This window comes from Simiduia sp., assembly GCF_058345725.1.
Window position 1 is genome coordinate 1 of record NZ_JBTUOC010000036.1, and the last position, 57671, is coordinate 57671.

General features: G+C 55.6%; 52 protein-coding genes (1 of these 52 running past the window's edge). 23 read left to right on the forward strand and 29 right to left on the reverse strand.

Features of this window, described 5'->3' with window-relative positions; genetic code table 11:
- From ACW8F6_RS09005 to ACW8F6_RS09050, 10 genes are all read left to right on the forward strand, one after another.
- Positions 1-780 (forward strand): sodium-dependent transporter (locus ACW8F6_RS09005; protein WP_491575528.1); only part of this gene is annotated, 780 nt, incomplete at its 5' end.
- Positions 781-858: 78 nt separating this feature from the next.
- Positions 859-1338 carry an SsrA-binding protein SmpB gene (smpB, locus tag ACW8F6_RS09010; RefSeq protein ID WP_491575529.1) on the forward strand — a complete coding sequence of 160 codons (480 nt, stop codon included), beginning with the start codon at positions 859-861 and terminating at the stop codon, positions 1336-1338.
- A 155-nt stretch (positions 1339-1493) separates the two neighbouring features.
- Entirely contained in the window at positions 1494-2843 is a 1350-nt protein-coding gene (locus ACW8F6_RS09015; RefSeq protein WP_491575530.1) for a sodium-dependent transporter, read from the forward strand.
- A 208-nt stretch (positions 2844-3051) separates the two neighbouring features.
- Entirely contained in the window at positions 3052-4446 is a 1395-nt protein-coding gene (locus tag ACW8F6_RS09020; protein WP_491575531.1) for a sensor domain-containing diguanylate cyclase, read from the forward strand.
- Between the two features lie 270 nt (positions 4447-4716).
- Positions 4717-5688: an ABC transporter ATP-binding protein gene (locus tag ACW8F6_RS09025; protein WP_491575532.1), complete on the forward strand. Its 972-nt coding sequence runs from the start codon at positions 4717-4719 to the stop codon at positions 5686-5688.
- Entirely contained in the window at positions 5678-8563 is a 2886-nt protein-coding gene (locus tag ACW8F6_RS09030; RefSeq protein ID WP_491575533.1) for a Gldg family protein, read from the forward strand. Before ACW8F6_RS09025 ends, ACW8F6_RS09030 begins: the two co-directional genes overlap by 11 nt.
- A 12-nt stretch (positions 8564-8575) precedes the next feature.
- On the forward strand, positions 8576-9550 hold the full coding sequence (locus tag ACW8F6_RS09035) for a DUF4340 domain-containing protein (protein ID WP_491575534.1): 975 nt from the start codon (positions 8576-8578) through the stop codon (positions 9548-9550).
- Between the two features lie 220 nt (positions 9551-9770).
- On the forward strand, positions 9771-10241 hold the full coding sequence (locus tag ACW8F6_RS09040; RefSeq protein WP_491575535.1) for an Hsp20 family protein: 471 nt from the start codon (positions 9771-9773) through the stop codon (positions 10239-10241).
- Positions 10242-10332: 91 nt separating this feature from the next.
- Positions 10333-10896 (forward strand): Hsp20/alpha crystallin family protein, encoded by a 564-nt coding sequence (locus tag ACW8F6_RS09045; RefSeq protein ID WP_491575536.1) that lies wholly within the window; start codon positions 10333-10335, stop codon positions 10894-10896.
- 61 nt (positions 10897-10957) lie between these two features.
- Complete coding sequence (locus tag ACW8F6_RS09050; RefSeq protein WP_491575537.1) at positions 10958-12313, forward strand: Do family serine endopeptidase; 1356 nt, start codon at positions 10958-10960, stop codon at positions 12311-12313.
- Positions 12314-12348: 35 nt separating this feature from the next.
- Here ACW8F6_RS09050 and ACW8F6_RS09055 read toward each other — a convergent pair whose 3' ends face one another.
- From ACW8F6_RS09055 to ACW8F6_RS09065, 3 genes are all read right to left on the reverse strand, one after another.
- Positions 12349-12756 carry an ExbD/TolR family protein gene (locus ACW8F6_RS09055; RefSeq protein WP_491575538.1) on the reverse strand — a complete coding sequence of 136 codons (408 nt, stop codon included), beginning with the start codon at positions 12754-12756 and terminating at the stop codon, positions 12349-12351.
- Between the two features lie 188 nt (positions 12757-12944).
- Complete coding sequence (locus ACW8F6_RS09060) at positions 12945-13640, reverse strand: alpha/beta fold hydrolase (RefSeq protein ID WP_491575539.1); 696 nt, start codon at positions 13638-13640, stop codon at positions 12945-12947.
- 69 nt (positions 13641-13709) lie between these two features.
- Entirely contained in the window at positions 13710-14207 is a 498-nt protein-coding gene (locus ACW8F6_RS09065; RefSeq protein WP_491575540.1) for a hypothetical protein, read from the reverse strand.
- A gap of 215 nt (positions 14208-14422) precedes the next feature.
- Here ACW8F6_RS09065 and ACW8F6_RS09070 point away from each other — a divergent pair, with 215 nt between their 5' ends.
- Positions 14423-14977: a DUF1993 family protein gene (locus ACW8F6_RS09070; RefSeq protein ID WP_491575541.1), complete on the forward strand. Its 555-nt coding sequence runs from the start codon at positions 14423-14425 to the stop codon at positions 14975-14977.
- Here the strand turns inward: ACW8F6_RS09070 and ACW8F6_RS09075 are convergent.
- Positions 14974-15225, reverse strand: coding sequence for a TIGR02647 family protein (locus ACW8F6_RS09075; RefSeq protein WP_491575542.1), 252 nt, complete (start codon positions 15223-15225; stop codon positions 14974-14976). The two genes, ACW8F6_RS09070 and ACW8F6_RS09075, sit on opposite strands and share 4 nt — an antisense overlap.
- Before the next feature lie 180 nt (positions 15226-15405).
- Between ACW8F6_RS09075 and ACW8F6_RS09080 the strand changes: the two genes are divergently transcribed.
- Positions 15406-15888, forward strand: coding sequence for a nuclear transport factor 2 family protein (locus ACW8F6_RS09080; RefSeq protein ID WP_491575543.1), 483 nt, complete (start codon positions 15406-15408; stop codon positions 15886-15888).
- 42 nt (positions 15889-15930) lie between these two features.
- On the opposite strand, the gene yfbR is transcribed toward ACW8F6_RS09080, so the two are convergent.
- Complete coding sequence (gene yfbR / locus ACW8F6_RS09085; RefSeq protein WP_491575544.1) at positions 15931-16608, reverse strand: 5'-deoxynucleotidase; 678 nt, start codon at positions 16606-16608, stop codon at positions 15931-15933.
- A 240-nt stretch (positions 16609-16848) separates the two neighbouring features.
- Between yfbR and ACW8F6_RS09090 the strand changes: the two genes are divergently transcribed.
- Positions 16849-17457: a hypothetical protein gene (locus ACW8F6_RS09090; RefSeq protein WP_491575545.1), complete on the forward strand. Its 609-nt coding sequence runs from the start codon at positions 16849-16851 to the stop codon at positions 17455-17457.
- A 75-nt stretch (positions 17458-17532) separates the two neighbouring features.
- On the opposite strand, the gene ACW8F6_RS09095 is transcribed toward ACW8F6_RS09090, so the two are convergent.
- The 12 genes from ACW8F6_RS09095 to ACW8F6_RS09150 form a co-directional block, all read right to left on the reverse strand.
- On the reverse strand, positions 17533-18606 hold the full coding sequence (locus ACW8F6_RS09095) for a lipase secretion chaperone (RefSeq protein WP_491575546.1): 1074 nt from the start codon (positions 18604-18606) through the stop codon (positions 17533-17535).
- 29 nt (positions 18607-18635) lie between these two features.
- Complete coding sequence (locus tag ACW8F6_RS09100) at positions 18636-19640, reverse strand: esterase/lipase family protein (RefSeq protein WP_491575547.1); 1005 nt, start codon at positions 19638-19640, stop codon at positions 18636-18638.
- 418 nt (positions 19641-20058) lie between these two features.
- Positions 20059-22338 (reverse strand): NADP-dependent malic enzyme, encoded by a 2280-nt coding sequence (locus ACW8F6_RS09105; RefSeq protein ID WP_491575548.1) that lies wholly within the window; start codon positions 22336-22338, stop codon positions 20059-20061.
- Positions 22339-22545: 207 nt separating this feature from the next.
- The gene (locus ACW8F6_RS09110; protein ID WP_491575549.1) at positions 22546-23190 is read right to left on the reverse strand and encodes a glutathione S-transferase; all 645 of its coding nucleotides are present in this window, start codon (positions 23188-23190) and stop codon (positions 22546-22548) included.
- Positions 23191-23258: 68 nt separating this feature from the next.
- A complete protein-coding gene (locus ACW8F6_RS09115; protein ID WP_491575550.1) occupies positions 23259-24518 on the reverse strand; it encodes a glycosyltransferase in 1260 nt (419 codons plus the stop codon).
- Positions 24519-24535: 17 nt separating this feature from the next.
- On the reverse strand, positions 24536-25114 hold the full coding sequence (locus ACW8F6_RS09120; protein WP_491575551.1) for a hypothetical protein: 579 nt from the start codon (positions 25112-25114) through the stop codon (positions 24536-24538).
- A gap of 49 nt (positions 25115-25163) precedes the next feature.
- Complete coding sequence (locus ACW8F6_RS09125) at positions 25164-26306, reverse strand: glycosyltransferase (protein ID WP_491575552.1); 1143 nt, start codon at positions 26304-26306, stop codon at positions 25164-25166.
- A complete protein-coding gene (locus ACW8F6_RS09130) occupies positions 26299-27273 on the reverse strand; it encodes an NAD-dependent epimerase/dehydratase family protein (RefSeq protein WP_491575553.1) in 975 nt (324 codons plus the stop codon). The genes ACW8F6_RS09125 and ACW8F6_RS09130 overlap by 8 nt, the downstream gene beginning before the upstream one ends.
- Positions 27270-28658: a F390 synthetase-related protein gene (locus tag ACW8F6_RS09135; RefSeq protein WP_491575554.1), complete on the reverse strand. Its 1389-nt coding sequence runs from the start codon at positions 28656-28658 to the stop codon at positions 27270-27272. Before ACW8F6_RS09135 ends, ACW8F6_RS09130 begins: the two co-directional genes overlap by 4 nt.
- Positions 28633-29466 (reverse strand): MBL fold metallo-hydrolase, encoded by an 834-nt coding sequence (locus ACW8F6_RS09140; RefSeq protein ID WP_491575555.1) that lies wholly within the window; start codon positions 29464-29466, stop codon positions 28633-28635. The genes ACW8F6_RS09135 and ACW8F6_RS09140 overlap by 26 nt, the downstream gene beginning before the upstream one ends.
- Positions 29463-30461, reverse strand: a complete 999-nt coding sequence (locus ACW8F6_RS09145; RefSeq protein WP_491575556.1) for a 3-oxoacyl-[acyl-carrier-protein] synthase III C-terminal domain-containing protein — start codon at positions 30459-30461, stop codon at positions 29463-29465. The genes ACW8F6_RS09140 and ACW8F6_RS09145 overlap by 4 nt, the downstream gene beginning before the upstream one ends.
- 101 nt (positions 30462-30562) lie before the next feature.
- Entirely contained in the window at positions 30563-31471 is a 909-nt protein-coding gene (locus tag ACW8F6_RS09150) for a hydrogen peroxide-inducible genes activator (RefSeq protein WP_491575557.1), read from the reverse strand.
- Between the two features lie 211 nt (positions 31472-31682).
- Between ACW8F6_RS09150 and ahpC the strand changes: the two genes are divergently transcribed.
- The 5 genes from ahpC to ACW8F6_RS09175 all read left to right on the forward strand — a co-directional run bounded on the left by ahpC (position 31683) and on the right by ACW8F6_RS09175 (position 37177).
- The gene (gene ahpC / locus ACW8F6_RS09155) at positions 31683-32246 is read left to right on the forward strand and encodes an alkyl hydroperoxide reductase subunit C (RefSeq protein WP_491575558.1); all 564 of its coding nucleotides are present in this window, start codon (positions 31683-31685) and stop codon (positions 32244-32246) included.
- A 65-nt stretch (positions 32247-32311) separates the two neighbouring features.
- Positions 32312-33919, forward strand: coding sequence for an alkyl hydroperoxide reductase subunit F (ahpF, locus tag ACW8F6_RS09160; protein ID WP_491575559.1), 1608 nt, complete (start codon positions 32312-32314; stop codon positions 33917-33919).
- A 248-nt stretch (positions 33920-34167) separates the two neighbouring features.
- On the forward strand, positions 34168-34941 hold the full coding sequence (locus ACW8F6_RS09165; protein ID WP_491575560.1) for a substrate-binding periplasmic protein: 774 nt from the start codon (positions 34168-34170) through the stop codon (positions 34939-34941).
- Positions 34942-35242: 301 nt separating this feature from the next.
- A complete protein-coding gene (locus ACW8F6_RS09170) occupies positions 35243-36463 on the forward strand; it encodes an alpha/beta hydrolase-fold protein (RefSeq protein ID WP_491575561.1) in 1221 nt (406 codons plus the stop codon).
- Between the two features lie 39 nt (positions 36464-36502).
- Positions 36503-37177: a UPF0149 family protein gene (locus tag ACW8F6_RS09175; protein WP_491575562.1), complete on the forward strand. Its 675-nt coding sequence runs from the start codon at positions 36503-36505 to the stop codon at positions 37175-37177.
- Positions 37178-37307: 130 nt separating this feature from the next.
- On the opposite strand, the gene ACW8F6_RS09180 is transcribed toward ACW8F6_RS09175, so the two are convergent.
- From ACW8F6_RS09180 to ACW8F6_RS09200, 5 genes are all read right to left on the reverse strand, one after another.
- Entirely contained in the window at positions 37308-37925 is a 618-nt protein-coding gene (locus ACW8F6_RS09180; RefSeq protein ID WP_491575563.1) for a glutathione S-transferase family protein, read from the reverse strand.
- A gap of 42 nt (positions 37926-37967) precedes the next feature.
- A complete protein-coding gene (locus ACW8F6_RS09185; RefSeq protein WP_491575564.1) occupies positions 37968-39281 on the reverse strand; it encodes an aminotransferase class V-fold PLP-dependent enzyme in 1314 nt (437 codons plus the stop codon).
- Positions 39282-39672: 391 nt separating this feature from the next.
- Positions 39673-42729, reverse strand: coding sequence for a TonB-dependent receptor (locus ACW8F6_RS09190; protein WP_491575565.1), 3057 nt, complete (start codon positions 42727-42729; stop codon positions 39673-39675).
- A 542-nt stretch (positions 42730-43271) separates the two neighbouring features.
- The gene (gene yghU, locus ACW8F6_RS09195) at positions 43272-44132 is read right to left on the reverse strand and encodes a glutathione-dependent disulfide-bond oxidoreductase (protein WP_491575566.1); all 861 of its coding nucleotides are present in this window, start codon (positions 44130-44132) and stop codon (positions 43272-43274) included.
- A gap of 317 nt (positions 44133-44449) precedes the next feature.
- Complete coding sequence (locus ACW8F6_RS09200; RefSeq protein ID WP_491575567.1) at positions 44450-44794, reverse strand: hypothetical protein; 345 nt, start codon at positions 44792-44794, stop codon at positions 44450-44452.
- A 30-nt stretch (positions 44795-44824) separates the two neighbouring features.
- On the opposite strand from ACW8F6_RS09200, the gene ACW8F6_RS09205 reads away from it, so the two are divergent.
- Entirely contained in the window at positions 44825-46183 is a 1359-nt protein-coding gene (locus tag ACW8F6_RS09205) for a hypothetical protein (RefSeq protein ID WP_491575568.1), read from the forward strand.
- Positions 46183-46767, forward strand: a complete 585-nt coding sequence (locus tag ACW8F6_RS09210) for a hypothetical protein (protein ID WP_491575569.1) — start codon at positions 46183-46185, stop codon at positions 46765-46767. Before ACW8F6_RS09205 ends, ACW8F6_RS09210 begins: the two co-directional genes overlap by 1 nt.
- Before the next feature lie 403 nt (positions 46768-47170).
- Here ACW8F6_RS09210 and ACW8F6_RS09215 read toward each other — a convergent pair whose 3' ends face one another.
- Positions 47171-48070, reverse strand: coding sequence for a LysR family transcriptional regulator (locus ACW8F6_RS09215; protein WP_491575570.1), 900 nt, complete (start codon positions 48068-48070; stop codon positions 47171-47173).
- Between the two features lie 137 nt (positions 48071-48207).
- Here ACW8F6_RS09215 and ACW8F6_RS09220 point away from each other — a divergent pair, with 137 nt between their 5' ends.
- The 3 genes from ACW8F6_RS09220 (at position 48208) to ACW8F6_RS09230 (ending at position 51958) form a co-directional block, all read left to right on the forward strand.
- Complete coding sequence (locus tag ACW8F6_RS09220; RefSeq protein ID WP_491575571.1) at positions 48208-49194, forward strand: zinc-dependent alcohol dehydrogenase family protein; 987 nt, start codon at positions 48208-48210, stop codon at positions 49192-49194.
- Positions 49195-49246: 52 nt separating this feature from the next.
- On the forward strand, positions 49247-50074 hold the full coding sequence (locus ACW8F6_RS09225) for an SDR family NAD(P)-dependent oxidoreductase (RefSeq protein ID WP_491575572.1): 828 nt from the start codon (positions 49247-49249) through the stop codon (positions 50072-50074).
- Between the two features lie 282 nt (positions 50075-50356).
- Complete coding sequence (locus ACW8F6_RS09230; protein ID WP_491575573.1) at positions 50357-51958, forward strand: ABC-F family ATPase; 1602 nt, start codon at positions 50357-50359, stop codon at positions 51956-51958.
- A gap of 14 nt (positions 51959-51972) precedes the next feature.
- Here the strand turns inward: ACW8F6_RS09230 and ACW8F6_RS09235 are convergent, their stop codons facing one another.
- The 6 genes from ACW8F6_RS09235 to ACW8F6_RS09260 form a co-directional block, all read right to left on the reverse strand.
- A complete protein-coding gene (locus ACW8F6_RS09235; protein WP_491575574.1) occupies positions 51973-53037 on the reverse strand; it encodes an AAA family ATPase in 1065 nt (354 codons plus the stop codon).
- Entirely contained in the window at positions 53027-53662 is a 636-nt protein-coding gene (gene pnuC, locus ACW8F6_RS09240; RefSeq protein WP_491575575.1) for a nicotinamide riboside transporter PnuC, read from the reverse strand. Before pnuC ends, ACW8F6_RS09235 begins: the two co-directional genes overlap by 11 nt.
- Positions 53662-55017 (reverse strand): AMP-binding protein, encoded by a 1356-nt coding sequence (locus ACW8F6_RS09245; RefSeq protein ID WP_491575576.1) that lies wholly within the window; start codon positions 55015-55017, stop codon positions 53662-53664. Before ACW8F6_RS09245 ends, pnuC begins: the two co-directional genes overlap by 1 nt.
- Positions 55002-55586, reverse strand: a complete 585-nt coding sequence (locus ACW8F6_RS09250; protein WP_491575577.1) for a hypothetical protein — start codon at positions 55584-55586, stop codon at positions 55002-55004. The genes ACW8F6_RS09245 and ACW8F6_RS09250 overlap by 16 nt, the downstream gene beginning before the upstream one ends.
- 139 nt (positions 55587-55725) lie before the next feature.
- Positions 55726-57513 (reverse strand): hypothetical protein, encoded by a 1788-nt coding sequence (locus tag ACW8F6_RS09255; RefSeq protein WP_491575578.1) that lies wholly within the window; start codon positions 57511-57513, stop codon positions 55726-55728.
- Positions 57510-57671: the 3' portion of a hypothetical protein gene (locus ACW8F6_RS09260; protein WP_491575579.1), read on the reverse strand. The gene runs 822 nt beyond the window's last position; the window shows 162 of its 984 coding nt (coding positions 823-984); its start codon lies beyond the right edge, outside the window; the stop codon is at positions 57510-57512. Before ACW8F6_RS09260 ends, ACW8F6_RS09255 begins: the two co-directional genes overlap by 4 nt.

Consider the following 57671-nt stretch of genomic DNA (forward strand, 5'->3'; position numbering starts at 1 on the left):
CAGGCATTTTTCTCGTTGAGCCTGGGCATGGGTATCTTGATTACCTACGGCTCTTATATGAATAAGGCCAGTTCAATCACCAGCTCGGCTAAAATGGTGGCCCTAGCTGATACCGGCGTTGCCTTTTGCGCGGGTTTAATGATTCTTCCCGCCATTTTCAGCTTTAACCCTCAAACAGACCCCAGCCAGCTGTCCGACTCCTCCGTCAGCCTCATTTTCACCTTCTTGCCCAAGATATTTTTAGCCCTGCAGGCCAGCATCGGTTACTTGGGGGCGAGCGTCGTTGCCAGCGTATTCTTTTTACTGGTCTTTTTTGCCGCACTGACTTCTCTGGTTTCGATTATCGAAGTACCCGCAGCCAGCCTGGTCGATCAGAAAGGCTACAGCCGTAAAAAGGCTTTGTTGATACTGAATATCGGCATGATTCTATTCACGGTCGCCTGTACCGCCTCCTTCGGCATGGTGGGCTGGCTCACGGAGTTCGTCACCTACGCCAACGGACCCAAATCGCTGTTTGATGTGGTTTACGATATTTTCTACGACACCATTCTGCCCCTCAATGGTCTGCTGATTTGCCTGTTTGTGATCTATCGCTGGAAGAAGTCAAACCTCAATGAGGAGCTCGAAATGGGCGACGACGGCTTTAAGGGCTCAATGCTCGAGCGCTATATGAATTTTTCGCTGGGCACCTTTATCCCTCTATTGCTGGCACTGATTTTTATCAACACCGTGGCCATCAAATTTTTTGGCCAGTCACTGTTGGCAAGCATCGGTTTTTAAGCAGCGTGCAGCGCCCGGTCAAACCACCGGGTGCCGCCTGTAGCACTCCAGCACCGTCCTCTATATAATCGCCGCCCTATGGCTAAAGCAAAGAAAAAACCCGCAGACAACACCATCGCGCAGAACAAAAAAGCGCGCTTCGACTATGCCCTGGGCGAAAAGTTTGAGGCCGGCTTAGAGCTGCAAGGCTGGGAAGTTAAAAGCCTGCGCGCGGGTAAAGTGCAGTTGGTGGATAGCTTTGTGCAATTTCACCGCGGCGAAGCCTGGCTGATGGGCGCGCTCATCTCGCCCATTCAATCGGTTTCCACCCACTATGTGGCCGAGCCGAATCGCAAGCGCAAATTGCTACTGCACCGCAAAGAGCTAGCACGTTTACAGCAAGGGGTTGAACAAAAGGGTTATACCGTGGTGTGCACGGCACTCTATTGGAAAAATCACCTGGTGAAAGCTGCCGTGGCGCTGGCGAAAGGTAAGGCTGAGCACGACAAGCGCAATGTGGAAAAAGAGCGGGACTGGAACCGGGAAAAACAACGGCTGGTACGCGACCACAACCGCTAATTGGGTCTGCATTCGAGCCCCCCTCACTTGCGGAAATGCCCCGCTCAGACGTTTTACTTAGCAGCGCCCTTCGCTCAGCAGGGGCAATCGCCTGATATGGCCGGCTCTGTATGCCGCCGGTCTTTGACAATAATAATCGATAGTTGGACGCGTTCATGAGTGCACCCAGAGGTCAATTTACCAGTCGTTTTGGATTTATCATGGCCGCCGCAGGCTCCGCCGTGGGTTTGGGCAATATTTGGGGCTTCCCCACCCAAACGGCCAGTAATGGCGGTGCCGCCTTTGTATTGGTATACCTGATACTGGCTTTTGTGCTGGCGTACCCTGCACTGATGGCAGAACTGGTGATTGGTCGCCACGCCCGCGCTAACATTGTTACTGCCCTTGGCGGGCTGAGCGGCAATCCAACACTGCGGCGCCTGGGTCACTTGACCGGCTTTTACGGCGTCTTGACCGCCAGCTTAATCTTGAGCTTTTACACCATCGTCGCCGGTTGGATGATCTGTTATCTGGCCGCCTCTGTCACCGACTTGGCCGGCCACGATGTCAGCACCCAGTGGCTGACCACCATGTCGGTGGAGCGCAATCTACTTGCCAGTTTGCTCTTTGCAGGGCTAACTCTGTTTATTATTTCCAGCGGCGTGCAAAACGGCATCGAAAAGTGGTCCAGCCGCTTAATGCCCATGCTGGTGGGTCTACTGGTGCTGCTAATCATCTACGTATTAACCCAGCCAGGTGCCATGGCGGGCCTGAAAGTCTACCTAATGCCCGATATGAGCCGCGTGCTGGAGCCATCGCTAATTATCAGCGCCATGGGCCAGGCGTTTTTCTCGCTATCGCTGGGCGTGGGCACCATGCTGGTGTACGGCTCCTACCTGTCTAAAGAGGACAGCCTACCCCGCTTGGGCGCCATTGTGACGGTGGTGGATGTGGGCATTGCATTTATTGCGGGCCTGCTCATTCTGCCCGCCATGTTTGTCGCCAAAGAGGCCGGCATAACCATCACCAATGCCGACGGCAGCCTGATTGGCGACTCGGACATTATCTTCCAGGTTCTGCCGCCCTTGTTCGAATCCATGGGCGGTGCGGGCGATTTCGTGGCCCTGGCATTTTTCGCTCTGATGACCATTGCGGCACTGACCTCCTCCATCAGCATGCTCGAAGTACCAGTATCCCTGGCCGTCGAACGCTTTAACCTCCGCCGCCCGGTGGCTGCACTTTGCATAGGCGGCGCCATTTTTAGCGTCAGTGCGCTGGTTATCTTCAACTTCGACACCCTGTTTGTGTTTGTAATCGACCTGACCACCAAATACTCACAACCGCTGCTGGGCGTGGTTATTTGCCTCTACTGTGGCTGGGTATTCAAGCGCCACGCACTGTTGGAGGAGTTAAAGCAAGGGCAACCGGAGATTGAGCACGGCCTGTTTTGGAAAATATGGCCGCTGTACGTCAAGGTGGTCTGCCCACTGCTGATCCTGTTTACCTTTTGGCAGTCCATCCGATAAGCGCGCTGTTTAGTCCTTCCTTTATAGGTAAGCAACCTAAGCTGCCGCGCTGATAGAACGGCGCGGCACTTAAGTAACAAAATACCTAAAAATAGCCATACCTTCCCACTAATTTAACGCGCTGGCTCACTACTTTTGACTACACTGAAGCCCTGGGGTGCAGAGTAATTTTCCGTGCCAAACACCGGTTTTAGCGACACGTCTACCTATGATTCAGCCCTTAACCGGCATAACGCTCGCGACCTTGCTGGAGCATGCCGACATTGGTGTGGTTATCCATCACCTGGATACCACCGTCGCCTACGCCAATCCCACGGCGCTCAGGTTACTGCGCCTCAGCTATAAGCAACTGATCGGTTCAGATGCCTACGACCCGCGCTGGCAATTTCTGGACGAAAACAGCCACCCGTTGGCGCTCGAAGATTACCCGGTCAATCGGGTGCATTTGCAGGGCAAACCACTCAAAAACCAAATGTTGGGACTGGTTGATGGCAGCGATCAAGTCACCTGGTTTAATGTTAATGGCTACCTGGAAAAGTGTGCGCAAGGCGACGGGTTTATCGTCATCACCTTTACCGATGTCACCGACGCGCACAACCTCTTTTCCTTTGAAGATATTCTGCACAACACCCAAGACGTCGTTATCGTGACGGAGGCGGAAAACATTAACGCGCCCTTTGGGCCCAAGATTGTCTACGTCAACAAAGCCGCGGAAAGACTCACCGGGTATTCCCGAGCAGAGTTAATTGGGGAAACCCCGCGCCTGCTGCAGGGTAAGGACACCAGCGCAGAAAGCCGGGCCGCGATTCGAAGCGCACTGGAAGCGCACCTTCCCTGCACCGAAAAAATACTCAACTACAGTAAAAGCGGTCGCCCCTATTGGCTGGAGCTCAATATTATTCCCCTACGCAATCGCTTTGGCAAAATCACTCATTTTGCGGCCATAGAGCGGGATGTAACCGAGGCAACCTATTACCAAGACACGCTAGAAGCGCGCAATCGAGACCTCAAAAAACTCAAACAGGACCTGGAAACACTGGTGCAAAAACGCACCCAAGAACTTCAGGCCAGCAACCACAAACTCCAGCAGCAGGCGTTTTACGATAGCCTCACCAACCTGCCTAACCGACGCTGCTTTCTCAAACTCGCCCGCCAGCAAGTGGCCCGCATGGAGCGCACCGAATCGCTGCTACTGATTGGCATCGTAGATCTGGATGCCTTCAAAGCCATCAATGATACCCTGGGACACGATGCCGGCGACCGCGTACTGGTGCGCGTGGCCGAGTTACTCAACCAGCATTTCCGCGCTGAAGACGCCTTCGGGCGCTACGGCGGCGAGGAATTTGCCTTTGCCATACTGGTACACTCAACCGATGCCGCCACCGATCTATGTGAGCGGTTGCGCGAATTCCTGGCCAGTCACAGCGAAGATGCCGCCAGCAACACACCGGGGGTTACCGCCAGTATCGGCTACGCACTCTATCAGCGTGCCAACTTCAGCAATTTAACGCAGGCCTTTAAAGAGGCCGACCTGGCCCTGTACGAGGCCAAACAAAAGGGCCGCAATCGGGCCATTTGCTATCAGCTCGTGGAATCCCACTGACACGCCTTTCGAACCGCCTACAATGGCTGAAAAACTCCGTGCGCAATTTTGCTTGCCCCCCCTTGAAAAGCCCCTAGCCGCCCATAAATTTTCCAACATCTTTCGCGAAACACCTTGTTCCGGCACTGTCGCCTGCAACCCTGGAGCAACTAGCAATGGCTTTTTCGATGGATATGCCGTCCTGTCTCCCGATACCCCGGCGTGGGTGCCTTCGCGCTGTCAATCCCTTTTCATCCCCCCACTGTTTTTCCCACAATAACGGAGGACGCTATGCTGGAAGTCAGCCAGTTAAGCCGATGCTATGGCGCTTACCGCGCCGTAGACTCGGTGAGTTTTTCAATAACAAAGGGTGAAATTGTTGGTCTGCTGGGCCATAACGGCGCTGGTAAAACCACCATCATGAAAATGCTCAGCGGTTACCTTGAGCCAGATACCGGCACGATTAAGGTGGACGGTCGCTGCCTCGCCCAACACACCAAAAAGATTCAGAAGCAACTCGGCTACCTGCCGGAGAGCCTGCCGGTTTACCCGGAAATGCTGGTGGCAGACTACCTGGATTATGCCGCCGATTTGAAAGGGCTGACCGGCAGTGCCAAGCGCGAGGAAATTAAACGCGCCATTGCAGCGACCGATGTTGGCGCCAAACTCACGGCGCCCATCGCCACCCTGTCGCGCGGCTTCAAACAGCGAGTGGGCGTTGCCCAAGCGATCCTCGGGCGCCCCAAATTGCTGATTCTGGACGAGCCCAGCAACGGCCTGGACCCTGAGCAAACCCAGCAGATGCGCGCGCTGATTCGCGATATCGCCCAAGAGGCGACGGTCATACTATCGACCCACATCATGCAGGAAGTCGAGGCGCTCTGCTCGCGCGTGCTCATGGTGCGGGCCGGCAAGCTGGCGGTTGATGCGCAACTGTCGGATTTACAGCACAGCCACCGCATTCTGGTCGAAACCAGCTTGCCCCACGACCAGCGCGAGCTGCTGCAACAGGTTCCAGAGGTCAACCAGGTCGAAGCTCTGGCCGCCACGGGTACTGAGCAAAGCGACCCCAGCCCCACCTTTCGCTATGCGATCAGCCTGCAGCACAACGCTAACCAGCGTGCACTGTGTGGCCGAATTGCAGAAAAACTGGTGCAGTCGGGTCACCAGATATGGTGCTTAAAACCTGAGCAGCGCGACTTGGAGAGCCTGTTCAGAGACGTCAATGCCAACCACGTAGAGGAGGTGAACCGTGCAGCCTAAAGCGTCCTGTCAACCGCTGCTACGCATTGCCCGCAAAGAAATTACGCTCTTTTTTGCGTCGCCAGTGGCCTACTTATTTTTAGGCAGTTTTGCCGCCATTACGCTGTTTGTATTTTTCTGGGGCGAGGCCTTTTTCGCCCGCAATATCGCCGACGTTCGGCCGCTGTTTGAGTGGCTGCCACTGCTGCTGATATTTTTATGCGCAACGCTCACCATGCGCTTGTGGAGTGAGGAGCGACGCTCGGGCACGCTCGAACACGTACTCACCCAGGCCGTGCCCCTGTGGCATTTTGTTATCGGTAAGTTTCTGGGCTGCCTGTTCCTACTGGGGCTTGCCCTACTGATTACCCTGCTGCTGCCCGTCACGGTGGCGTTACTGGGTGACCTGGACTGGGGGCCTGTGTGGGCCGGCTATCTCGCCACCCTATTGCTGGGCGCGGCCTACCTCAGCATGGGCCTGTTTGTTTCTGCACGCAGCGACAACCCCATCGTTAGCCTGATTTCCGCCTCGGCACTGTGTGGATGTTTTTACCTCATTGGCAGCCCAATCATTACCGGCCTGTTCAGCAATGCCACCGCCGATTGGCTGACACTGCTCGGCACTGGCAGCCGTTTTGAGTCCATTACCCGCGGCGTCATCGATTTTCGCGATCTCTACTACTACCTGAGTATTGTGGCGGTCTTTTTAACCTTGAATACACTGGTTCTCGAACGCGAACGTTGGATATCTCAGGGACGTCGGCCACAACACCGGCACTGGCATTTTGTTACGGGGCTGTTGATTGCCAATGCACTTGGCGCCAACTTGTGGCTTGGGCAAATAACCGCCCTGCGTGTGGATGTGACCGAAGGTCAGCAGTATTCCATTTCCGACGCCACCCGCAATTACCTGCAACAGCTCCAGGAACCCCTACTCATTCGCGGCTACTTCAGTAGCAAAACTCATCCTCTGCTGGCGCCCCTGGTTCCGCAAATGCGCGATTTGATTCGCGAATACGAAATTGCCGGCCAGGGCCGCGTGCGCATTGAATTTATCGACCCGCTGTCGGCACCGGAACTCGAGCAAGAGGCCAACCAAAAATACGCCATTCAGCCGGTGCCTTTTCAAGTGGCCGATCGCTACCAATCGTCTATTGTCAGCAGCTACTTCAATATTTTGGTGGCCTATGGCGACGAGCACCAGGTGTTGGGCTTTCGCGACTTGATCGAAGTGCAGGCCCGCTCAGAGTCCGATCTGAATGTGCAGCTACGCAATCCCGAACACGACCTGACGCGCGCCATCAAAAAAGTTTTGCACAGCTACCAGGCGGGCGGCAATTTGTTTGACACCGTAAAAGGCACGCTGACCTTTAACGGCTATATCTCTGCCGATCAAAAACTGCCCGCCCAACTGGTGGAGTTCCGCTCCACCATGAACGAAGTCCTGGCTGAATTTAGCCGCCAGGCAGATGGGCGACTAACGGTTAAGGTGGAAGATCCAGAGGCGGGTGACGGTGCAGTGGGACAACACATTGCCGAAACCTACGGCTTTCGCCCCATGGCCACCAGCCTGCTGAGCAGCGACACCTTTTACTATTACATGACTCTGGCACAAGGCGATCAAGTGGTGCAACTACCGCTCGACGATTTGAGCGAGGACAGCTTTAAGCGCAATATCGAAGCCGGCATTAAACGCTTTGCCACCGGCTTCACCAAAACGGTGGCGGTGGTGGCACCCAACGCCTCACCCTATGGCGGCAGGGGCGCAAGCTTTAACCGGCTCGAGCAATTTCTGGGCGCTGAACTCAACATTCAGCGCGAGGATCTCAGCGACGGTACCGTCAGCGGTCAGGCCGACTTGCTGCTGCTACTGGCACCGGAGAATCTGGATAAAAAATCGCTGTTTGCGGTGGACCAGTTCCTGATGCAAGGCGGGACTGTCATTGCCGCCACGTCGCCCTACTCGGCCAATCTGTCCAGCCGGAGTCTGAACTTGCGCGAACTAGACAGTGGCCTGCAGGACTGGCTGACGCACCACGGCTTAACGATCGATAAACAATTGGTGCTCGACCCGCAAAACAGCGCATTCCCGGTACCGGTCACGCGCAATTTGGGCGGCTTTCAAATTCAGGACATGCGCCTGTTGGACTACCCCTACTTTCCCGATCTGCGGGCAGAGGAGCTGAATCAAACGCACCCCATGACGCGCGCTTTGGGACAATTGACCCTCGCCTGGGCATCGCCAATTCGTCTCGACGCGGACGCCAATGCCGAGCGCAAGGTCACCGAGTTGCTGCACTCCTCGGCCAGCGCGGGGCTATCCAACTCAATGGACATCATGCCTAAACTGGATGCCCAGGGCCTGAACCTGCTGCAACCGGAAAGGGACATCGGCCGACACCTGTTGGGGGTCGCGAGCGAAGGACGGTTTACCTCCTACTTTGCCGATCAGACCTCGCCGCTCCTCGAGGACAAGTCCGCCGACACCAGCGCCACTGACGACGAATCAGACGCTTCCACAGAGGACGCGCCTGTTATCGGCCGCGTGATCGACAAGTCACCGGCCTCTGCGCGGATTATTTTGTTTGCCTCTAACGATTTTCTCAGGGATCAGATTCTCACACTGGCAGGCAGCGCAGCCCAGAGCGACTACCTCAACAGCCTGCAATTGGCGGCCAATGCCGTCGACTGGTCGTTAGAGGATGCGGGCCTCATGAGCATTCGATCGCGCGGCCACTTCAACCGCACACTGCCGCCCATTGATCAGTCCACCCAGGAGCTGTGGGAATACGCTAACTACCTGCTGGCGGCACTGGCATTGGCGCTTATAGCCTTGCTGGCACATCAGCGCAAACGGGCGAAAACCCGCGCATATCAACTATTGCTGACCCACTGACAGGAGGGCCAAATGAAAAAGTTTCCACAACTCCTGAGCGGCCTGCTAGTGCTGCAGTTACTCCTAGCCTCAGGCTTATTCTGGCTGCAGCAACCCGCCGAAACTGCGGCGCCCAGGCCTTTGCTAGCCGACGCCGCAAGCATCGACAAAATTGTGATCAAAGACGGTGAGCTGAGCACGACTTTGGTGAAAAAGGCGGGTCGATGGCAATTACCAATGCTGGATGACTTGCCAGCCGACGCTGGCAAAATTGACACGGCGCTGTCGAGCTTGCAACAACAGCAAACTCAACACCCGATCACCACACAGACCAACAGCCACGAGCGCTTTGCCGTCACGGAAGCCGCCGCTGAACGCCAGCTTACGCTGTATCGGGGCGACGAGCCAGTGACCGAGCTACTACTGGGCGATTCGGCGGGCCTACGTCAATTGCATGTGCGTCGCGCAAACGAAGATGCGGTGTATGCAGTACAGCTAAGCCACTACGACTTTCCCGGTGAAAGCAGCCAATGGCTGGATCGAAAACTGCTGGCCGCCGACCAGCCGTTGGAAATTTCTAGCGTCGACTTCACACTCAAAAAAGCGCAGGATCGCTGGCAGCTCGACACTCAGTCGGAAGCGGCAGAAAAGCTGACACTGGACTCGGGTAAAGCTAATGCACTGGCTACGGCCATCAGCCAATTGCGCGTGCAGGCACCCGCCGATATCGCCAAGTTGGAAAACCCCAAAACCTTGGACGTTAAAGTGGAGGGTAAAGCCGAGCCCTTGCGCTATAAATTCGCTGAACTCGAAGGGCGCCACTATGTGATGCGTGAAGACATTGGCAGGGTGTTCGAACTCAGCGCCTACGATTACGGACGGCTGAATATCGAGGCGGTCACCGATTTATTGGTACAACAGACCGCCGACGATAGCGAGGAGAGTACCGATACGCTGAGCAGTAAGCCGACTGAGTCAGGCGAAGCGCCCTCGGCAGGACGCTCCTAATCCCTGCTCGACACAAGAGCCCCGCAATGCGGGGCTTTTCTATATTCTCAAGAAATAACGTAACGAATTTTTCTAGCAAAATTTTCTAGCGCGCTTGCCCCCAACCCACCTTGAAATTCGTTATTGCCACCCTATCTACACAGTGTAGGCGGCAGGGCTGAACAGCCTGTTGACTACACACGTTGTTTTTCACATGTATCGCTTATAGTGAGGGTATATTATGAATGCAATCGACTTAACACCGCTCTACCGGAACAGCATCGGCTTCGACCGACTGGCATCGCTGCTCGACAGCGCACTGAGCGCCGATGCAGTGACCTCCGGCTATCCGCCTTACAATATCGAAGAGCTGGAAGAAAACCACTACGGTATTACCCTTGCCGTGGCCGGCTTTGAAGAAAGCGAACTCGATATTACCGTCGAGAAAGGGGTTTTAACCGTTCGCGGTAAAAAGGCCAAAGAGGAAAATCGCAAATATCTCCACCAGGGCATTGCCAATCGCGCCTTTGAACGCAAGTTCAATCTAGCTGATTACGTCCAGGTAACGGGCGCGGATCTGACCAATGGGCTGCTCACCATCAGCTTGGTGAAAGAAGTGCCCGAGGCAATGAAACCCCGGACCATTGCTATCAACAAACACAGCAATGTGTTGGAGCACAAGTCCGACAGCAAGCAGGAAAAAGCTGCCTGATGTAGAGGCCTGGGCCGCAAGGGCCCAGGCCCGTTTAATCCCTTACGGTAGCCTCGCCTGTTTTGCACAGCACACCTGAAGGAGTTATGCGATGAACTTACAAAGATTGAACCCACTCAATTGGTTTAAAAGAGACCACGTAGCGGCCGTAAAGCCACACGCGGCAAGCGGCCAACCGGATGCTTACACGCCAAACCAGCAAGCCGTTTGGCCCGTCGCCTGGCAACCGCTGGAAGAGCTACAGTGTGCTTTTGACCGCTTCTTCGACAAGCTGTTTGGCACCGCGCATTGGCCCACCACGCCGCCCAGTGCGCTGGACTCGAGACAGTTAGCGACCACAGATCTGACTAGCCGTACAGATCGCTACCAGCTGTCACTTGCGGTTCCCGGTTTCGACGCAGGTGATCTCGATGTCCAGGTGGAGGGCAATACACTGCTTGTCAGTGGGCGCGTACAACAAGAATCTGCGCACTCACTGCAACTGGGCCAGTGCATCAGCTACCGCCAGGCACAGTTTGTCCGCCGTTTTCCCTTGCCTCAAGATGTCGACACTGGGGCCATAAGCGCACATTTCGCACAGGGAAATCTCCAGGTCATTCTGCCCAGGCGCGCTAACCAAGCGCACCGTATCAACCGAATACCCATTATTCATTAGTGCAACTGGACCCGGTGATCGGCCGGGTCCCCAGCCATCATCGCCGATTGGACGTTTTGCTATGCGTTTTTGCTTGCCACACCTTTCGTTAATCGCCGGCCTGTTGTGGCAAACCTTAGCCCTGGGTGCGCTGCCAAATACCGCAGCGGAGGGCAAGCCGTTTCCCTCGCTGGCGCCTATGTTGCAATCGGTAAACCCTGCGGTGGTCAACATCGCCACCTATTCCACGCAGCAATACAGCTATAACCCGCTGCTGAACGATCCATTTTTTCGGCATTTTTTTAACGTACCCAAGCAACCCGAGCGCCAGCGAAAGCGACAGCAAAGCGCTGGCTCCGGCGTTATTGTGGATGCCGAGTACGGCATCATCATCACCAATTTTCACGTCATAAAAGACGCCGACCAAATTCAAGTATCGCTGGCCGATGGCCGGAGCTTTGCCGCGACCCTGCGCGGCACTGATCCGGATTTGGATATTGCTGTATTACAAATTGACGCCAATGCACTGGTGGCCGTGAGTACGCGGCTGCGCCACAAACTGGAAGTAGGCGATTTTGTAGTGGCCATAGGCAATCCCTTTGGCCTGGGCCAAACAGTCACAACGGGCATTGTTAGCGCACTGGGGCGCAGCGGCCTTGGCATCGAAGGCTACGAAAATTTTATTCAAACGGACGCCTCGATCAATCCTGGCAACTCGGGCGGGGCGCTAGTCAATTTAGCGGGCGAATTGGTAGGCATCAATACCGCCATCATTGCACCGGCTGGTGGCAACGTTGGGATAGGCTTTGCAATCCCCACAAAAATGGCCATGGCAAGCATGCGTCAAATATTGCAACACGGCAAAGTGACACGCGGGGAACTGGGCATTAAATTACAAGATATCAGCCCCGACTTACGGGACGCCTTTCAGTTGGCACCGGGGCAAAAAGGCGTATTAGTTACCGAGGTGCCCCAACGCTCTAGCGGTCACCAAGCGGGCTTAAAAGTAGGCGATATTATTCAGGCCGTGGACGGAGAGCCCACGCACAGCAGCGCCCAACTACTCAGTCAGCTGGCCATCAAGGCCGTGGGTGAATTCGCCCAGCTACAGGTGTTGCGCGACGGCCGCAGGCTCACGCTGCAGGCACAAATGGCACTGCCACAGCTGGCCAACACAGATGCCGGAAAAATTCATCCGCTGTTACGCGGCCTGCAGCTGGAGCCAACGGCCGATAATCACGGCGTCTGGATCACCGCCATGGCCAGTAATTCCCTGGCGGCCTACCGGGGCCTCCGGCCGGGCGATGTAATCATTGCCGCCAATAAACAGCGCATTGGCACCCTATCGGATTTAGCCGAGGCAGCGCGCACCAACCGCCAACACCTATTGCTGCAAATTCTGCGCAATGGCCGCAGCTACTATGTGCAACTGCACTAGCGCATTAGATAGGACCATATCTACATACAGGTTAGCTAGAGCGTCTCGGCGTAAGGTGCCAGAACAACATCGTACACCTGCGCCTGGCGAGCGGCATCTGCAAGTGCAACGTAAGTCCGCGCATGGGGTTTGGCATGGGCGCGAATCACCACGCCGGCCTTGGGGTTTTCGGCGTGCAAACGCGCAATATTGGCGCGCACCGCGCTCACATCCACCCTGCGCTGGGCCATCCAGATATCGTTATTGGCTTTAACGTCTATCACTATCGCTGGCGCATCGCTGCGATCAGGCGTGCTCGGCGGCGGTAGTTGAGTATTGATGACGGACTCCTTAACGAAGGCCGCCGTCACCACAAAGAAAATCAGCATGATAAATACAACGTCGAGCATTGGCGTCAGATCAATGTGAGATTCGGATTCCACAGTTGGGTATTTTCTGGACAAGAAACTTTCCTCCGGCGAAACGCGCGCCACACACCTGGTCGGTACTCACACCTACAAAGCAGTACAGGCCCCGTGATTAGCGCTTGGCAAGATGAAGGTAGATATCTGAACGATCAGCGCTCGCGCTGACAACACAGATACGTTCAAGCGTTAGCCTCAACTGGCTACGTTTTCAGTATAGTTCGCCGTCACCGACACCAGGCAAGAATTTTCTGCGCCAAGGCCTGCGGTTGCTCGAGCGGCAACATATGTCCACAGCCCGATATCAGTGTTTGGGATACCTTGGGGTTGCGCTGTTCAAGCGCCGCCACCCAGGCGCGATCGACCAGCTGATCTCGATCGCCATAGCAGTACACAATGGGGATAGACAGCATGGCCAGCGGGTCTAGCAAATCGCTGCGCCCACTGGTTACTGTTAACTGGTTAATAAGATTTTCCACACCCAGGCACTTATCCATGGCCCGCATACATTCTGCAATTGCTACACGCCACAGATTTTCTGGCGCCACCATTTGAGCGATTTTACTGTCGTGTAATCCGCGGTAGCCAAAGCGTTTAATGGCGTGCAAAAGCTGTTGTCGCTGTCTGACTTCAGCACTGGGAAGCGCACAACCACTGTTGGCGCAAATCATCAAGCGCTCAATACGCGCCGGCTGGGCGACAGCCAGCGATGCAGCCAAGTAGCCGCCCAGAGAAAACCCAAATAACTTCACAGGGTGATCCGGCAGCTGATCTAGTAATTGCGCCACAGCATGGGTGAGCGAACTGGCCATAGGAATGGAGAGGTGTACACAATTCAGTTCAGTTAATTCCGGCCAAAGCCACTGCCACAATTGTTCGTTGCACTGGGTGCCAGGAATAAAATAAACGGTGTCTGCGCGCATGACTATTCGACCGTCAACTGAATATTTAGCAAGAGGGACGCAAATAGTGTCACACTTGTTGCTGGCCGGCTATACCTCGCGCCGCATGTGTTGCGCAATGGAATCCATATGCTTGCCCATCTCGCGCAATGCCGCCAGGGAGTCCTGCTCGACTTGCTGCGTGGCGTGACTAAAACGTTTCGCCAGCTCTCGACCCGGGCCGTCAAGATAGCTGACCACCTCCATTTTGCCGAGATGTGCCTGTACAGCCGCGTGATCAATTTGCGTTTTGGCGTTTCGCGCGCTGCGCTGTGCGAAGGCGTCCATGGCTTTACTGCCGGCATCCCAGGCTGTTTTAACTTCCATTACAGCAAGATGTGCCTGCAACCTTGCCTCATCTCCTGCGTGCGAGAGGTTTTCAGTGGCCTCATCCAGGCGCGAATCCAAACCCGATAATTTTCGACCAGCAGTTTGCCAAAGCGACGCTACCGCGTCATCGGCATGTTGAAACTGCTCTTTCATTGCGCCCAATAAATCTGCTAATTTCTTGCGCGTGTTTTTAGCCTCTTCGTTCAATGCATCGCTCATAGCGCCTTCCTTCTTTGGATAACCGTTGGATGGCAGCCCCCAGCAGGAAGCCGCTTGAAAGCTTAACGCTAGCAGGCGAGCAATGTGAAACATTGAGGTATATCAATTAGTGATCAAAAGATGGCTGCTAAAAGGAAGAAACACAATTATCGACTGCCGCCGCACCCCTAACGTACAATTTGCGGCCTTTTTAGTTCGACGCCGGCGCCCTTATCATGACAAGCGACAAGCTCACCCCCTACACCTGCGAACAGCAACTGTACCAGGCTTCGGTGCCGGTTTTTCAACGCTACCTGCAGCAACTTGGCCACATAGTCCGCAAACTGCAAAGCGCGTCGACAGACCCACATCGAACCAAGGCCCTGCTCTCTGCGACACTGGCCCCTCACATGTTTGACGTGGCGCAACAAATCACCACAGCGGCGAGCTTTGCCCTGCGCGCCTGTTATCCGCTCGCGGGCCAACCGGTTCCGGCGCTCGCACACGATTTGAAGGATGTCGCCTCGCTGCTGGGGTGGTTGGCGCACTGCCAGCGCGCCCTGGCACAATTAGCCCAAACTGATTTCGACGCAACGCGCAGGATAGAAACACAGGCGGGCGAGGCCCAACTGTCGCTGTCGGCGCACGAGTACCTACAGCACTACGCACTGCCAAACTTTTTATTTCACGTGTCCATGGTCTATGCCATTTTGCGACGCGAAGGCGTGCCCTTGAGCAAGGGCGATTTTGACGGCTTTCACCGCTACGCCCCAGATTTTCACTTTGTTTAGGTGGTTGCGGTAGCCGGTGCTTTGAGTATCCGGTGCGCAGCCTGTAAATGCTCTGCGGCCTCTCGGCCCAACGCCGTCAAATAGCCCCCATCCACATGGTCTACCAGGCCTTTTTCAAACAGGCGCCGCGCGGCGGCAATGGACTGGGGCGAGGCCTGGCTATGTACTTTTAAACCCGCCAGGGAACTGCTGAGGTCAAACTGTAACAGTAAATTAAATTCGTCCTGCAATTGTGCCGATAGCGCCATGGTTAACCTCTATGTGTCTGTTGTTATGGCCTGACAGTAGCAGCCTTGCGCGCAGCTGACCAGCCACCCCTTGAACCCAAGGGCTATCGCAAGCTAGCCTTAAGCTGAAAATAACGGCGAATCGGTATTGACTCGCCCCACCTTGCGCAAATCACCTCGCACATGTAATCGGAGGCCTAGATGCCCTATTCCACCCAAAATTGGTGCCAGCGCCCGCTGTTGGCCATTCTGTTGTTCGCGCTCGCCCTACCAGGCTTGGCCGAGCCTAGCGACTCTGCAAAACTGCGCCAGCAACTCGACGCCTTTTTACAGGGCGCCAGTACCAATGACCGAGCCAGCCACGATAACTTTTGGGCAGATGACCTGATTTACACCAGCTCCAGCGGCCAGCGATTTGGCAAAGCGACACTGATGGCAGGTCTATCCGCCGCGCCAGAGAACTCAGCGGTTGCCGTTACACACCGCTATTGGGCCGAAGATGTCACCATCAACATGTATGGTAAAACCGCCGTCGTGGCCTTTCGCTTAATGGGCGAAACAAACGACAACGGCAAGGTGAGCCGCCAGGCTTACTACAACACGGGCACCTTTGCGAAACGGGATGGCCAGTGGCGGGCTGTGGCGTGGCAGGCCACCAAGATTCCCACCAGTAACCCAGAGTAACTCGCCTATCGTGGGCTCGCCCAAGGCGCCAATCTGACCGGGCTAGCCGTTGCCCGCCATCAGCACCTTTTCCACATCGGATAATTTACTGGCCTTGCCTTCGTTATTGAGCAATTCATCAAGGGTCAGCTGATAGCTGGGGGCAAACACTTTGAGGAAGTAGTTCACCTCTGGCAACTGGTAGGCGGACAAACGCTCGGCAATGTCCTCGGCCGCTTTACTGAACTCCTGATTGCCCGTTGCCAGCTCTGCCTGACATTTCAAATAGGCCGACAAGGTATCCGCCGCCTTGATCAACTGACGGTGCTCCGCAGGCAGGCGCGACTCCAACATGAAGTTGGCGAAGTCCTCGCGCAGGACCTCGGGCAACAGCGCCACCAGCTCTTGCTCGGCTTCGTGCTCAATGGCCTTGTAGGCCTGCTGAATCGCGGCGGAGTGGTATTTAATGGGCGACGGCATATCGCCAGTAATGACTTCGCTGCAGTCGTGGTACAGCGCTGCAGTGGCAATGGCCTGGGCATCTACGTTGCCACCATAGACGCGGTTGCGGATGATACCCAGCGCGTGGGCAATGGCAGAGACCTCCCAGCTGTGCTCCATCACATTTTCCGCTATGGCGTTGCGCTTTAATCCCCAGCGCACAATCCAGCGAATTTTGCTGATATAGGCAAAAAAATGGCTTCGCTTAAACACTGTATATTCCTCCAGTAAAAACGCCATTGTAGGCGCCCTGGCGGCAATTGAGAAGTGCCCGTCGCGTCGCTCAAAAAATGATCAACAGCTTGGTATTTGCTGATCTCAATACCTGTGCACAGACACCATGCCGCGGCTAAAGCGGCAATGCGCGGGACACCCACTGCAGCAATCCGACGCGCAATTAAAATGGTGACCAAACTTCAGCTTTGATTCAGCTTTAGGCCCATAGACTGGCCGCCACAGACATCAATTAGTGGAAAAAACATGAATCAGCGACCTTGGGCTTTATATTTCAATGTGATTACTTTCAGTGTTGTGGCCATTTGTGTGCTGTTGGGTGGCTGCGCAGCCGAGCGCGCACCTATCGCTACGGCATCCCCTGCTGCGGAGTCGGTCTACACACGCCAACACCCGGTGTTTGGCGAGCAGCGTATCGTCATCTTTGGCGTGAGTGCCGCCGCAGTACCAAGGTATTTACAATCGGAAAAACTGATTGCCGGGGCGGCCATTACGCACCTAAAACACGCCTTAAATCCCGGCGCCGATCACTGGCTGGGGATCGACCAAACCCCCGACGGGGTGTTGACGGGCTACCCACTCACCTACCCCTCGGCCAACCACGCGAATCCAGCGGTAGCCTTCACGCCCTACCTCGCATTTGTCGCCGTCGATGCCAGTCAGCACCAAACCTTGCTGTTTCGCGCACCGGCCGAGCGGCATGTACAACTCATTCTGCGGGCCAGCCCCAAAGCCCCGTCAGACGAGCAATTTGGCCGTCAGGCAACAACCAATGCATTACCGGTTTTTGAGATAGTGGGGTACGCCGATACACCCTTTTTGTTTGGGGATGGCGAATTTGCCTTCGACGCCTAAACGAGCGCGCACTTTTCTCGAAGTGCCCTTAGATAAACGATTGGCTGCCAGGGCGCCGCCGGCTATCGCAAGCAATCATTGTGCAGTAGTAGCCAGCCCCAACTCCAACTTATCGAGCGCGGCAATACGAATGCGCTCGGGTCCACTGAAGTGATAATTCCGCAACTGGGCCAGTAAGGTCGGATCGGGAATTTCATCAGCAGCACCTTGCAGTGCTCGCAATTCAACTCGATAGGCCGCCACTCTCGCCTGCCAGTCCGCTCGCTGTCGATCGCGCGCCTGCAGGCGCGCAGCCGCCGCCTCGCCAAACTCGGCTCTGCGCGCCGACAAAACCGCCTGATCGTCGGCGAAGGACTGCAGCAGTAGATCGTCCGCGGCCACGGTTTCGGCCAGTTTATCGGCCGCCTCCGACTGGCGCACAGAGGCCGGCGCCTCGGCAGCCAGGCGCGCCAATTGTTCAGTGCGTTCGGCCGCCGAAAGGCTATCGTCGTTGGTAATTGCAAGCCGTGCTAAAAGGTAATCCTGTGTATCGTCTTCATCGCCAAATAATGCACGACTGTGTTCGTCACTGAAAAAAGTGGCACGCGCCTGGCGCTCGGCCACAATCAATTCTCGAACTGTGGTTAAGTTGAACGATGTACCACCAGACTGTTGTTCAAAATCATTTTTCAATACACCTTGATGGTTGCGAAATTGCACATAGGCAGACAACAATTGCAGCCCTTGCGCCTGAGCTGCGGGCGGCAATTGAGTTGTCAGATCGTGCTTGATCCGCGCAATCACATGCTCTAACGGCTCTTCGCCCAAGGCGGTCAGGTAGTATTCAAAAAGATTGCGCAATGCGCTATCAACCACCAACTGGCCATCGTCATCAAGCGTCAAGGGCGACGGCCGCGGCACATCCGCTAGCGAAACCGGCAAGGTGTTAATAAATGCCGTATAGGCAATGTCGGGCGCGCTGGCCTGCGCAACCACCTGCGCTAATTGCTCAGCGGAAGCCACCGGCTCTGCACCGGTGGCCAAGGGGGTTACCGCACTTGGCGAAGGCGCCGCAATTGGCGTGGCCTGGGGGCGCGTTAACCCGTGCACCCCCAATACCAACACCAACACCAGCAGTACAAAGACACACCCCCGCCAAGAAAACGCCATATCAATTCCACCTTGCTCGCATGCAGTCTTTAAAGTCCCGCCGCCTTCAACCGGCGCGCGTGCGACACATAAAGTTGCACAGGATTAGTGGACCAAAGACCGCGCAAGCCAAACATGCCGTTCACTTCGTCGGTGTGATTGAGCGTATAGTCATCGCGAATCACTTGGCCCATGTGCGAGGAACAACGCCCCACCAGGCCGTCGTTGGCCTCGCCAATCGACAGCCACGTCAGTCCCAACAATGCGTCGGCAGGGTCTAATACATTGGAATCAAACGCCGGCGTATAGGTACCGCTCCAGGAGTAATAGCGCACGCCATTGACTTTGCGGGGACCGTCGTTGACGGAGTAATCCTTCACGTAATTGGGCCACCACCAAGAACCAGCATTGTAGCTGGGCGTTTGTTTACAGCTTCCTTGACGCAAGCCCTGCGGGTGCATCGCATTAAAGGCCTTTGCCCCCTGGGTGTTTAAAGATTTCAGTGCACCCAGTGCATTCTGCTTTTGTGAACTGTCGCCCGATAGCGCGGCTAACAATGCACCTACAGCGTTACCGATCGCCATGGCCGGGCCTTCGAGCGGCGAATCTTTCAGTAAATCCGCCACAGGCGAGCCAAAATGTGGCGACCCCACCGAGGTGACTGATGCGACTAAATCCGGTCGCACAGAAGCCACGTAGCGCGCCGTTGGGCCGCCTTGTGAATGGCCGATCAAATTGACTTTCTGCGCTCCGGTGACCGCCAACAGGTTTTCCACATAGGCGAGCAGCTCTTCGCCGCGCGCTTCGTTGCTGGCAAAAGCTGTTACTTGTGGTGTGTAAACAGCGGTGGCACCCACAGAGCGCAACGCGCTTTTCACACCGTAAAAATAATCGGCGAGAATGCTGTCAAAACCTGAAAGGCCGTGTACGAGTACTATGGGATGCTGGGTATTGCCGGAGTTGTCGGCACTGTGCGCGGGAAGCGCGACTAATGCCGTTAGTGCGATGAGTGTGCATGAGGCAATTAGCCTGCAACTGAGGTTTCTCAGAGTCATAGCGGTGTCCTTTTGTATTATTATTTTTTTGCACATTGATACGCGCTGGCGCGCTCAAGGTGTCATTGCTCACCTCCTGTCAGCCTGTACCTCAACAACTTGCCGTGGTGTTTTCGCACTGCAGTTACTTCACCTATCGCCCACGTCGGCCGCAAGAAAGTGATGAAACAATAGCCATGACGTTCCTTGAACACAATTTCTCGGCGACAATTTTTGTGACGCTATAGTCACTGTTACCGAAAGAAACTGTGACCTACGAGTCAACTTCTCCGTGTTCCCAATCGATAAAAAATGTAACACTCTTACTCAAAAAAATAACGAGCAGATCTCACGGGAGTACCGATACTAACGCCGACACACGCCACAAAGTGCGCTCAAAAAACAGGGCCCGACTGGGCCCTGTGGCGGGGAAATACCACTAGCCGTAATTGTGCACCGGGGTGCCGGCCAGCGCGGCAATGTTTAATAGACCGCGCGCCGTAATAGTGGGAGAGACAATATGAGCCTTGTTACCCATGCCCATTAAAATGGGCCCTACTTCTAAACCGTCGGCACACACTTTTAGAATATTTCGCGCGGCGCTGGCGGCATCGGCATTGGCAAACACCAACACATTGGCCGGCTCGCTGAAGCGCGCATGGGGGAATATTCGCTCGCGCAATTCTGGGTCCAGCGCGACATCCAACGTCATTTCGCCCTCGTAGCCGAAATCCAGTGTTTGCGCATCCAGAAGCGCAATGGCTGCGCGCATGGTGTCGCCGGACTTAGATTGCATGTTGCCAAACTGCGACTGCGAGCAAAGCGCTATGCGAGGAGTTAAACCAAAGCGGCGAACGTGGCGGGCCGCGGCAATCACGATATCGGCCACCTGCGCCGGCGTAGGCTCGGGAAATACATGGGTATCGGCAATAAATAACGGGCCTTTTTCCTGCAACATAAGCGACAGCGCACCCACTGGACGCAGCTTATCTGTGCCCAGCACTTGTTGCACATAATTCAAGTGCCACAGGTACTGACCAAAGGTACCGCAGATCATGCTGTCGGCGTCACCACGCTGCACAGCCACCGCGGCGATGGCGGTGGCATTAGTGCGCATAATTACCTTTGCCAAGTCCGGGGTTACGCCCTTGCGTTGCATCAAACGGTGATAGCTGGCCCAGTAATCGCTGTAGCGCTCGTCGTGCTCGGGATTGATAAGTTCAAAATCCCGGCCCGGTTTAATGTGCATGCCAAAGCGTTCCAGGCGACTTTCGACCACTTCGGGACGCCCGATCAAAATCGGCTTGTGGTTCATCTCCTCGGTGATGGCCTGTGCAGCGCGCAACACGCGCTCGTCTTCACCCTCGGCAAAAATAATCCGCCGCACGGCACTGCGCGCGACATCAAATACCGGGCGCATGATCAATGCGGATTTAAACACCGAGCGATTTAACGTCTCTTTGTAGGCATTGAGATCGTCGATGGGACGCGCCGCCACACCGGTTTCCATGGCCGCCTTGGCCACCGCGCAGGCCACCGTCGCCAGCAGGCGCGGATCGAAAGGTTTTGGAATCAGATACTCGGGGCCAAACTTCAGGTTTTCACCTTTATAAGCGGCGGCGGCTTCGGCGCTGGTGGAGGCACGCGCGAGCGCCGCAATACCTTCGACGCAGCCAATTTCCATGGCGTCGTTAATTTCTGTGGCGCCAACATCCAACGCGCCGCGAAAAATAAACGGAAAGCACAAAACGTTGTTGACCTGATTCGGAAAATCCGAGCGACCAGTGGCAATAATGGCGTCGGGACTGGCCTCGCGCGCCAGATCGGGCATGATTTCGGGCGTGGGGTTGGCCAGCGCGAAAATAATAGGACGGGGCGCCATTTTTTTCACCATGGCAGGCGTTAGTACACCGGGCCCAGACAGCCCCAAAAAGAGATCCGCGCCGCCTATCACATCGTCCAGGGTGCGCAGCTCGCTGGCCTGGGCAAAGGCCGCTTTTTGCTCGGTCATTTGGCTGGTGCGCCCTTCATAGACCAGGCCATCGATATCGCACAGCCAGATATTTTCGCGCTTCACGCCCAGCTTGACCAACATGTTCAGGCATGCAATGCCCGCCGCGCCACCGCCGGTCGATACCACCTTGATGTCTTCAAACGCTTTTTCCGCCACAAACAACGCATTGGTTACAGCAGCGCCTACCACAATGGCGGTACCGTGTTGATCGTCGTGGAAGACCGGGATGTTCATGCGCTCGCGGCATAATTTTTCGACGACAAAACAGTCAGGCGCCTTGATGTCTTCTAGGTTGATCGCGCCGAACGTGGGCTCGAGTGCCGTGACAATATCCGCCAGTTTTTCTGGGTCCGATTCATTCACCTCAATATCGAAGCAATCGATATTGGCGAACTTTTTAAACAATACCGCCTTGCCCTCCATAATGGGCTTGGACGCCAGCGGGCCAATATTGCCAAGCCCCAGCGCAGCAGACCCGTTGCTCACCACGGCCACCAAATTGCCGCGGGCGGTATACTTTGCCGCCGCCGCCGGATCGGCCACAATTTCCATGCACGCCTCGGCGACACCGGGCGAATAGGCGCGCGCTAAGTCGCGGCCATTGGCCAAGGGTTTGGTGGCGCGAATTTCCAGTTTGCCGGGTTTAGGAAATTCGTGGTAATCCAGCGCCGGGTGGCGGCTGGGTGACTGACGATCATCTGACATGAAAACCTCTGGTATGCAATCGCTTTAGCGCCTTTGAATGGGCGCCGTACTGGCGTCTTTGGTCGGCCGTAAAGCCCTACAGAATAGCATTGACTGGCGCCCGCTCCTAACCCCAAGAGGTACCTGAAATGGGCCACATGGCCAAGGGATATGGGTCCAGTTTGGCGCCCGTGTCGCCCGGGTGTAATTACGGGTCGCAGCCGCGTATCAGGCAGACCCAAAGCGCAGCGGGTTTTGGGCCGCAGTCCAGGGCGGGTACTTTTGCATGGCGGCGGCAAACAGATCGGACGCCAGCCAGTCCGATAACCACCCGCGCAAGTGCGGATAGGGGCTGACGTCAAACCAAGTGCGATCCACGTGGGCAAATTGGCGCACAAAAGGAAAAACGGCCAAATCAATGGCGCTTGGCCGAGCGCCTGTTAAGTAGCCACCGCTATCACTCAAACGATCTTCTAATTGTTGTAGAAACAACTCACCCTGTTGCCGGTAGTAGCTGTGCGACTGTTCTGGGTAGCGATCGGCGTATTTGTAGCGATCCAGCCAGGGTTTAAATTCCGCGTCGTTGGCGTCCACCCACTGCAGTGTCCGCTCGGTGACCGAACAAAACATAGGGTGCTGTGGGTGATGACGGGCCACCCAGGTCAGAATATCGCGACTTTCCTCCAACACCTCTCCACTAGTCAGCACCAGTACCGGCACCGTGGCTTTGGGCGACACCTGCACGAGCGCCTCGGGCTTGGCGCGCAACAGTACTTCGCGCAATTCCACAGTCACACCCGCGGCCAATAACGCCAATCGGGCGCGCATGGCGTAGGGACAACGTCGGAACGAATACAAAACAGGCAATGTCATAAATAATTCGCAGGGCAGAGTGCACAGTCAGCAGCCATTGTAACGGCCCTTCCACGGCGGCAACAACGCTAGGGCTGGTGACGCACGGGTCTTGCGAGCGCATCGCTCACCAGGCGCACGAGATCGGTGGGAAGCTGACGGTGTAGACGGTAGTTATCCAATGCGGCTTTCACCGAGGGCCGCAAGGCGTGCGCAATGGCCTCCCCAAGATCCGGTAACTTGTGCAACCAGATTGCCAGTCCCTGGGCGTGCAGTCGCGCCGCGTGATCAAACTGGTCGTAATCGACCGGGTATACCACCGAGGGAATGGCTCGTTGCAAGCAGTGATACATAATACCTGCGCCACCGTGATGTACGACCAAATCGTAACTTGCCAGGTGTTCGGCATAATTGACATATGCTAAACGCACACATCGCCCCTTGGCGTCGGCACGTTCAGCTGGTGCGTCAGCGGCGCGACCTTCGGTAAAATGGATCTGCCAACCACGTAACGCCGGCGCCAGTTGCACTAGCTGCTGCCAAACCGCAACTTTGTGCCAGTGCAAGTGCGTACCCAGTGTCACTAGCATATGGCGCTGTCCCGGTACAAAGGGCGGCGGCGCGCACGTCTGTGGTGGCGTATACAATTGTGGCCCAATAAACGCGCAGGCGGCGGGCCAAGTGCGCGGAAATTCAAAGGCTCTATCGCCCAAACACAAAATGCGCTCGGGCGAATAAATGGTTTCAGTGCCATCTGGCCGATACACTTGCGTTACACCCAAACGTTGGATTGCGCGCCGACACAGAAAAAATACCGTGCGTTTAAAAAACCGCACCAGCCGACGCCCAAGCCAGTTGCGCAGGCGACCAAGCGCGTGCTGCGCGGGTGCCCAGCCGCCCAAATACGCGGGCGGACCATCCACACATTCTAAAACGCAGGGCGACGGCAAACTTGTCCACCAGCGCAGCCCCTGGCGCGCCGCAATCGGGCCCACTGGCGCCAGCGTAAAATCGGCAATTAATAAATCCACCTGCCGGTGCCGATACAGCGCCTCCAACTGCTCGGCCAAGGCCGCAAACATCCCCATGACCTGGCTAAATTGGCGCGCCAATTTGTGTGGCGCGGCTTTGATTGCATAGGGCGGATTCACCACGGCCATCAGAGCCTCGTCGTCTATGGCGGTCAATAGCTGGCAGGCCAAGCCCGCCGCGCGAATATCTGCCTCCGCCGCCGGCGTCGACAAAATGCATACGTCAAAACCGGCGCGCGACAGTTGCCGGCCCATGGCCAACACCGGGTGTAAATGCCCTTTAAAAGGCGGCGCTAATAAATCCACGCGGGCGACCATGCGCATTCCCTATTGGTTCATTGATTGTTACTGCCAAGCGATGCCTGCCATTGCCTCAGGGCCGCCACTGCAATCTCCAGCAAGGCATCACCGACTAAATAATCCATATGACCAGCATTAACTAGATGGTCGACCTCGCTGAAATACCAACGCGATAAACGGTCGCGTCGGCCCTGCACCAATGCCCCCTGCCAGGGCCCTCGCGCCTTGGCAACCGGACCATAGGCCAGCACCCACAGTTTGTGCCGATAGGCTTCAGGTAACTGCAGCGCATTCAACAGGGCCAACCCACAACTGCCCGCCAGAATTAACACCTGTGAATAGTGATCAAAACACTGCGTAACAGCGGGTCGGTGGATGAGCGCAAAATCTGACCGGCGGGCGGCCAAATACTGGCGCGTATTGGCCAGGCTTGCTCGCCACAAAGGCACAGTGCGATGGGGCGGTGTCTGGTGCGCGTACGGAAAGTTTGTGGCCACCAGCTCTGTGCCCGGACAGCGCGATTGCAAAGCTTTACCAAAAGCCAGTTGCTGAGGACTGAGCGCGCAGCAACCGGGATCACTTTGACCGGTGAGAAAGGCAATACCGACGGTCATAGGCCAGATACCCTCACTCGGTGCATGCGCGGCACCCGACACGCGCTCATCACAGCTTGGCGGGCAGCGCGTGAAAACAATCGCTGCGCTCAACGCGATAGCGCCGACTGCGCCAGCGTATGGTGCGGCTTATACAGGCGTGCAGGACATGCAAGGGCTGCAATCCCTCAGACAGCAGCGACACCCAAAAGTCCAGCGACTCGCCCTTTGGCTGATGGCTGCGCAATAGCCAATGGCGCACGACGAGCGTGAGCGAGACTGCCACCGCCGACACCCAACCAGGCGCACTAAGCGCAGCGACCAACAGCCCCCACAATAGCAAGGAGGGCAACCCGTACAGAATCAACATCGCGCTTCGTATGCGCAAATTCTTGCGGCTGAACAGCAATTGGGCAAACAGATACCAGCGGTGCATCTGCGAAAAGTAATCGGCCATGCCACCCAGCTGGGTTTGCAACTGTTGGCGATGGGGAAGCTGTGCAATGCGCCCCCCTTCCTGCATCACTTTTTCTGCCAGAGCCAGATCATCCGTTAAATGATGGGCAATGCTGGTGAAGCCGCCCCAGGCCAATAAGGTGTCGCGCGGGAATGCGTAACACATGCCATTGATGGTGACCGGCGCCATGTAGGGCAGCGTGGCCAGGTAAGTCATGGCGGCATTATTGTTTACGAAGGTCGCCAGTAGCCCGGAGGCAAAATTAGCCCCAGGCAAATAGTGTGGCAACCCAGTGGCCAAATCTGCATCGTCGAGCGCTCCTAATAGCGCGCGCAAGGTGGTGTCGGTCAATTGAGTATCGTCATCCAGCACCACCACCCAAGGCTCGGAACAGGCGTCCAACGCCGGCGCCAACTTAAATACCTTGGGGTTTATGCCCTCGGGCGCAGCATCAAAAAGACGCACGCTAATACGCACCAAACAGTGAGCCAATTGTAACTTCTGCGCAATCGCCTGCGCCACCAGATCGTCCTTGTCGATTAGCCAGTAAAAATGCACCAGGGGCAGGCGCTTAAGATTGTGTTCCAACATTTCAGGCAGCCCGGGGTCACCCGAGAGTATTGGTTGCAACAACGCCACCGTGCGAAGGTCGCCGTCAAAATGCCGCACCTTAAACTGACGCCCGTAGGCGTGCGCACTGTACGACTTTGCCACCAGCAACAGCAGGTAAAGTAGGCACAGGACGGCACTAATCATCGTCGCGCTGACTCTCGATAAACTCTGTCACTCCGGCCGCCAGCGAGACGGACGGCGGCCCAAAATCGGCAAGCATTTTACGCACATCAAAGGTTTTACTGTGCGCCAGGACACTGACGCCATAGCGAGTCAGCGGTGGCTCTCGGGTAATTCGAAAACAGCGATAGATGGCTTCTAAGGCGCCGGCAAGCCACATGGCGTGCTGCACTTTCAATCGCCGCGTGGGTGTGGGCAGCCCCAGACGCTGCAGAACATCCAGCAGCAATGCCTGAAACGCCACCGGCTCTGCATTGGTCAAATTGTACGCACCGGTAATGGCCGGCGTTAATGCTGCCTTAAGCAAATAGTCACAGAGAGTGGTAATGTAAATCAGATCGCCTACGGCTGGCCCCGCTGGGCTGTCAAATAGCGGCAGCCGACCGCGCTTGGCAGCAGCTAAAATTCGCGGAAATAATACCGTGTCACCGGGGCCAAAAATTGCTCTTGGCCGCAGAATGACACTGTCACCTTCGTAGTCGCCCACGCGCAATTCACCGGCATATTTACTGGCCGCATAGTCGTTAATAAAGTCGGGGCCGATGGGGCTCTGCTCCGTGATATTTAATTGGGGAGCATCGCGATAAAACACCGAGCTCGACGACACGTAAATTAACTTTGGCATACCGGACTGGCGACAAAAATTAATAACATTTTCCGTCGCTAGGATATTTTTCTCGCGAAATTCTCGAGCGCTGCCCCAGGGCGACACATGGGCCGCCGCGTGAATAACCACATCGGGCGTAAAATCCAGTGAAAATTCGCGCGTCAAGTCCAGTTGCGTACTGTTAGACCAAGGCATCGGTCGGCGCGCCACGCCGTGCAGCAGCAGATCCTCGCGTCCAGAAAAGCGCCGCATAAAGGCGCCGCCCACAAAGCCCGAGGCACCGGTGATGAGTATCCGCGTGGGCTGTTGTTTGTGATGTGTCATTGCGTTTGATCGCTCCTTGATTGCATCGAACTGGTGCAGGCTATGCCTTCGCCTAATGGCTGTAATAATTCAATGGCGGGTGCCGGTCGCCGCACGCAGGCCAGGCGCCGGTGCTTTTGCTGGAAGTCGTGCACACCAAGCGGACTAAATTCTAACTGTGGCAAGTTCAGCTCCAAACGATCAGCCAAATCAGCCAGGTGTTGGCGTACGCGCTGTACCGCCTGCGTCGGTTGATTGCTGCTATAGCAGACCTGCCAGACGGCGCCCCGCTGCTCAATACGGTATTGCGATAATCCACAGGACCACATCGCGCGCCGCACCACATCGGGAAAAACGGGCCGCCACAGGCCGGCTCGGTCGGGTAGCCAAAGGCTATCGTCGCAACGCCCCTCAATTTTCTCGATCACCGCCATGGCCGACCCGCATTCACAGGGCTGAGTGGACGCCACTAAAATGTCATCCAAGCGAAAGCGCACCATTGGCTGCGAGCGGCGGCGCAGATCCGTAATAATCGGCACAAATCGCCCGCTGTCTTCATCCAACCACTGCCTTTCAATGATGGCAATATCCTCGTTTAAATGCAGGCGCCCCTGTGCACAGGTCGATGCTAAATAACCTTCGGTACACTGATAGATTTCAGACACCGGAACATTAAAGTGCTGAGTTACCCGAGCTTTGACATCCGGCTCAAGCACTTCCGCCACCGAGATAATTTTATGCGGTGCAATAGCGATACCCGTATCGGCCAGTGCACCGAGCACCTGCGCGGGCGCAATCAATACATCCGGCAAGAAATCCACCAAGGCGGCTGCAAGCGCCGTTAAAGGTTGGCGCAAATCAAAAAAACGAAAGCGAATAAAATAGCCCTGTGACGACTGGTAAAGTGCATTGTTAGCGCGCAAAACCAGCGCCACCTTCTGCGGCCGCCAACGCCAGGGTAAGTTTTTCGCAATGATATAACCCGCCCACTCGGCCCGCTCCTGCGGCCGAGTAATAAAAATACCGCGCCGTCCGCTGGTGCCCGATGAAAAGCCCGCGGCTACATCGCCCTGCGCCCCTAAAGGCGGCACTACCCCCGAGCTTTCAGCGGCTTGCGCCTGTCGTTCGCAGGCCGCCAAGCTCAATCCCACGGTATTGATCTGGTCAAAACTGGCCAACATCTGTGCTTTGTCTATTACAGGAAATTGCGTCAATGAATACGCTGCCACGACCCGATAATACGGGCTGCGGCTTAACACCCGCTTAACCAAACGCCGAAACCCTTGGCGTTGGATGCGTTGAATAGCGGTGCGCGTCAATCTTGCACTGCGCTTTCCGCGCCAGTAACCGCGTAAAAATGCAACTAAGCAGGCAAGGGAGTTAGTCAGTTTGCGCAACAAAAGCATCGTAACTTTTCTGGCAGTGTGCTGGAATGATCTGCAATTCGCGATTAGTACCGTATAGTTGCGCCAGCTCGCAAAGTGTTTGGTGATACTGCGCCTTGTCGCTCAAGATTAAGCCCGCCAGCCAGTGTGGTGCGCGCGACTCGGTGAACGCCGCGCGCGTCCAAGCCGCATCGCCCACTAAAAAAATCGCGTTACGCGCGCGCGCAAACAACAAGCCGTAGTGCCCGTGCGCGTGCCCCGGCAGCGATACCGCCAAATAGGCACCGTCGCCAAACACATCGTAGCCCTGCCGAAAAGGTGCCAAAGCAGCCGGCAGTGCAACGGCCAATTGATCTTCGATAAAGGTCACACGCCGATCAAAATCTGGAGGCAAGAGCGCAGGCAAATAGCCTTTCAAAAGCGCCGCCAATCGCGGCAAGCGCCTGAACGCCGCAAGTGCAGAACGCGAGCACAGGTAGCGCGCCGACGGAAAATCGAGCAGCCCGGCGATATGGTCTGCGTGAAAGTGCGAAATGAAGATGTGTTTGATGTCCTCCGGCGCAATACCACGACTAGCCAACTGCGCAAGCAATTGCTGCTTGTCGCACAGGTGCATGGGCGTTAGCCAGCGATAGCAGCGCTCGGGCATGGGCGCTGTAGCCGCAAGGAAATGTTTCGCATAGCCGGTATCAAATAGGACGTAGCCCTTAGTGGGGTGCTTTAACAAGCCCACTATGGCCGGGAACCGTTGCGCGCGCCAAGAGCCCCCGCGCACAACCACCGCCTCGGGGTGAAAACAGTGACCCACTTGCAGTAATTCAAAGCTCATAACTGCAATACCAAACCGCCCAGGCTTAAGCCGGCCGAAGTGCCCACCAACAGCACCCGATCGCCCGATTGGACGGGATAGTTGTGCAGCAAAGTGTGCAAAGCCGACGGTATCGACACGGCAATCTGATTGCCCCGCTCCGCCAACAGATTCACCACACGCTGGGGATCAAAACCGAATTTCTTAATTAAATGTTGCAGCGCCATACCGCTCGCTTGGTGCGGCACCACCCATTGCACGTCGGCCAAGGTCAGGCCGGCCCGCTCTAACAGTTGCGCACAAAACGGGTGAATAACCTGGCTGGTTTGCCGAAAAAGCGCGCGCCCTTGCATGCGAAACATGCCGTAGTCCTTGTAGTCTCCCGCCACTCGCGACGGGTGATACAAACTGCCGCCGCCTTTTATTTGGCACAGCTCACTGCCCTCGGGATAGGTGCGAAACAGCGATGCCAGAATGCCCACACCCGGCGTCTCGGCGGTCTGCACGATTAGCGCCACGGCACCGTCGCCAAACAGGCCGCCCACTTCCACATCGCGCCAGTCCAAGCCTACCGAAGCGACGTCGCTGGCAACAATGGCAATGCGTTGGTAGCGCCCACTGGCCAGTAAGCTAGCCGCTAAGTCCACGGCCAACAAGCTGCTGAGACAGGTCATATTGACATCGAAACCCGCCAGCGCGGGCGCGCCGCCGTATTGGGCAAGAATTTTTGCCGCATTGCAGGGAATCGCCTGCTCTTGGGTACCCGAGGCCGCAATCAGGCAGTCGATATCAGCCAAGTCCAAATCAGCTCGCGCCAAAGCCTCGTCTAACGCCTTGCGCGCCATCTGCGCGGCGCTCATTTGCCCCGCGTAGTAGCGGCTGGCAACACCCGTGCGCGCAAACACTGTGCCCGCCGGCAATGCGTGCTGCCTATCCAATTCTTCAGAGGTTACGCGCTGCTCGGGTAAATAGGTTGCCGACGCGACCACCCGCAGGGGGACACAGGGCCGGCTCAATTGTCAGGGCCTTGCCGCGCTGTGTCCGGTGTGAAATTCGGGCCCATGTTACGCCACTCCAATCGCCATTTGTTCCACGCAACTCTATCACGCCGCACCGCTTAACGGGGGCTTTGTGTGCTTTCCAGCGCCTGCCGGCACAGTTGCATCAACGCTTCTACGCTGGCTAGGCGCGAATAGTTGGGTCGCACAATAAACGCTATGCGCCGGTGTGGACCCGGCTCCTTCAAGTGCACGGCCGACAACTGATCGTTGTGCTCGATCAACGACTCTAGGGCCATGGCAGGCACCAGCGTGGAGCCCAACTTACCCACCACCATTTGTATCAAGGTATTTAAACTGGTGGCGCCAAAGCCGTGGTTGGCCGACTGTTCGCCCAGCTTGCAGGCCTCTAAAACGTGTTCTTTTAAGCAGTGCCCATCTTTCAACAACATTAACTTAGCCTGATCTAATTCATGGCTGGTTATTTCGCGCTGGTTATTTTTCACCTGACTTTTATGGGCCACCCAGTAAAAGTCCTCTGCCCAAAACTCAAAGGCAAGCAACCCCTCGTGGGGGAAAGGCAGCGCCAGCACGGCGGTGTCGATTTCACCGGCGCGCACTTTTTCCACCAATACATGGGATTGCTCCTCTACTACGGTCAGCGCAAAGGCCGGGTGATCTCGATTGAGTACCGGCAATATTCTGGGCAACAGATAGGGGCCAATGGTGGGAATCAGGCCGACAGAAAGTGGGTAGCTCAAGGGGGCTTTTTGGCTGTCGGCCAGGCATGTGAGGTCGCGCACCTGCTGAATGATGGCCTCGGCCCGCCGCAACACCTCTTGGCCGATAGGTGTCACCAGAACCCGCTTGTTATCGCGTTCAAATATCTGCACTTCCAGTTGTTTTTCCAACTCGTTGAGTGCCGTGCTCAACGCCGACTGACTGATGTTGCAAGCCTCCGCCGCCTTCTTGAAATGCAGCGATTGCTCCACCGCCAACGCATAGGTCAATTGTTTGATAGATATCATTGAAAGTCCCTCATTATTAGCGCACCGCCCCTAGCGGGCTGGATTGCCCGCACTCTGTTAGACCCAAGGGGGCCTCAGTGCACAACTCCCCAGCATCATCTATTTTTTAGAACATAAAGTACAATTTATTAAAATTTACCAATCAATAGCCTATCCCTATAGTGAACCCCGTTCTCAACTGAATCCTAACGACACCACAAGGAGGCGCCCAATGGCCCTGATCAACACCAAAATCAAACCCTTTAAAGCCACTGCCTTTAAAAATGGCGACTTTATCGATATCACCGATGCAGACCTGCAGGGTAAATGGTCGGTATTCTTTTTCTATCCCGCCGACTTTACCTTCGTGTGTCCCACGGAGCTGGGTGACATTGCCGATCACTACGACGAGTTCCAAAAGCGCGGCGTCGAAATCTACTCGGTTTCCACCGACACCCATTTCACCCACAAGGCCTGGCACGACGCCTCTGACACCATTGGCAAAATCCAGTACACCATGATTGGCGACCCCACCGGCAAAATCACACGCAACTTTGACGTTATGCGCGAAGACCAGGGTCTAGCCGATCGCGGCACCTTTGTGGTGGACCCAGAGGGCGTGATTCAGGCCATGGAAATTACCGCCGAGGGCATCGGTCGCGACGCTGAAGATCTACTGCGCAAGGTAAAAGCGGCGCAATTTGTGGCTAACAACCCCGGCCAGGTGTGCCCAGCCGCCTGGAAAGAAGGCGAAGCCACTTTGGCGCCCTCTCTGGATTTAGTCGGCAAAATTTAATCGAGCGTGCGCAGGGCTCAAGCGAGCCCTGCTATGTCAGCACTGACCAACACAGGAGCAACATTGTGTTAACCCCAGAACTTCTCAACGCTTTAAAACAGTACACCGCCGCCCTACAGCAACCCGTTACCTTTGTGCTGCAAACCGGCGAACACAACAAACGCGCAGAGTTGGTTCAGTTCCTGACCGACTTTGCCGGTGTCAGCCCACAATTATCCCTCGCAGAGCGTGACCTGCAGTTGCGCAGCCCCATCAGCTTTACCTTGGAAGTAGGCGGCAAAAGCACGGGCATACAATTTTCCGGCATCCCTGGCGGCCACGAGTTTAACTCGCTGGTTTTAGCGGTGCTGCAAGCGGCTGGCACCCCCATCAAACTGGACGCCAGCCTGCAAAACCTGATTCAGCGCGTGCAGGAACCCCTGCACTTTGAAGTTTTTATCAGCCTGAGCTGCCACAACTGCCCCGACGTGGTGCAAGCACTCAACCAGTTTGCCTTGATTAACCCGCACATTAGCAGCGAGATGATCGACGGCGGCCTGTTTAAATCGCTGGTAGAAGCGCGCGACATTCAGGGCGTGCCCAGCGTGTACCTGAACGGCGAATTATTCGCCAATGGCAAGGTAGACGCCGCCGCTTTGATCGAAAAACTGATCGCACGCTACCCAGGCCTTGCACAAGCCAGCAATGAACCGCCCCTGCCACTGCAGGATGTCACTGTCATTGGCGGTGGTCCGGCGGGCGTTAGCGCTGCCATTTACAGTGCCCGTAAAGGTTTAAAAGTCACCTTGATTGCCGATCGCGTTGGCGGCCAAGTAAAAGACACCATGGACATTGAAAACCTGATTGGCACACGCAAAACCACGGGCCCCGAATTGGCCGGTGCATTGCAGGCGCACATGAACGAATACGACATCACTCTGAAAGAGCACCTCAAAGTGAACCAGGTGAGCGGCGCAGACATTAAAGAAATTGCTCTGTCGTCGGGTGAAGTAATTCACAGCAAAACCGTGATAGTGGCCACCGGCGCCAAATGGCGCGAGCTGGGCATACCCGGTGAGAAAGAAAACATTGGCGCCGGCGTGGCCTACTGCCCCCACTGCGACGGCCCTTTCTTCAAAGGCAAAGATGTGGCCGTGATCGGCGGTGGTAACTCCGGAATAGAAGCCGCGCTGGATCTCGCAGGCATTGTCAAATCGGTGACTGTGTTTGAATTCATGCCCACACTAAAGGCCGATAAGGTGCTGGTGGATAAGGCACAAAGCAAAGCCAACATCACCATTCACCGCAATGTGGCCACCAAAGAAATTACTGCCCAAGACGGCAAAGTCAATGCGCTGATCTACACAGACCGCGCCACGCAAACGGAGCACACCTTGCCGCTGCAGGGCGTCTTTGTGCAAATTGGCCTGGTGCCAAACAGCGCCTTCTTGGGCGATCTGGTAGAGCGCACGCGCTTTGGTGAAATCGTTATCGACGAGCGCTGCCAAACATCAGTGCAGGGAATATATGCCTGCGGCGACGTCACCACCGTGCCCTTCAAACAAATCGTGATTTCCATGGGCGAAGGCGCCAAAGCCTCCCTCTCGGCCTTCGACTATCTGATCAAAGAGAGCGATCGCCTGGAAAGCTTGTATAGCAGCCAGGGTCAGAACGCTCTGGCGCAAGCCTCCTAAACCGCTAGCGGCCACTGTCGCTGACTCACCGCTTTCCTTAAGCACCCTTGCTCCGGGCCAATGGCCCGGTTTTTTTATACATTACCCGCCCACAAACAATTAGCACCAAAGTACCAGATTTTAAATGGATAGCACCGCTGTAACCCCACGATTGCATCGGTATCTGGCCATACCCTAGTGACGCCCTGTAGCATGGCTCCCGAGCGCAATGGAATAGCCCACCTCATCACCTTGAGCCATTAAGTGTTATGTTGCAGTACGCCATTGCCACCTGTTTACTTTTACTTCCCGTCGTCTTAACCCCGCACGCCCATAGCCAAACCTTAAGCCAGCTGACCTACTTGGCAGACGACTCGCCGCCACTCAATTACCTGGACAAGGGTGAACTCAAGGGCAAGGCTGTCGATCTGCTCGAGCGCACCACGCGCCTGGCGGGTGCCCCTGTCAGCCGCTCGGACGTCCAGGTGCTGCCTTGGGCGCGCGCCTACCGCGATACGCTCTCGGGTCCGGGACGCGTATTGTTTTCTGTCTACCGGATGCCCGAGCGCGAAAACTTATTCAAATGGGCCGGCCCCATCGACGAGAACCGACTGGTCTTAGTGGCGAAAAAAGCGCGCAAAATTTCCTTATCGTCGTTGCAGGAATTGAACTTTTACACCGTGGGTGCTCAGCGGGAGGACGCCGCCGAACACTATTTGCGCAAGTTAGATTTAGAAACCATGGTTGTCACGCTGACTGTGCTGCCGAAGCAGGCGGCCAAAATGCTGGACACTGGCCGTATCGACATCTGGGCTGCGGGCGAAGGTGGGGTGTGGAGCAATTTAGCAGCCACTGGTTTAAACCCGGCAGATTTTGAAATTGTGGGTGTACTGCACCGATTCGAATTGTATTTTGCATTCAGCCGCGACGTGGATGACGCTCTGGTCCAGCAGTTCCAATCGGCACTGAATCGCGTTATCGCAAGCCAACAGGAAGATGACACCAATTCACAGCCACCCGCCGGGCAGCCCGCTCCCACCTAAGACTCACATGGCGTCCACCGAGACGTCATTTACCCATTGTTAAACTTGCCAACGCAATGTCTCAACTACCCCTTCGCCCCTTTTAAACCGTCAGCCCAGCTCACTCAAGCGCCGCAGTACCATTCACTCAGGGCCACAGCGCGGCAGAATCGACCGGTATCCACACCCTAAGCACTTCGCAGGATTAGACAGCACGCCTTGGTTTTTGCAACACTTAGCCTTTAAGCTGCGCTAGTCACCGGCGCACGCGAATTGGCCGTTACTCTGCCGACCAAAAATCTATTCCCCACAGGGCGTCCGAATGAAACCCCGAGTTGTATTGCTATTGTTTTTACTGAGCGCACCACTGTATGCCGAAACTCCGCTCGTTCTTGGTCATACTTACACCTTTGATTCGGCCATTATGGCCGACCAGCGCCGCGTGATGGTGGCCTTGCCCGAGCGCTACCACGCAAACAAACGCCGCTACCCAACACTCTATGTAATAGATGCAGACTTCCACTTTGACTATGTGGCCGCAACCGCCCGCAATTTAGCGCGCATGGGCAAAATTCCGCCGCTGCTGGTCGTCGGAGTCGCCACCAACGGCCAGGCCGATTACATTCAAACGTCTACCTGGTTGATTGCTGGCGAACAAGACTATGGCGGCGCAGAGGTATTTCAAAGTTACCTGGCAGAGGAACTGGTACCGCGCATCGACCGCCAATTCCGCACCAGTGGCGATCGCGCCCTAGCGGGTTTCTCGCTCGGCGGGCTCACGGTGTTGCAGTCCTGGCTGGCAACCAATAGCCCCTTTAATGCCTTTCTCGCCATGAGCCCGAGCGTGTGGTTTGATGACTACGCGATCCAAACACGAGCAGCCAAACGCCTTGCCGGTAAAAACGCGCCCGATGCGCCGCTATTTCTTTCCCTGGCTAACGAGCGGCAAATGGGCGTGCGCGAACTGGTTGAAACGCTGGACACCCAAGCCCCGCAACCCCTGCGCTGGGCCTTTAAGCACTACCCAGAGGAAACTCATTTCAGCACCGCGCTACCTGCGCTGATGGACGGGCTGGCGTTTTTAACGCCCAACCACTTTATCGACATGCGCGAGTTAATGCAGCATGCAGATTACTCGCAAGTATTCGACCTGTTTGTTGCCAAGCAGTCCCAGTGGGCGGGCTATCAATTTGACTGGATGCAGGCCTATACCCTGGGTAAATATTTCGCGGCATCCCAGCAGCTGGATAAATTGCCCGAGGCTATGGCCAAAGCCCGCCAGCTATTTCCCGAATCCCACACCGAGCTGGTGATACAAGCCGCCAAGGCGCTGCTTAAAGCCGACCGGCCCGCCAAGGCCCAGCAACTGTTACACGGTGCGCAAGCCGAGGGAGAGCTGCAGGCCGACTGGCATCAGCAGCTCAGTAAAAGTTATTATGCACAAGGCCAAGACGCGCTCGCTAAAAAACACCATCAACATGCCCTGGCACTTGCCAAGCAACACCAATTAGCAAGCTGGGAGTGGTGGGAACTCGAGCCCTAAGCAACTGCCAGCCTGCCCACCGATACCACTGGAGTTCCCATGCAAACGGATAACCTAACCGACGACGATATGGCGTTTGTCGACACCATGCTGGACAAGTACGGCTCAGAGGAGTCCATAGCCGATTTTTCAGAATTGGACGGCTTTCTAACCGCGCTGGTATCCGGTCCAGATCCCATAATGCCAAGCCTGTGGCTACCCTGGATCTGGGGTGATGAAGAGAATCAACCAACCTGGGAGAGCGAGCAAGAAGCGAAGCTATTTTTCGAATTACTGATGCGCGCAATGAACCGCAATAGCCAGGCATTAATGGACAATCCGGGCGATTTTCAGCCCATGTTTGAAAGCCTGCCGGGCGCCACCGAAGCCGACGATCAATGGTTTCTAGCCCCTTGGTGCCTGGGCTATTTGCGCGGCGTTTTCATCGGCGACTGGCCCGAGCTGCCCGATGAGTTTAGCCATTGGCTGGCACTCATCGAGCAACAAAGCTTACAGCACGTGGCCGAACAGCTGATTACTGATGGGCTAGAAGCCCAGGAAGAAATGGCCAGCGAACTGACACTCGCCGCCATGATGCTACACCGCTATTGGCTCGAACAGCGGTTACCCGCCGAAGCGCCGACGCCCACCCTTCGCACCGGGCCAAAAGTTGGCCGCAACGACCCCTGCCCCTGCGGCAGTGGTAAAAAATTTAAGCAGTGCTGCCTACATTAACCCGACTTTGACCGCCGAATACCAAATGAAAGCGATAGTCAGTATTTATCTATGCCAATAGGAACTGTTGATCGCTTCAATTCAATGGTAATAATCACACCGGCAGCCTACGGCTGCCGGTGCAATAAGATCACTGGCGGCTTTCGTAGTAGCGCTTAATTTTTTCCAGATGACTCATGTGCTCGGTGTGCGCTGCCACCCTTGGTGCCACCTCCTGCACCAACAATTGCGGCACGTGATCCAGCTGGCCCGACGCCAACCACTTGGCAAATACAAACACCTTTAAATCTGCAATGGTGACGCGGTTATCTGCGAAATATTCGCCGCCCTGCTTGGCTAAACGGGCATCGAGCCATTTCAAATAGGTAGTGAAGGGACCCGTCACCAGGGCTTCGCGGGCGGTCTTAAGCGCATCGCTACTCATGCCAAAAGTCGCCACAATTTTATGGCTGACATCTTCGATCGCATCCATCACCTCGTCGCATAGCAGCGCCTGGTAGTCATCGGCGGGATACAGGCCGGCCTTTTTACCAAAGTAGCGACACAAGGCGTTAGATTGGGTAATAACTTCACCGTCTATGGTTACTGTTGGCACCTGTCCGAAGGGCGTATTTTTGCGCACCTCGGCAAACTCCGAGAATGGAAAGCGGTGGTCCTCGAAGTCGATGCCCGCCCAATGAAGGGCCAGGCGAATGGGCTCTGCACGCCCACCATTCACATCAAAATACGAAACTTTTATCTTTGTCATAGTAAATCCTCCATGTGTTTATTCAGGTTACGCGCAACAGCATTACGCCAATTCGGCAATGGCTTGCAGTGCGCGGTCAATCTCTTTTTCGTTATTGAGCAACGAGGGGGCAAAACGCGCATAGCTGGCGCGATAAGGCGTGGCGCTCATGATAATACCCTTCGCGTGCATTCGTTGCACCACCGCCTCTGCAGGCATACCCTGCACGTCAAAACACACCAGTCCAGACGATAATGCCGGCGACAAGGGTGTATAAAGCGTCACGTGGGGCATAGCAGCCAGGCCCGCCTTGGTATAAGAATTGAGTTCATGAATGCGCGCCTGCACATTGGCTTTACCCAATTGTAAATGCAGTTTAAATGCCTCGGGCAGCGCCCAGCGGTGTTCGAAGGAGTGAAAACCTCCCGGCGACATATGCTCGCCCACGGGCACTTGCGCCTGCTGCATCTGCCCCAGCCACACGTTGTAGGACGCACTAAAGCTGGGAATCACCGGCTCGCTTTGCGCCCACGCGCGCTCATTGCCCCACACCACGCCCGTACCCCTTGGGCCAAAAATCCACTTGTGCGTACCGGCCACAAAGAAATCACAGCCCAGGCTACTCACATCCACATCTTCAATGCCAAAACCGTGCACACCGTCGACGCAAAATAGCAGCTGCCGATTGGCCTTGCGCGTTTTGTTGAGCTTGCCAATGGCGTCGGCCATGGCGCGTATGGGCAATTTAACGCCGGTGGACGAGTGCACCCAGGTCACTGCCACTACACGGGTGCGCGAACTGATACCGGCGGCAAGCCGCTTCACCACCTCGGCTTCAGACACCTGCGCCGGGTTGTCGTAGAGCGCAATTTGACGCACCTGTGCGCCGGTGCGTTTAGCCCGGTGCGCCAACGACATATCCGTCGAATAGTGATCGTGCACCGTCTGTAGAATTTCGTCGCCGGGATTTAACTGCAGGCCACTGTAAACCACGCCCAGCCCCATGGTTGTGCTATCGGTTAAGGCGATGTTGGTCGCCTGGCCACCCATGTAATCGGCAGCGGCCTGGGTAATCTCGCCGTCGATGGTTTCAAAGTGGGCATGCCAGTAATCGGCGGGGTTTTCATCAAAGGCCTTGCGATGTCGGTCGATGGCATCGCTAACGGGCTTTGGGTGCGAGGCCAATAGAAAGGTGGCCAGCTGAATGTAATTGCGTGTCAGCGGAAACAAATCCCGCAGCGCCCGCCAGTCGGCTGGCGCTATCGGGGTACTCGGTAAGGTTTTTGATTTCGCTGCGGCGGCCAGCGATGTCTGCGGGGCCAACACGCTGGCGCCAACGCCCAAACCCAGGCCCGCTAAAAACGTACGTCTTAACATGTGCGACTCCTTTGCACTGATCGGTGAAGGGCGCCTCGCCAGGACAGAGGCGTCCAACTTACGCAACTGTGGCACGCCACCACAGCTGCGCACTCAAGCGCACCAGTATAGGGCCAAGTGCCAAGCACCCAATCAAGTGTTTAGCTATATCTAGTGTTTTTGTTAGTACTGTGTGAAGTAACTGTACGACAGCACCAGCGGCAGGGAACGGCAAAGGAGGGGCTGACAACAAAGAGAAGCGGCGGCGGGCAGTGTGGCGCAATAAAAAATCCGGCGCCCTAGGAACAGGGGCCGGATTTGTCAAGAAGACGACAATAAGCATACAACATCATTCGGAGAATACGTCAGATACTGTGCGCTCTCCCCCGCCAGAGCGGAGGATGATTCTAAATTAAAACTTTACCGTCACACCGGCAAACAAGCGCGGGCCGTAATCGTTCACTTCGCCCAAATTATCCCGAGTGAAGTAGTACTGTTTCTTCGGCTCGCTAAATAGATTTATCGCTTCAAATTTCACCGTCACGTGCTTGTTGATCCGATAAGACGCCCGCGCTTCCCAGACTCCTACGTCAGACACATAGCGCAAGCGCGTTGCGTTGCTGGTGTAGGGCTGAAAATATTCGCTGCGGTATTTATAAATAGCTGCAATGTCGAACTCGCCAATCTGGTAGTACACCTGTCCGGAAAATACGTGCTTTGAGAAACCGGGAATATTACCCGGCGCCACAATGCCGTCGGTTAACTGGCGCGTCACACCGTCCAGCCCAGTGGTATAGGTGTCGCCATAGAGGCTGTCTTCAAACTCGAAATCCGAATCAGAGAAGTTGTAGCTGCCCTTAACACCAATGCCGCTGTCCCAGCGATAGGAACCCGTCAGCTCGATACCGTACAGATTGCTGGTGTCGTCCGACGTCACAGGGTTAGTCACCGGCAGCGACAGGGTTTCGCCGTCGATCACAAAATCCTCGAGCGTGGTTTGCTGCTCGAAACCGCCAATGAAGTTTTTGTAGTAAATACCGGCAGACAACATGGCATCATCGGTGGGGTACCACTCCATCGAAAGATCGTAATTCCAGGACACCAGCGGTGTCTGATCGGGATTGCCGGAACCGTTCACACCGGTGATCAATTCGTTGAGGGTGGCCGCCGTGCCTGATTCATCCGATTCAAAGGTACGGCTATAGCTTAAGTTACTTGGGTCCGGGCGCGACATGCCGCGGAAGATACCGCCGCGCAGGATTTTATCGTCGGCATAATCCCATACGAAATTAACACTCGGCAAGAATTCTGTGTAGCTTGCGCCACTGCGCACGGTTTCAATGGTACCGGGTACTTCATTTAGCAGCAGACCGGTTTGAGCGTCGCCCACCACTTCATAGGCTGTGCGATAACCAATGGAATCCACTTCGGTGTTTACCACGCGCACTCCAAAACTGCCGCGAATGCCGCGCTCTAAAAACTGGGTCTCGTACTCGGCCATGACATAGGCCGCCAAGGTGTCTTCTGTCACATCCACCGTACCGGCACTCATTTTTTCTAGCTCGGGGTACGCAAAGCTCTCACCCACATTCGCCGCCACCGCGTTGGCCACGCAGTGGTTATCAAATGCGGCATAGCTGCTGCCAGTGCCCGCTGCAATCACGTTGCCAGCCCCATCGACGTTGGTAATTAATGCGCCGTCACTCACCGATTTCAGGAAGCCCGACTCGGGGAAATCTATGGCACAGGCCTCAATGATGGTGGGGCCATCTACACCGTTGGCAAACGCCGTTCCCGCCACACTACCGCCGAAAGTATTACGTGACCCATTGCCTTGGTCGCCACCCAATTGAACGTAAGTCAGGGACGATGAACGCACCCCGCCCTTTACCGCCGTAAACAGCTCGCCGTCCAGCGCGTAATCCAAATCTAGCCGGTAGGCTGTTGAGGTGTTTTCGCGCGAGTTTTCTACATCGGCATACACGCGGTAGTTGCGGTAAAAATTGTTCGGGTCGGTAACATCGAAACCTTCCACAGTGAACTGTGGAATATCCGCAGGGATATCCCAACTCACTGGGTAGCGCGCAGTTGCACTTTGCTGGCGTATGGTGATCTGCCGCTCTTCGCGATTGGTCTCGGAGTAAGACACATCAAAGTCGACGGTTAAACGCTCGTTAAATTGATGCGAGACATTGAGCCCGCCGCCCTTATAGGTTTCTTCGCGGGTATAAGACTCCCCTGCCACATCGGCACGGGTGGAGCCAGCCCACTGACTAATGGCACCGGTCTCGGAAACCACCAGTGAATCCGGCGTCACACCGGGGGTAGTGCGTTTTTGTTCAAAGTTCAGGTCGTGGCGCTCTTCGGCCTGCAGGCGATCTGAGTATTCAATATCCAGGTTAATGTCCCAACGCTCATTGGGCTGGTATTGGAAGGCCGCAAAATAGGCGTCGCGCTCCTCCAGTGTTTCGTTCTGGCGATAACCCCGGCTGCTGCCGGTAAAGGCGTAGGGTGAACCATCGCTCACGGCCTTGCCGGTATTGGGGTCGATTGTGGTGTCGTAACCCTTGTCGTTGCCGCCTACCAAGCGGTCTTCACAATCGCCGGCAGCGGCCCGATAAAAGCCTTCGTTGGTATTGGTGGGATCGTACAAACAGGCCCACAAAGAACTGCCGGTGGGGCTGGAGCTTCGGTACTCGGCCTCGGGCTGGGTGGCCGAGCTGTTTTGTAAACCTAAAGACACGCCAAAGGCGCCGCCGTTCTCAAACTCAAATTGGTCGACGTAGCTGACTGTGCCCCTAAAACCCAGGTCGCTGTGCAGCGAGTTTTCGATGTTCTGTTCGTCCGGGTTGTAGTTCACCTTGGCATCTATTTGAATGCGCTGCTTGTCGTAATCCAAGGGCTTCAAGGTTTCCAGTGCAATCACGCCGGCCACGCCACCCTCGATCAAGCTGGCATCTTGGGTTTTATAAATGGCAATTTTGTTCATCAGCTCACTGGGGAACTGCGAAAAGTTTACCGAGCGATCCCCACTACCGTTAGTGGCTTCGCGGCCATTAAAAGTGGTGGCGCTCAAAAATGGCCCCAAGCCGCGAATAGAAATTTCGGTGGCGCCGCCGTTTTCGCGATGCGACGCGGCACCGGCGATCGATTCCAGCGCTTCACCAATAGACAGGGCGGGTAACTCGCCAATGTCCGATGCAGACAAGCCGTCCACAATGGCGGTGGCATCGCGCTTAATGGCAATCTGATCCTGAATGACCCGCCGGGTGCCGGTTACCGTAATTTCTTCCAGCAATTCGGCCTGGGAAGCCTCTGTCTGCGCAAAGGCGGCAGAGTGCATGAGTGGGCTTGCCGCCACACCGGCCACAGCAATGCGCCGAACCCAAAGGGCCAGAGGGTGTTTGGTGAAAGCGTTAGTAAGTGTGATGCCTGAGAGGCGGTTTTCATTGCGTTGTTTGACCGACATAGTGCCGACTCCACTTATGGTTATGTTCTGCGCGGAATATAGCGACGGCCAAAATACAGGTCAACAAATTTATCAGACCAATAAAAAGAACTATTACAACGTATGATCTGATAGATTTTTCAGCGATGTCGCTTTTGGTCAGACCAATGCTGAGTGACTAAGATATTGTTTTTATTCACATTCTTGCTCGAGAAAAACAACCTCAACCGCCGTTGAGACTGTATATAAAGCACCATAGGCGATACCGCCATATAACTGAAAATATAAAATCAGTAGAATTTTTGGATAAAAATGTCTAATTAGTTTGTCGGCCGCACAGACAACGCTGTATGAAAGCGACTGGAGGCAAGAAAAGCCAACCAAAGGGTCTGATAGAAATTCAGGCGACACAACTCAAAGGTCAGACCAAAAATGCGGCACCCATTGGCACAATCCGCGCCACCCCAACGGGTTGAATAGCGACCAAAAATGCCGAACCACCCATGCCCTGTATGAGCGCAAGCGGGCATAGGCGCCCGCTATCCGCTGCCGCCCACACGACGTTAACGCGCAGCCAATACCGCATCGATGTCCGCGGCGCTATGGCGCTCTTTTAACTGGCGCGCCTCATCGCCCCAAACCTTGTTGACCAACCTGCCCCGCTGCACCGCCGGCCGCGCTTTAATCGTATCGGCCCAGCGCACCACGTGGCGGTACTCGTGCACCGATAGAAATTCGCCGGCCTCGTATAACGCGCCGTGTGCGAGTAAGCCGTACCAGGGGTAAATGGCGATGTCGGCCAGGGTGTAATCGTCCCCTGCCATATACGGGCGCTCGGCTAGGTTCCGGTTCAGTACGTCCAGTTGACGCTTCACCTCCATGGCGAAGCGGTCGATGGGGTACTCGAGCTTAGTGGGTGCGTAGGCGTAAAAATGCCCAAAGCCGCCACCCAAATAGGGCGCCGCACCCATTTGCCAAAACAACCAGTTAAGCACCTCTGTTCTGGCCTGGTGTTCACGGGGCAAAAACGCATCGAACTTTTCGGCCAGGTACAGCAAAATAGCGCCAGACTCAAAAACCCGGGTTGGCGTGGCGCTACTGTGATCCACCAGCGCGGGGATTTTCGAGTTGGGGTTTGCCGCCACAAAACCACTGGAAAACTGCTCGCCCTCGCCAATGTGAACCAACCAGGCATCGTACTCAGCGCCCGTATGCCCCAGCGCCAGTAGCTCTTCGAGCATAATGGTGACCTTCACCCCATTGGGAGTGGCCATGGAATACAACTGCAGCGGTTGCTGGCCCACGGGCAAATCGCGCGCGTGCGTGGCACCGGCAATGGGCCGGTTGATATTGGCAAACTTGCCACCGCTTTCGCGATCCCAGGTCCACACGCTGGGGGGCGTATATTCGAGCGAATCAGACACGCTAAAACTCCTTCATTAAATGACTGCATGAACTGCAGGTTAACGACGCACCTATTGACCCTTAATGGCGGCAATTGTTACGACCAACAAACGCCAAAGCCGCTGGCAACGCGCCCAGCACCAAGGACACCAAACACAGGCGCCCCGCTACTCTCGCCGGGCACCGAAAGGGGCCGCTCTGGAGCAGGGCTACACGGGAGCGCCGCCCAAGCGGTACCATAGCACCACCTAAATACGACAGCCCGCCAGACAGTTAACAAAAGGGCCCTCAACACTAGGCAAAATCGCCTTAAACGCTAATAATGCCCGCTTGTTTTTTAGGTTTGGACACGGACATGTCGCTTTTGATCATCGACCCCCAAGGACGCCGCTACCGCATCCTGCATGGCTGGGGCACCAGCACCTGCAAAACCGGCAACCTTTGCCGCGATCACCGAGAGGCCCACGCCTTTGTGGAGCGGCTCAATAGCGAGCAAATTTCCAGCATTGTGCGCAGCTTCTTTGGCGGTACCGACCATCGCCCGCGCCACCTGCGCGAAACGCCCGTCAACCAAAGCGCCCTGTGCCGCCACAGTGCCACAGTCACGTTCACTTTGGCAGGCCGAATCGCTGAAGCCCTGTGCAACTCGCACCTGGTGGTAAAGGTAGACACAGAATTTCAACCCCTGGATGACCCCCGCTCCGTGTTGCGCATGGAAATTCGCCAGGCACTGAGCGCCATTTTGATGGCCGAGCGCCAAGAGGCCGCCCGCCACGATGCCCTGCTCAGCCAGGAAACCGCGCTCAATAAAGGGCTCATCTACACCGGCGCCGCCTTCACGGGGCTGGGCAAAGCCGCCTGGGGCCTGCTGTCCTGGGCCAAGGAAGCCAGTGACCTGGTCAACCCCTTCGTGCGCCTGCAAAACCGCATGACCGCCCTGGCGGCAGCCGCCGGTGCCGAAAACAACAAGTTTGAAGTCTTCGCCAAAACCTTAAAACGCGAAGAGTGGCGCGAAGTGGTAGAAGTGATCGGCTTCGACCCCAGCCAAATCACCGAAGCCCAAATGGCAGAAGCCCTAGACGCAGCAGACCTGATCTGGAGCGACAGCAGCCTGCGCAACGATTTAAAAAACTTTGCCTGGAACTACGCCAAAGCCCAGCACGCCATCGAGCTCACCGAAATGGGCGGCGGCGCGGCCTTTGAAATTATCCTCACGGCAATTCTGGCGGCCGTCACCGGCGGCGTAGGCGCCGTAGCCTCCGTCGCCAGCAAAGCCCGCCACATGACCAAGTTTAAAAAGCTGGGCGAACTGCTGGTCGACTTCGCCAAAGCCTCCAAAAAACTCGCCGTCCAAGCCAAAGAAAGAGCCAAGCGCGCCGCCAAAACGGCTAAGCAGAGTTTTGATGACCTGAAGACCGATATGCCGGCAGCGGATAGGAAGGGGGAGAAGCCGAAGGGTGATGTAAAAAGCCCGCGCAACCCTGCTTCAGTGGATAGAGAAGAAATATCAAGACTTTCAAAAAGTGGTCGAATTGCGGAAGCAAGAGAAATACTCAAGCCCTTCGTTGAAGAGGCTAGGGCAGCAAAGACAGTTAAAGAAAAGCAATCTGCGATGGATGAAATTATTTCTCGTTTAGATGTAAGTTCGTCTAAAGAAAAAGTATTCTGGTCGGGCGATAAAAAATTGGCTGCTAAATATGCTGAAAAAAATGGCGCGACTATCCTGGAAACAACGCCCGGTGGTAGGGTTATTGACGAATGGTCGGAACTCAATGAGACATTTTCTTGGAATGCGGGTGATTTGGGGCCCCATGGTTGGGACCTTTGGGGCAGCGTCTCCAAAAATTATGCCGATGGAGCTTCCGGAGATGTAGTTACAATTCAAACAGCGAAAAAATTCCCCAAAGGTGGGCCAACTTGGACAGGTAAAGAATGGCCAAGTCTATATAAGAATCCTGAAGTCGGTAACATTACCATAAATAAGGTTGACGATGCAGGTAAGATAATCGATACATTAACTGTTGATTCGAAAAGTGATTCAGCAATTGAACTGTTTGGGAGTCCTATTTAATGACCGAGGTATTTGAACGCTTTAAGCAGCAGTTTTATTCCAAGGGGCGGCAAAAGGCAGATGGTTATGATCATTCTCATTTTGATGGATTGACTGCTGGTGAAAAAACGCAGGTATTTGACTTACTGGAAAACGAAATTTTCGCTCCAGAAACTATTAAGTGGTTGGACTATCTAGATAGAAATAAGGCCGTGAAATTAGCATGGGATCTTGTAAGAAAAACTTCCCCAGGATTCAGTGGTAAACATAGACTGTTATCCTATTTGCATGCCACCGAGAATGACTCTGGACCAATAAAAGTATTGATGTCCGAATACCATAGATATGAGGAAGCCGATCGGGATCAAATTGTCTGGATAGTAAAAACATCCGGCTTGGAGCCCGCAGAAAAGTGTGATTTCTATCGGGATGTAATAATGAATGATGATTCCGTAGAGGTGGCGAAAAGTGCAGCTGACTTCCTTCTTGTGGCATCCGGCTATGTTAGAAGTTCTGACGCTGAAAAAGTTAGATTTTATGAATTGCGTGAAAGGTTAGCATCAGCCCACCAGGGGGAAAGGAAACTTGCACTTACCGAAATATGAAGAAAAATGTGAAAGAATATGGGGTCGGAGTAAGAATATGGGGTCGGAGTAAATTACTTCCAACGCCCCTTAGCAGCAAGAAACAACCAACCAAAAACTCAGATTAAAACTGCTTCGATACAACTAGCCTGATAGCGTCCTGACTCCCGAATGTGGGGCTAAATCAACTTAACCATGCAGCGGCAATACCGAATGGCCGCCCTGTCTATACGGTTTGTGAAAGGCGCCCGTGCCACCCAATGCCTTTTCGCAATTTCGCATCAACCATTCGTTTTCAAAAATCCACTGTATAATGATTCACATTATCGACGGGCAAATGGAATTGATACTTTTAATCGGTCTATTGGCCCGCAGCTATGCTACCGCAATAGCAAGCTGCAAGAATGGTTTACCCTAATTCTAATTAGCCACGTCTATCCCAATAGGGCGGCTGCCCGAAAGCACTTGAATAGTATTCGATAAAAGCGCGCACTTTTGGCGCTAACAGTCGGGCACTGGGGTAAACGGCCCAGATGGCTGTTTCTCCCGCCAGGGGGAAGTCGGGCAGCACGACCTCCAATTCACCACGGGCCACATATTGGTAAACACTCCAGGTGGCGTTAATTGATATACCCAACCCGTTTATGCAGGCATCGCGCATGGCTTCGCCATTGTCAGTGCGAAAGGCGCCCTGCGCTTTAATAGCAACAGTGCCTTCGGGCAATTTGAAGTGCCAGTTGTCTAGCCCCAAAAGGTTTATACATTGATGATGCCTTAAGTCTTGAGGGGTTGCTGGGCGCCCGTACTCTTCCAAGTAGCCGGGCGACGCACAGAGAATGCGGCGATCAGGCGCCAGCTTGCGGGCTATTAGTGTGGAATCTTTTAATTCCGCATTGCGAATTGCCACATCGAAACCGCCTTCCACCAGATCGACAATGGCGTCAGATAGCCGGAAATCCACCTTCAAATCGGGATAACGAGCCAAAAATCCTGGCAGCGCCGGCACCAGATGCATTCGCCCGAAAGAGGCCGGTGCGGCAACCCGCAGGGTTCCCTGCGGCACCAATTCACCTGCGCCAACAGTAGCGCGCGCGGCGGCGACGCTGGCGAGTACGTCTTCGGCATAGGGCAAAAATGCACGCCCCTCCTCTGTGAGCGAGACTTTGCGAGTAGTACGGTGGAGTAATCGAACCCCCAACCCGGCCTCTAGCTTGTTCAGATAATTGCTGGCCACTGCCGGCGATAACCCCAGCGCCTGCCCAGCCTGGCTGATATTGTGTGTGGCTGCCAATTGGACAAAGAGCGCCAGGTGATCAAAGTTCATAGGCGATTATCAACAATTTGTATAAAGTAATTGTATTTATACCAACGTTATCACCAATACAACAAGCTATTACACTGTGCCCTACTGTTAAGCCACCGCTTACCTTTCGAATAATTCAACCGTAGAGGTACAGATACATGAAAGCCATGATCCTGCGTCAATTTGGCGGCCCAGAGGTGTTTGAAGCGGCCGATATTGCAAAACCCAGCCTTAAGCCCGGCCATGTGCGAGTGCGCATTCAAGCCACCAGTGTGAACACCGTAGACACCATGATTAGGGAAATGGGCGAGCAGCTGCCCTTGTCCCCTGCCCTGCCAGCGCTATTGGGCATGGACTTCGCGGGTACCGTAGAGGCCGTGGGTGAGGGTGTAGAACAATTTGCCGTAGGCGATGAAGTATATGGCTGTGCCGGCGGCCTAGGAGAACTACCCGGCACATTGGCAGAATTCATTCTGGCCGACGCCCGCCTTGTGGCGCACAAGCCTAAAAACCTATCGATGCGCGAAGCCGCGGCACTCCCCCTCGTGGGTATCACCGCGTACGAAGGCCTACAGCGTGCAGGTATTACCACAGGTCAGAAAGCACTCGTGCACGGTGGTGCTGGCGGCGTCGGCCATGTGGCATTACAGCTTGCTCGCCATTTTGGGGCGGAGGTCTATGCTACTGGCGGCGGTGAGAAACAATTGGCGCTCATTGAGCAATTGGGTGCAACGGGTATTCACTACAAACAGGAAACCGTTGCCGACTATGTTGCACAACACACAAATGGCGCCGGTTTTGACGTGGTATTCGACTCTGTGGGCGGCGCAAATATGACTAACTCCTTTGAAGCCGCCGCATTGAATGGCCAGGTAGTGTCCACAGTATCGCTGGTGTCACTGGATCTATCGACAGCCCACTTTAAAGGCTTGTCGCTGCACGTAGTGTTCATGCTGATACCCATGCTGCACAACGTAAAGCGCGAACAACACGGGCATATTTTGCGCGAGCTGGCAGCCATCGCCGAGGCCGGAAAACTGCGACCAGTACTCGACGAAAATCGCTACAACCTAGCGCAGGTTGGTGCGGCACACGCGCGATTGAGCAGTGGCGCCGGCATGGGTAAAGTCGTTATCGAAATTTAAACCATCACTCATCAGTACCCTCGTCGCCGACGCAAATCAAAAGGACAAGGTCATGGCCCCAACAGACAAGAAAACGCTGCTCGTTACCGGCGCCACCGATGGTATTGGCCTGGCAACAACCAAATTACTGGTGGAGTTGGGGCATCACGTCATATTGCACGGACGCAATCCCGCCAAACTGGACGCACTCATCGCGTCACTGACAGACGCCCACCCCAAGGCGGCGTTGTCAGCCGTGGTGGCCGACTTATCCGATTTACATCAACTAGATCCGCTGGCCGATAAAATTGCGGCAGAGCACGCGCAGATCGACGTACTCATAAATAACGCAGGCGTGTTAAAAACTGCACATGTTCGCACACCCCAAGGACTGGACGTTCGCTTTGCAGTCAATTTACTTGCCCCTTGCCAACTCACCCAAAAACTTCTGCCATTGATGCCGGTTCAAGGGCGCGTCGTAAACCTCTCATCCGCCGCCCAAGCGCCGGTAGATCTTAACGCGCTGCGCGGCCAAAGCCATCTGGATGACATGTCAGCTTACGCGCAAAGTAAACTTGCCATCACACTCTGGTCCCAGCATATGGGGCAAAAACTGCGCGACAAAGGCCCGGTTTTCATTGCCGTTAATCCTGGCTCGCTGCTCGCAAGCAACATGGTAAAGCAGGGTTTTGGTATAGCCGGAAAGGATATTGCCATTGGTGCCAACATTTTAGTGCAGGCGGCACTGGGTGCTGAGTTCGCCCAAGCAACTGGGCGATATTATGACAATGATGCTCAGCGTTTCGCGGAGCCTCAGTACGACGGCCATCAGGCAGACAAGATCGATGCACTGATAAATACAGTGGTATCCATCCTCAACGAACACGGTTCTGCGCATTAGACTATTGGTCACTCACCAGGAAACAACGTTACCTATCTAGCCAACCCTCGCGCCCGAATACCAGTCATTGCGCTCAGTACTGCCCTGGTACTGTTCAGTGGTTACCATCGCGGATATAACCACTCGCCCTGTGGTTTCACCGGCCCCGCCTTGCTCGCTGCCCAAAAAACAACCAATTTAGCTCGACTTAGCCCGACCAACTCTTTATAGTGCGCCCCCCTTGTGCAGGCCCAGCGGCCCACGTTCCGGCCGCGGCCATAGACGCATTACCCAGGTATTCCCGTGATTTCCACCGCAAACATCACCATGCAATTTGGCGCAGAGCCATTGTTCGAAAATATTTCTGCCAAGTTTGGCAATGGCAACCGCTACGGCCTGATAGGGGCCAACGGCTGCGGAAAATCTACCTTTATGAAGATTCTAAGCGGCGCCTTAACGCCTACCGCGGGCAATGTTTCCATAGCGCCGGGTTGCACCGTGGGCACGCTTAGCCAGGATCAGTTCGCCTTTGAGGAGTACTCGGTGGTGGATACCGTCATCATGGGCGATGTCGCGCTGTGGAAAATCAAGCAAGCGCGCGACGCCATCTATGCCAAAGCAGAAATGACCGAGGCAGACGGCATGGCCGTGGCCGAACTGGAAGTGCAATTTGCCGAGCGCGACGGCTACAGCGCAGAAAGCCGCGCCGGTGAAATTTTACTGCAGGCAGGCATCGCCGAAGCGTATCACTTTGGCTTAATGAAACAAGTGGCGCCCGGCTGGAAATTGCGCGTGCTACTCGCCCAGGCCCTGTTCGCCAACCCAGACATATTGCTGCTGGACGAACCCACCAACAACCTGGATATTCACACCATCAGTTGGCTGGAAGATATGCTCAATGCGCGCGCCAGCACCATGATTATCATTTCGCACGACCGCCATTTCTTAAACGCCGTATGCACCCACATGGCCGATATCGACTACGGTGAGCTGCGCATTTACCCCGGCAACTACGAAGCCTTTGTGGCAGCCGCTAATTTGGCGCGCGAGCAACTGCTAAGCGAAAACGCCAAGAAAAGCGCAGAAATGGAAGACCTGCAAGCTTTTGTGAATCGCTTTTCTGCCAATGCCTCTAAAGCCAAGCAGGCCACCTCGCGCGCGCGCAAGCTGGAAAAGATCAGCCTGGATGAAGTAAAAAGCTCCAGCCGCGCAACGCCTAGCATTCGTCTGAAGCAAGATAAAAAACTACACCGCCAAGCTCTGGTGCTCGAATCGCTCGGCCACGGCTTTGAATCGCCACTGTTTCGCGATGGCAACTTAATTCTTGAAGCCGGCGCCAAACTCGCCGTTATTGGCGAAAACGGCGTAGGCAAAACCACCTTTCTGCGCTGCTTAGTTAACGACATTCGCGCCAATCACGGCCTGGTAAAGTGGGCCGAAAACGCCACTGTTGGCTATTGCCCGCAAGACAGCAGCGCTGACTTTGATTGCGACCTTTCGCTGTTTGAGTGGATGTCGCAATGGCGCACGCCCAAGCACGACGACTTGCAAGTACGCGGCATGCTGGGTCGCTTGCTGTTTACCGCCGACGACGCCAATAAAAAAGTGCGCGTGTGTTCCGGCGGTGAAAAGAATCGCCTGCTGTTTGGCAAATTGATGATGATGGATTTAAACGTCTTAATCATGGACGAACCCACCAACCATTTGGATATGGAAGCCATTGAATCGCTAAACAACGCGCTAAAGGCCTTTGACGGCACGCTGATCTTTGTCAGCCACGATCGCGAATTTGTCTCGTCGCTGGCCACGCGAGTTATCGAAATCAAAGACCAGCAGTTAATCGATTTTCAGGGCACTTACGAAGAGTATGTAGCCCACAGGGAGCAGGTTAAAAAAGTGGCCTAGCGCCTTGCTCTGTTTTAACCATTGATGCCAAGCGCGTTAAGCACCTGCTGTTCGCGTGCGGTCACACTGCCCGTCAGCTCAATGTAGGGGATATTGCGCGCGGCGAGTTGCTCCCGGTACCACTGTTGCTGGTGCGCCCTAAAACTCGCACCCTGGCGGGTGCCGTCTTGCACAAAGGGGAAGTCGGCCGCACATAAAAACACCTGTGCATAGCGTCGATCCGCCAGTTCCAGCAACTGTGCATCGGCTTGGCCAAACAGGTGTAACGCATAAAACAAGGTCGTCAGCGGGCTGCTGTCGCATACGAGATAACGCTGGGCCGATTGGGCCAGCGAGCATTCACGCGCCACCTGCGTTTGAGCAATGTGCAGCATATCCTCGCGGCCAAGCGCACCGCCTTTTATCTCCCACAACTCGCGCCCGTACTCGGCAACCCATGGCGTCGCCAACGCTTGCGACAGTGCCGCAGCCAGCGTGGTTTTCCCCGTGGACTCGCCGCCAAGCAAGACAATCCGTTCAACAAAATCCGCATACACTGCCGGGGCGAGAAACGCGCGTAAATTGTGTATATCCTCGCGCAATGCCGTCCCGCAGATGGGCACCTGCTGCCTGGGAGCATCAATACAGTGGTGCACCACGCGCCCCGCGCCAGACTGGCGCTGGCGAAAATAATTGGTCAGGTGTGCGGCAAAACCTTCGCCGTAGGTTTCGCTGGTAAACACGGCGTCCGGCACGATATGAAGCAGATGCTCACAGACCCAACCCACAAACTCGCGCTGCTCTGAAGCGGGCACCTCGTTGTCGGGCAATGGCGGCGCCAGTACGCCTGCCGTACTGGCAAGGGCGCTTAATTCGTCATCGTCCAGCACCAAGATTTGCAAGTGGCCAAAGCGCTCGCGCAACCAGCGGCGTCGGCGTGCGCTGTCGCATCCGGCAAAAGACGGCTTGCTCCAGCTGAGCAACAGCAGTGATTCACAGGCCTTTTCAGCCTGTTGAATCAACCACTCGTGGCCCAAGTGCAAAGGGCTAAATTTGCCAACAATCAAACCCTGCTTAAAAGGCTTGGCTTCAGTTGCCATTGGCGCGCGCCGTTTCTTTTTGCGGCTGAGCGAGTGAGTCTTGGGCATGGGTTTGAATCTGAGTTTGCGGTTCAGCAACCACCAAGCCGCGCCAATAGTGATAGGCCACCAACGCGTTTACCCAATACACACCGTACAACAAAGCCGTCACGTACAGCTCTCGGCTGGCGTACAGGGGTATGGCAAAGGTGTTGACCAATAGCCAGAAAATCCAGCACTCTAGCCGCCGTTGAATCATCAACCACTGCGCAACCACGCTGAATACCAATACGCCTGCGTCAATAAACGGCGCATAGCCGTCGGTAAAGTAATGCAGAAAAAAACCGTTCATTATCGCAACGATTAATCCAAGCGGCAGCAGCACGGCAATACGCCGCAAGCCTGCGCGCCGCACTGGTTGTTCGTGGCCCTGCTCGCCGTACAGCCAACGCCACCAGCCATAGCCGCTGGCGCCCACAAAGAAAACCTGCAGCAACACTTCTGCGTATAATTTGGCGTCGTAAAACACCAGGCCAAACAGCGAGCAACCAATCATGCCCGTCCACCAGGTATGCACACTGTTGCGCCCGGCCAGTAAAATGGACAGGGTAATGATGGCACTCGCGGAGATTTCCAATAACGACATTAAACAGCGGCGCCTTTTAGATCACTGGTGTATTGCACTACTTTATCCTCGCCAATAATGGCGCTGACGGCAATGGGTTGGTCGCCAAACAGCGCTCGCAGCGCAGCGCGGGCCGCATCGGCATACGCCATAGAGGCCGGCGCAAGCTGCAAGTGCAATGAGGCATCGGCCCGCTGATGCAACGCAAATTGCGCCAGGGGCAAGGCGTGCAACGCGTGGGTAATTTCAATGTTATTGAGCCATTGACCCCGTGCGGTGCGATAGCGCACCGGCCGACGGCCAGACACATCCACCAACAGTGGGCCCTCGCTGCTGTCGGTCAGCGCCGCGTAATCACCGGTGCGGTAGCGCAGCAGCGGCAGGCAAAAATTAAAACCGCCGGTTAAGGTGATTTCACCGCGCGCGCCTGGCGCCACCGGCTGCCCATGGGGATCTAAAATCTCCACGTAAAGGTCGGGCTGTAGCAGTAAAAAACCACCCAGTGCCTCGTCGTACACGCCAATGGGCCCGGCTTCATTCATGGAATACAGATCTAACACCGGGGCGCAAAAGCGCGCTTCCAAGGCCGCCTTTAACCCGGCAGACAATACCATACCCACCGAAATCAGCGCGCGCGGCTGAGTTTTTAGGGGCAAGCTCAGAAGCTCGGTAAACGACAGCGGATCGCCCGTATAAATTTCCGGATGGAGCGCATCTAAGTAGGCGGCGCGATCACTGGGGCTGCGCCAGTCGTTGGGGTGCAAGTTAATTTTTGCAAGCCCCGACTCACCCAACTGCGGTGTGACCGACACATAGGTAAAGCAGCGCGCCTGAAAACCCACCAACACAACACCCACCTGCTGCGGCCCCGGTGTCAGTTCTATGCCAATGCGGCGCAATGCCTTGCGATGAAAACTTAAATAACTTGCCGCCACCCGCGGGTGCGAAGGCAACACCAGCGGGTTGCCCGTGGTACCGGTGGTGGAAAAGTGAATGAGTCGCTCAGTGGGTACGCTGTCGGGTACAAACGCGGCAATATCGCGACCGAGGTCAGCCCGGCAAACGGGCGCTATCTGCGTAAAGCGCGGTTCAGGGCCTTGATCGCGATAATGGGGCACATCGCGCCACGTCTTGGTAACAAAGTCCGCCAACCAGGGTGGCGCTTGACGGCTGGTCCAGAGCGGCTTTCTGCTGGCGATATCGCGCTCGAAATGTTCAAGTATTTGTAGGTCTTCACGCAACAGCCGGTTTCCGCTTTGGTTGCGGTAGTGCGGCGCCCGTGGGTGTTCGCGCAAAAATTGCAGCATTCGAGCGCCGGCATCAGTTAAGGTGGGATAGCGCTCGTGATCGGCGTAGAGCATCATTCGCGCGTCCATTTATCGGCCGCTTCGGCTGCCGCTTTTTGGGCCAGCGCCTCGCGAATCTCGCGCGCGCGTTGCTCCGCCGCTTGGCTTTCTTTCAGCAATCGCTGCCGCTCCAAACTCGATAAAGCACTTAATCGGTCCGTCGCCTGCGCTTCGCTTTCACCTTCGGGGCGATAACCAAGCCGCGCCAACACAAAGCGCGCAAACTCTTCGCGACGCTCGCTGTCGTGCAGGCACTTATCCACTCGGCTAGACTTTGCCAAGGCCGCCATGTCGGCGCGCAACAGGGTCAACATAGTTTCGCCATCCAACCAGATGTTGCGAAACCACTCGTGCCCCAGCAACCAGACACAGAGCGCCGTGAGCTGCAAATGCTTGCGATCCGCTCCGGCTTCCTGGCCGGTAAAGTCTTGCAGCTCTGCGGCGCTTGCGCGATAGCCTACAGCGCGCAAACAGTCGTATACCAGCGCGGCAATTTCCAACTGGCCACTATTGCCGATGCGCGGCTCGTCGAGAAAGTCCACCGGGCAATCGGCAACGCGCGCTACCAGGCACTGCAATGGCGGGCCAATTTGTTTCATGGGCAAACTCCGAAACGGATCAATAGGCTGTTAAACAAAATGCGCGTCAACACCTGCGAAATCCAACGCCCGCAGCAATGGCCTACACCCGCCCGCAACACACCTCTCCTGCGCATCACGCGCAACCGCCCTACGCCCATCATGCGTGTCCACCATAGTGACGCTTGCTGAAATCACGGGCAAAGGCAATCAGTTCATCTAAATCGTTGACCGCGTGAATTTGCCAGCCCTGTTCGCTCTGTGCTCGGCGCAGTTCAACACTGTATTTAGATTCATCCGTGTGCCAGTCTCGCCACAGGTTTAGCGCCAGGGTGCCTCCGGCGCGCCCGCGCTTAAGGGCTTGAGCGGCCACCTGCCAGCCGCTATTGCCGAACTCGTCGGTCTCGAACATTGTTGTAATACCGTCGTCGGAGATGTGCAGTATGTGGCAGTCGCGCGCGTGTTCGGCCCGGGCACTGTAAGTCTCGCGCAGTTTGTGAATAGGAAAGCTTGTGCCGCCGCCAAAGTGACCGGTTAGTATGCGCAGAATTTGCATTTCCTCGCGCACAAAGCCCGGCGTGCTCACAAACTGATTCTTACCACTCCACAAGGTCGCCTGTACCCGCGAACCACTGCGCAATGCCGATAAACAAATCACCGCACCGGCCAGGGCCGTGTAGGAAATTTGCTGCTGCGGGTTGGGCATTGAGCCAGAGCTGTCGATATAGATATCCAGGTCTGTGGGCTGAAGATCGGGTTCAGCGCCGGCCACCTGACCATAGTGGCGCTTCATGGTAGTGACCCCGGGCACTGCCTGTGGCGAAAGGCCGAGACTGGCCAGCCAGTCGATATCGTCCAGCGAATCACCCAGCTCCCACACCTCTAGCCCTTCTATCTGGGGCTCGCTGCGGGCGGCTGCTTTCTTTTTCGGAAAGGGAATTAAATAAGGCAGTGCCGCCTCTCGGTAATAGCGCACCGCCAAATCGTGATCGCTCATGTTAATGCCGGCCGCGCGCAATATTTCCCCATACTCATAGGGTTCGCGGCGCTGCCCCTGGCCGCCCGGCTTGGCGCCGCCGGAGGCCGGCAGCGCCACCTCGGCCCCCGAGCCCGATTCTGGGTCAAGGTCTAAGTTGTCGTTAATGCGCGGGTCTTCCACCGGGTGCAGCGCACCTTGCAGTTCGTCCTCGTCGTATTCAATCAAGCCGCTCGGTTCGCAATCCACGCCCGCCGCACGGGTATCGTGCAAGCGCTCTATGGCACGGGTATCGTCGTCGGCAGCTTGGTGCAAATAGGGCAATAGCAACGCGGCAAAACGCGCGCCGCCGGTAAGCCAATCGCTCGCGTAAACACGCACCAGGCGAGCGCCGAGCCAGGCGTGGCTTTCAAATAGCGAGTCCTCAACTTTAACGTTGAGCGAACCCCGCTCAAGCCCCCAAAGGTGTTCGTAAATGCGCATGTACAGTGGCCATACACCAACTTCTGTTTGCACCGGTTGGCCCGCGGCCAATTGCTGATAAATCGCGTGCATACGCAATTGGCTTTGCCTTTGCAGGCGATCGTTAATCAACAAATCCGTGTACAGATTGGCCACTGTGGCCGCGTACTTTTCCAGGGTCGGTAAACCCCGGCGGATGCGCGCCAGCAAGCGAAAGTGATCGCTCGCATTGGCCGGCGCCAACACATGGTGGCCAATTTCGTGGGCGAGCACTTCCACGGCGTAGTCTTCCAGACCAGAGGCCTGCACTGCTTCAAGATCTACCACCACGCTCTGATCGGCAAGGCGAATCATCGCGAAGGAGTTGCTTAGCCCCTCTCGCTTGGCCGCCAAGGTTGTCTGGCACAAGCGCGGGTCAGACAAACGGGTAAACTGGCTCCACACTGCCAGCGCCTGCGGCCAGGCCGCCTGCCAACGGGCCAGTAATGCCGAAGAGGCCGTTTCTGTCATCGCCAGGGCACCACGCAAAATGAAAAACTGTAGGGCGAAAAAAGCGCCGCCGTGTGCGCGTTCCACACCAGCTGCAAGCCCTCGGGGCAAAAGTCGATGTCCGCTTGGCCGCGCGCGCCGAACAGCCTGCTCGCCTTTAGCCGCGGCGGCTGATCTAC

Excerpts from the sequence above, each read along its gene's own strand:
- smpB (WP_491575529.1), top strand. The coding sequence starts at position 859 with ATGGCTAAAGCAAAGAAAAAACCCGCAGACAACACCATCGCGCAGAAC.
- ACW8F6_RS09015 (WP_491575530.1), top strand. The coding sequence starts at position 1,494 with ATGAGTGCACCCAGAGGTCAATTTACCAGTCGTTTTGGATTTATCATG.
- ACW8F6_RS09020 (WP_491575531.1), top strand. The coding sequence starts at position 3,052 with ATGATTCAGCCCTTAACCGGCATAACGCTCGCGACCTTGCTGGAGCAT.
- ACW8F6_RS09025 (WP_491575532.1), top strand. The coding sequence starts at position 4,717 with ATGCTGGAAGTCAGCCAGTTAAGCCGATGCTATGGCGCTTACCGCGCC.
- ACW8F6_RS09035 (WP_491575534.1), top strand. The coding sequence starts at position 8,576 with ATGAAAAAGTTTCCACAACTCCTGAGCGGCCTGCTAGTGCTGCAGTTA.
- ACW8F6_RS09040 (WP_491575535.1), top strand. The coding sequence starts at position 9,771 with ATGAATGCAATCGACTTAACACCGCTCTACCGGAACAGCATCGGCTTC.
- ACW8F6_RS09045 (WP_491575536.1), top strand. The coding sequence starts at position 10,333 with ATGAACTTACAAAGATTGAACCCACTCAATTGGTTTAAAAGAGACCAC.
- ACW8F6_RS09050 (WP_491575537.1), top strand. The coding sequence starts at position 10,958 with ATGCGTTTTTGCTTGCCACACCTTTCGTTAATCGCCGGCCTGTTGTGG.
- ACW8F6_RS09060 (WP_491575539.1), bottom strand. The coding sequence starts at position 13,640 with ATGCGCGCAGACACCGTTTATTTTATTCCTGGCACCCAGTGCAACGAA.
- ACW8F6_RS09065 (WP_491575540.1), bottom strand. The coding sequence starts at position 14,207 with ATGAGCGATGCATTGAACGAAGAGGCTAAAAACACGCGCAAGAAATTA.
- ACW8F6_RS09070 (WP_491575541.1), top strand. The coding sequence starts at position 14,423 with ATGACAAGCGACAAGCTCACCCCCTACACCTGCGAACAGCAACTGTAC.
- ACW8F6_RS09075 (WP_491575542.1), bottom strand. The coding sequence starts at position 15,225 with ATGGCGCTATCGGCACAATTGCAGGACGAATTTAATTTACTGTTACAG.
- ACW8F6_RS09080 (WP_491575543.1), top strand. The coding sequence starts at position 15,406 with ATGCCCTATTCCACCCAAAATTGGTGCCAGCGCCCGCTGTTGGCCATT.
- yfbR (WP_491575544.1), bottom strand. The coding sequence starts at position 16,608 with ATGGCGTTTTTACTGGAGGAATATACAGTGTTTAAGCGAAGCCATTTT.
- ACW8F6_RS09090 (WP_491575545.1), top strand. The coding sequence starts at position 16,849 with ATGAATCAGCGACCTTGGGCTTTATATTTCAATGTGATTACTTTCAGT.
- ACW8F6_RS09095 (WP_491575546.1), bottom strand. The coding sequence starts at position 18,606 with ATGGCGTTTTCTTGGCGGGGGTGTGTCTTTGTACTGCTGGTGTTGGTG.
- ACW8F6_RS09100 (WP_491575547.1), bottom strand. The coding sequence starts at position 19,640 with ATGACTCTGAGAAACCTCAGTTGCAGGCTAATTGCCTCATGCACACTC.
- ACW8F6_RS09105 (WP_491575548.1), bottom strand. The coding sequence starts at position 22,338 with ATGTCAGATGATCGTCAGTCACCCAGCCGCCACCCGGCGCTGGATTAC.
- ACW8F6_RS09110 (WP_491575549.1), bottom strand. The coding sequence starts at position 23,190 with ATGACATTGCCTGTTTTGTATTCGTTCCGACGTTGTCCCTACGCCATG.
- ACW8F6_RS09115 (WP_491575550.1), bottom strand. The coding sequence starts at position 24,518 with ATGGTCGCCCGCGTGGATTTATTAGCGCCGCCTTTTAAAGGGCATTTA.
- ACW8F6_RS09120 (WP_491575551.1), bottom strand. The coding sequence starts at position 25,114 with ATGACCGTCGGTATTGCCTTTCTCACCGGTCAAAGTGATCCCGGTTGC.
- ACW8F6_RS09125 (WP_491575552.1), bottom strand. The coding sequence starts at position 26,306 with ATGATTAGTGCCGTCCTGTGCCTACTTTACCTGCTGTTGCTGGTGGCA.
- ACW8F6_RS09130 (WP_491575553.1), bottom strand. The coding sequence starts at position 27,273 with ATGACACATCACAAACAACAGCCCACGCGGATACTCATCACCGGTGCC.
- ACW8F6_RS09135 (WP_491575554.1), bottom strand. The coding sequence starts at position 28,658 with ATGCTTTTGTTGCGCAAACTGACTAACTCCCTTGCCTGCTTAGTTGCA.
- ACW8F6_RS09140 (WP_491575555.1), bottom strand. The coding sequence starts at position 29,466 with ATGAGCTTTGAATTACTGCAAGTGGGTCACTGTTTTCACCCCGAGGCG.
- ACW8F6_RS09150 (WP_491575557.1), bottom strand. The coding sequence starts at position 31,471 with ATGATATCTATCAAACAATTGACCTATGCGTTGGCGGTGGAGCAATCG.
- ahpC (WP_491575558.1), top strand. The coding sequence starts at position 31,683 with ATGGCCCTGATCAACACCAAAATCAAACCCTTTAAAGCCACTGCCTTT.
- ACW8F6_RS09165 (WP_491575560.1), top strand. The coding sequence starts at position 34,168 with ATGTTGCAGTACGCCATTGCCACCTGTTTACTTTTACTTCCCGTCGTC.
- ACW8F6_RS09170 (WP_491575561.1), top strand. The coding sequence starts at position 35,243 with ATGAAACCCCGAGTTGTATTGCTATTGTTTTTACTGAGCGCACCACTG.
- ACW8F6_RS09175 (WP_491575562.1), top strand. The coding sequence starts at position 36,503 with ATGCAAACGGATAACCTAACCGACGACGATATGGCGTTTGTCGACACC.
- ACW8F6_RS09180 (WP_491575563.1), bottom strand. The coding sequence starts at position 37,925 with ATGACAAAGATAAAAGTTTCGTATTTTGATGTGAATGGTGGGCGTGCA.
- ACW8F6_RS09185 (WP_491575564.1), bottom strand. The coding sequence starts at position 39,281 with ATGTTAAGACGTACGTTTTTAGCGGGCCTGGGTTTGGGCGTTGGCGCC.
- ACW8F6_RS09190 (WP_491575565.1), bottom strand. The coding sequence starts at position 42,729 with ATGTCGGTCAAACAACGCAATGAAAACCGCCTCTCAGGCATCACACTT.
- ACW8F6_RS09205 (WP_491575568.1), top strand. The coding sequence starts at position 44,825 with ATGGAAATTCGCCAGGCACTGAGCGCCATTTTGATGGCCGAGCGCCAA.
- ACW8F6_RS09210 (WP_491575569.1), top strand. The coding sequence starts at position 46,183 with ATGACCGAGGTATTTGAACGCTTTAAGCAGCAGTTTTATTCCAAGGGG.
- ACW8F6_RS09215 (WP_491575570.1), bottom strand. The coding sequence starts at position 48,070 with ATGAACTTTGATCACCTGGCGCTCTTTGTCCAATTGGCAGCCACACAC.
- ACW8F6_RS09220 (WP_491575571.1), top strand. The coding sequence starts at position 48,208 with ATGAAAGCCATGATCCTGCGTCAATTTGGCGGCCCAGAGGTGTTTGAA.
- ACW8F6_RS09225 (WP_491575572.1), top strand. The coding sequence starts at position 49,247 with ATGGCCCCAACAGACAAGAAAACGCTGCTCGTTACCGGCGCCACCGAT.
- ACW8F6_RS09235 (WP_491575574.1), bottom strand. The coding sequence starts at position 53,037 with ATGGCAACTGAAGCCAAGCCTTTTAAGCAGGGTTTGATTGTTGGCAAA.
- pnuC (WP_491575575.1), bottom strand. The coding sequence starts at position 53,662 with ATGTCGTTATTGGAAATCTCCGCGAGTGCCATCATTACCCTGTCCATT.
- ACW8F6_RS09245 (WP_491575576.1), bottom strand. The coding sequence starts at position 55,017 with ATGGACGCGCGAATGATGCTCTACGCCGATCACGAGCGCTATCCCACC.
- ACW8F6_RS09250 (WP_491575577.1), bottom strand. The coding sequence starts at position 55,586 with ATGAAACAAATTGGCCCGCCATTGCAGTGCCTGGTAGCGCGCGTTGCC.
- ACW8F6_RS09255 (WP_491575578.1), bottom strand. The coding sequence starts at position 57,513 with ATGACAGAAACGGCCTCTTCGGCATTACTGGCCCGTTGGCAGGCGGCC.